This window comes from Kitasatospora purpeofusca (assembly GCF_000718025.1).
GTDB lineage: Bacteria > Actinomycetota > Actinomycetes > Streptomycetales > Streptomycetaceae > Kitasatospora > Kitasatospora purpeofusca.
On sequence record NZ_JODS01000015.1, the window covers coordinates 1 to 55,529 of the forward strand.

Genomic DNA, 55,529 nt, shown 5'->3' on the forward strand with positions numbered 1-55,529 from the left:
TTCTGCGAGCAGCCGGCCAGCGCGGCGCTCGCCACGGCGAGGGTGAGCAGAGTGGCTGCGGTGGAACGACGGGCGGACATGCGGGCTCCAGCGGTCAGGGTCGGGGGCATGGTCGGTGGCCTTGCGGCCGAGGTGCGGACGGCGGCCGGGAAGATTAGGTGAACCTTACTAAGGCCGCCCTAATTCGTCTACTTTGATGTAGACGTCAGGGGTTCGGGGTTTCGGGTGGCGGGTCAATTGCCCTGGTGGGGTGGGGTGGTGGGTGGGGGTTTCCGGTCGGGTGCGGGGCTTCGGTCGGTCTGTATATGCAGTCGATCGACATATGCAGAGAGATGGCCTATGTTGATCCGCAGGACGGACCGCCGGCTCCGGAGAACGGACGAGCCGTGGGGGCGGGCGTCCGCCGTCCGTGCATGGCCTGGCATGCCGTCAGGCCCGCCGCTTCCCCTGGGAGGACCGCAGTGCATCACCGTTCCCGTACACCCGGACCCAAGCTGCTCGGCGTCGCGATCGCCGCCGTGCTCGGCCTCGGCGTGGCTGTGCCGCCCGCGTTCGCCGGACCGGCCGGGGGGCCGTCCGCCGAGGCCGACCCGGTGCCCGGGCTGGTCGCCGGGTCGGACACCGCCGCTCCGCAGTTGGTCACCGGCCTCGCCGAGGCGGCCCCCGGCGACAACCCGGCCGAGGCGGCCCGCGCCCACCTGGCCGCCCATCAGGACCGCTACCGGGTCGACCCCGCGCAGCTCGCCGAGGCCGGTGTCGAGCGTGCCGCCGACGGCCGGCGCACCGTCCGGTTCGAGCAGCGGCACGGCGGCATACCCGTCTTCGGGGCCAGGTACCTGGTCCACCTGGTCGGCGAGGGCGCCGGGCAGCGGGTCGAGTCGGCCGGCGGCAAGTACTTCACCGGGCTCACCGCACCGACCGCGCAGACCGTGCCGGACGAGGCACTGCGACAGCTCGCGATCGGCGCGGTCCAGGACGGGGCGGCCCGGGCCGGCGCGACGGCCGAGGACCACGGCCTGGTGGTGCTGCCCGGCGGCTCCGGCCGGCTCGCCCGACACTTCACGGTGCGCGGGAGCGACCCGGTGGCCTGGGCGACGAAGGCGCAGGAGGTGTTCGTGGACGCCTCGGTCGGTGAGGTCGCGCTCTCCTACCAGGTGCGCGCCCCGTACCCGCTCGACGCCCCGGCCGCCGCGGCATCCACTGACGCGGCAGCCGCCGCCCCGGCCCTCGAACCCGCCACCGGCACCGCGCCCGACGCCCTCGGCCGCCCCGCCCGGGTGAACATCGGCCGACTCCCGGACGGCACCTACCAGCTCGTCGACCTCACCCACCCCGCCACCGTCACCACCTACGACGCGGCCGGCCGGGACGAGCAGGACTTCCGCCGACTGCCCGCCGACGTCCTCCCGGCCGCCTCGGCGACCACCGACTTCCCGGCCGCCACCGGCACCAGCGGCGCCACCGACGCCCACCTCAACGCCGCCGCCGTCTACGACTTCTACCGCGACCGCCTGGGCCGCGAAGGGATCGACGGCAAGGCCGGACCGATCGTCTCCGTCGTCAACGTCACCAGCAACGGCGCGCCCATGGACAACGCCTACTGGGACGGCACGAAGATGGTCTACGGGGGCGGCAGCGCCAAGTTCCGCCCGTTCGCCGTCGCACGCGACGTGGCCGGCCACGAGATGACGCACGGCGTCGTCAAGTACACCGCGGACTTCGTCGACCTCGGCCAGTCCGGTGCCCTCAACGAGGCCGTCGCCGACTACTTCGGCAACGCCATCGAGGTGACCGGCCGAGGCATCCCGATGACCGACCCCAGGGCGGCGCTGCTCGGCGAGGACCTCTGCCGCACCGGCACCCCCGAGGCCTGCGCCGGCCGCCGGCTGGACGACCGCCGCACCACCGTCGCGGACTACGTCGGGGCGCCCGCCGGGGTCGACAGCGGCGGCATCCACATCAACTCCACCATCGTCTCCGGCGCGTTGTGGGACATCCGGCGCACCCTCGACCCGCTGCTCGCCGACCGCCTGGTCTACCGCGCGCTCGCCGAGTACCTCACCCCGCTGGACGACTTCGTCGACGCCCGCAACGCGGTGCTCGCCGCGGGCCGCGCGCTCGGCCTCGACCGCGCCCAACTCCGCACCGTGGCCGGGGCCTTCGACGCCCACGGGATCAAGGAAGGCTGGCAGCGCCGGATCGGCGTGGACAGCCGCCCGCTGCTGCGCGAACTCTCCACCGAGAGCGTGGCACCGGATGTCGCCGCCGGCCGCTGGGTGGCGGCCACCGCGGACAAGGGCGCCAAGGGCAGCATGGCCGTCCACACGGGCGCCGTCACCGGCTCCGCCGAGCCCGTCCGGCTCAGCCCGGAGGACGGCCGCTCGCACGGCTGGCCCGCCACCGACGGCACGACCGCTGCCTGGGTGGCGATGGGACCGGGGGCCGACGGCAACTGGGGCATGGAGGTGCTGGCCCGGCCGCTCAACGGTGGGCCGGTGCGCAGCGTCCACCCCGGCGCGAACCGGTTCGTCGCCGACGTCCGGGTCTCCGGCGGTGATGTCGCCTTCCTGCTGACGGACCACGCGACCGGCCGCAGTGGGCCGGTGCTCTCCCACGCCGGGGCTCCGGTGGTGCCGATCGCGCTGCCGGAGGGCCACCGGGCCGCCGGGCTGGCCTTCCACGACGGCCTGCTCGCCTGGACCGAGAGCTGGGAGGTCGGTGAGCGGACCGTGAGTGCGCCGACCGTCTACTCGCTCGCCGCCGGCAAGGTCGTCGCCCAGTACGTGGTGGACGACGCGCACGCCGCCGGCGAGACCGCGGTCGGCAGCCTCCGACTGGCCGGCGGCCGACTGCTGTGGGTGGAGACGCCCTTCGACCGGACGAAGGGCAGCACGATCCGCTCCGGCGCGCTGGACGGCTCCGGAGCGACCGACCTCCTGCCCGCCGGTCCCCGGCCCGGCACCGGCACCGAGCCGCGCCGGATCACCGGCCTCACCGCCTCCGACCGGGCGGTCACCTTCGCCGAGGCCGCGCGGGGGGAGACCAGGAACACCGACCTGCCCAAGCTCTGGCAGCTCCCGCTCACCGGCGGCACCCCCGAGCGGATGTCCTGCAACCGGGGCGGCCAGTACTCCCCGGTGGCCGACCGGGGGACCCGGGTGGTCTGGCTGGACGCCACGGCGGGCCGCACCGATCTGGTCGTGCGCGAGCGCGCGGCCGGCACCTGCTGACCGGAGGCGGCTGCCCCGGGGTCCGCACCAGGGCTCTCGACCCCGAAGCCCGGACCCCGTCCGCCCCGGTCTCCCGCCCGGCCGCCGCATCCCTGCGGCGGTCGGGCGGGTCCCTGTCCTCACCGGGCCGCCGCGTGCCGCGCGCCGCGCGCCGTGCACGACCGGACCGGTGCCCCGCACCCCCGGCGGTCCGACCCCGAACCGGCCTTGACCCTCTCTCAGCCGAGCCGACATCATGAGCCGTCATGTTCTGACTCCGCCGTCGGGGGAAGTCCGGTCGAATTCCGGCGCTGACCCGCAACGGTAGGCCGCCGACGGCAGTCGGCGGCGAGCCCGAGTACCCGTCGGCGGAGGTGTGTGTCCCCTCCTCCCGTCGTGGTCTGCGGCCAGGGGCTCCCGGAGCCGTCGGGCAGCTCGCCCCGCACGGTCGCCGGTGGCCGCCCGTGCGCCCAGGCCCGGAAAGGCCTCGCATGTCCGCCTCCGCGCTCCGCCGCCGCCCGCTCCGTCTGCTCGCGATATCCGCGCTGGCCCTGACCGCCACCCTCCCGGCCGCCACCGCCGCCCAGGCCGCCACCCCGGCCCCGGCCCCCACCGCCCCGGCCTCCTCGGTCTCCTCGGCCTCCGGTGACGCCACCACCTACCGCCCGGACGCCGCCGCGGCCGGCTGGCTGGCCCGCCAGCTCGTCAACGGCGACCACTTCGAGTCGGTCTTCGACGGCACCGCCTACCCCGACCAGGGCCTCACCATCGACGCCGTGCTCGCCTTCGCCGCCGCCGGCAGCGCCGACCAGGCCGCCGCCCGCGCCACCGCCTGGCTCGCCCGGCCCGAGATCCTGAGCGGCTACCTCGGCGACGGCACCACCGAGGCCTACGCCGGTGCCACCGCCAAGCTCCTGCTGGCCGCCGAGGTGCGCGGCACCGCCCCGTCGGCCTTCGGCGGCGTCGACCTGCCCGCCCGGCTGCGCTCCCTCCTGACGCCGAGCGGCCGATTCTCCGACCGCTCCCAGTGGGGCGATTACAGCAACGCCTTCGGCCAGTCCCTCGCCCTGATCGCCCTCCAGCGCACCCCCGGCGGGGCCCCGGCCTCCGCCGTCGACTTCCTGGCCGCCTCCCAGTGCGCCGACGGCGGCTTCCCGGTCGCCTTCGGGCAGGCCACCTGCACCGCCGACACCGACGCCACCGCACTCGCGGCCCAGGCCCTCGCCGCCACCGGCCGCAGCGCCAAGGCCAAGGCCGGCCTGGACTGGCTGACGGCCCACCAGAACACCGACGGCGGTTTCGCCGCGGCCGGTGCCACCGCCTCCAACGCCAACAGCACCGGCCTGGCCACCGCCGCCCTGCTCCCCGGCGGCCGGTTCGTCAGCGGCCTCAAGGGCTGGAGCAGCCTGGTGAAGCTCCAGCAGGGCTGCTCGGCCGATCCCGCCGTGCGCGGCGCCGTCGCCTACGACGCGAGCGGCTTCAACCCCGCCAACGCCGCCCGTGCCACCGCTCAGGCCGTCCTCGGCCTCTCCGGTCAGGGCCTCGCCGGCCTCAGCGCCCACGGCGCCCGCCCGTCCGCCCCCACCCTGGCCTGCCCGGCCCCGGCCGCGCGCCCCTGACGGTCGCCCGCCCGTGACCCCGCACCGCCGTCCGCCGCACCCGAGGAGCACCCCCATGACCACCTCCGCCCGTCCCGCCCGCCGTACCCTCGGCGCCTTCGCCGCCGCCGCGGCCCTCACCGCCGGCCTGCTCGGTGTCTCCACCGCGACCGCCCCGCCGGCCCGGGCCGCCGCCTGCTCCGGGGTCACCGTCGTCGTCGACTTCACCGCCCTCGGTGGCGGCATCGAGACCGGCTGCGCCCCTGGGGACCCGGCCAGCGGCCTCGCCGCCCTGACCGGCGCCGGTTTCTCCTACGCCTTCCACCCGCGCTTCCCGGGCTTCGTCTGCAAGATCAACACCCTGCCGACGACCTGCACTAACCCGACCGGCACCGCCTACTGGTCGTACTGGCACGCCGCGCACGGCGGCCCGTGGTCCTACAGCAACCTCGGTGCCGGCTCCTACAACCCGGCCCCGGGCGAGGTCGAGGGCTGGTCCTTCGGTGCCGGTGCCCAGCCGGGCATCACCGCGCCCTGACCCCGGACCCGCCCGGTGGGTTCTCCGTGCGGACGCTCGGCCGGGAGATCGGCCGGCGTCCGCACGGTGTCCGTCGGGCGGGCCACGCCCCGGCGACCGGGCGGACCGTGCCCTACCGGCCGGGCGCCTTCGGGGCCTCCAGTTCCACGTGGTGGACGGTGAAGCCGCCCCGTATCACCGGGGCGAACGGGGCCGGGGCCATGCAGGTGCCGACCACCGGCTGGTAGGGCTTCTGGTCGGGACCCATGTCGAGATTGGCCACGCCCCAGGAGAAGCCGAGGCGGGCGCCGTCGCGGCCGCTGCCCCGGTAGATGCTCAGACCGATCCTCTCGTTGGCGTTCCCGGTGTCCGAGGTGGTGACGACGGCGGTCAGGGTGGCGACCGGGCCGCCGGTGCTCAGGCAGTCCACCGCGGCCTCGGCGCTGTAGACCACGCCGGTGGCGGCCACGCGGTGCGAGTAGCGGACCGTGCCGACGGCGTCGGTGGGCAGTCCGTCGGGCGCCTTGGTGCCCGGGAGCGGGCGGGAGTACGGCTTCGCCCGGGCGTCGACGGTGAACCAGATCTCGTCGTCCGGGGAGAAGGCGTACGAGACCCGGGCCTTGCCGCTGACGCTGGCCGGTCGCTCGGCCCGGCCGTCCCGGCCGTCGGGTACGGAGCTGTCCGACCCGGGGACGGACAGGGCGTCGGCGGAGGCCGGTGCGACGCCCGTGAGCGCCGCGAGGGCCAGCCCGGCGGCAGCGGTCGCCCGGGCGGTCCGGACGGCGGCACGGTTACGGGTACGAATGCTGGTACGAATGCGGAACACGGTGGGTCTCCCTCCCCGGCGGCCCGGTCGGCCGCCCTCTCGATGCCCCCAATCCTGGTCGCGGCACCCCCACCCGCACATGTGCCGATCGGCACAATTACCGAGCCCACCCGGGCGCTCCCACCCTGCCGAACGGCAGGGTCGGGACCGACGGTCCGCCAGCCGCCAGCCGCCAGCCGTCAGCCGTCAGCCGCCAGCCGTTCGCCACCGGCACGCCGTCCGGACGCCCGTACAGCAGCGCGGCGATGTGGTCGGCGCAGCGGACGGCGGCCTCGGCCATCGCGCTGCGGGTCATTCCCGCGACGTGCGGCGTCAGCAGGGCGTTCGGGAGTCCGAACAGCGGTGAGTCGAACGCGGCGTGCTCGTGCTCGAAGGTGTCGACGGCCGCCGCCGCGAGCGGGTGCCCGGGATCCCGCAGGGCGTCGGCCAGGGCCCGCTCGTCGACGATCCCGCCCCGGGCGGTGTTCAGCAGGATCGCCCCCGGCCGCAGCAGCGCCAGCTCACGGCGGCCGACCAGCCCCCGGGTCCGCGCGGTGAGCGGCAGGTGGACGGACACCACGTCGCTGGTCGCCAGCAGTTCGGCCAGGGAGTCCGCCCGCCGGACGCCGTCCCCCTCGGCCGGGGTGCGGCCGTCCCCCTCGGCCGGGGTGCGGCCGAGGCCCTGGACGGCCATGCCGAGGGCGCGGGCCCGTCCGGCCAGTGCTCGGCCGATCCGGCCCGGGCCGAGGATGCCGAGGGTCAGTTCGGACAGCGCCCGGGCCGGTGCCGCCGGACTACGCCAATCACCCCGGTGCGAGGCCGTGTTGTGGCCCGCGAGGTCCCGGGTCAGGGCGAGCAGCTGGGCCAGGGCGAACTCGGCGACCGCGTCGGCGTTGGACCCGGGCGTGTGGGTGACGGCGACCCCGAGGCGGGTGGCTGCGGCGAGGTCGACGTGATCGGTGCCCGCCCCGGCCCGGCCGATCACCCGCAGCGCCCCGGTCGCGGTGCCGGCCGCCCCGGAAACGGCGGCCACCCCGGAAACGCCGGCCGCTCCGCAAGCACCGGCCGCCCCGGAAGCGTCGGCGCCACCGGCCGTGGCGGCCAGGAACGCGGCGCGCAACGGCACCCCGGCCCGGGACTTGACGGCCTGGTGCCCGCCGTCGCGGAGGGTCTCGGCGATCAGGGCCGCCTCGTCGAAGGGGTCGAAGTCGGTGAACCCCACGCGCCCGCCCCAGGTGGCCCGCGCGCCCGCCCGGTCGGCGACCCGCCGCAGGTTCAGGGTGACCGCCAGGCCGTGGCCGAGCAGGCGCTCCAGCTCCACGCGGAGCAGGTCCCCGGGCGCCGCGTCCAGCAACAGGATCCGATACCGCCCCAACACACCCTCCGCTCCCGGCCGGAGCCTCACGAGCGTGGCACAGCGCGTGGCAGCCGATCGATGATCATCACCACTGCCAAGCTACAGCGGACCGGGGGGCTTGCGGCAAGACCCCGGTGACGTCGGAGAATCACCCGTCGAAGCCGACGCCGGAGCCGGAAAGGCACCGGAACGCCAGATGTGGAGGGGGCGCGGGATGCGCGTAGTGCTGTCGACGTACGGGTCGCGGGGGGACGTCGAGCCGTTGCTGGGACTCGCGGTGCGGTTGCGCGAGCTGGGCGCGGACGTACGGCTCTGCGCGCCGCCGGACGAGGAGTTCGCGGCCAGGTCGGCCGCGCTCGGCGTACCGCTGGTGCCGGTCGGCGACGCGGTGCGGCCCCTGGTGACCGGTGCGGCGTCGGCGCCGACGGACTTCCCCACCCGGGTGGCGCGGCTGACGGCGGCCTCCTACGAGGCGGTCCTCGGGCAGGCGGCGGGCGGCGCGGTCGTCGCGACCGGGCTGTTCCCGAGCGCGGCCGGTGCCAGGGCGGCGGCGGAGAAGGCGGGTGCCGGGTACGTCTACGCGGGCCTGCAGCCGACCGTCCTGCCGTCGCCGCACCACCCTCCGTTCCGGTACCCGGGCCGCCCCGCGCCGCCCGAGGGGGCCGACAACGCGAAGCTGTGGGAGCTGGACGTCGAGAGCATGAACGCGCTGTTCGGCGGGGCCGTCGACGCGCACCGGGTGTCGGTCGGCCTGCCGACGGTGGCGAACGTCCGCGACCACGTCCTCACCGGGCGGCCGTGGCTGGCCACCGACCCGGTCCTCGGTCCTTGGCGGCTGCCCGCCGAACTCGACGTGGTGCAGACCGGAGCCTGGCTGCTGCCGGACCCGCGTCCGCTGCCCGCCGGGCTGACCGCCTTCCTGGACGCGGGCGGGCCCCCGGTGTACGTGGGCTTCGGCAGTATGCCGATGCGTGGTTCGGAGGACGTCGCCCGACTGGCCGTCGAGCAGGCCCGGGCGGTCGGCCGCCGGGTGGTCGTCGGCAGCGGCTGGGCGGAACTGTCGGGCGGCGAAGGCGGAGCGACCGGAGCGGGCAGCGCGGGCAGCGGGTCCGCGGCGGCCGTCCCGGACGACTGTTTCGTGGTCGGCGAGGTGAACCACCAGGCGCTGTTCGCCCGGGTCTCCGCCGTCGTGCACCACGGCGGCGCGGGCACCACGACGGCGGCCGCCCTGGCCGGTGCGCCGCAGCTGGTGGTCCCGCAGATCGTCGACCAGCCGTACTGGGCCGCCCGGGTCGCCGAGCTCGGCATCGGCGCGGTGCACGACACGACCGTTCCGACCGCGGAGTCCCTCGCCGCCGCGCTGCGGACCGTCCTGGCACCGCGGACCCGGGAGCGGGCCGCAGCCGTGGCCGCCGGGATCCGCACCGACGGCGCGGAGGTGGCCGCGCGGCTGCTGATCGACGGGGGGTTCTGACCCGGGGCCGCTGTGCCGCCTCGCATCCCGGCTCCCGCCTCGCATCCCGGCTCCCGCCTCGCGCCCTGTCTCCCGCCCGCCGCCTCCCGCCGGTGTGCCGTGGCGCCGGTGCGCCGTCGGCCGGATTGACGGTGCGGCGACCTGGGCACCCGCCCGGTGTCGGAGGGGCCGGAGCACGGTGGTGCGGAGGTGGTGGTGATGGACGGACCGGGCCTGTCGAGCCGGGAACGCTGCATCCTGGCGGAGATCGAGGGAGACCTGCGGGCGGACCGCGGCCTGGACCGGCGGCTGCGGACCATGCGGTGCGTGCTGCCGATCCGGGTGCTGGACTCCGTCGCGCGGGTGCCGGCGACGGTGCTGGTGGTCATGGCGTCGCTGTCGCTCGGGCTGCTGATGGTCGGCGCCAGCGTGCACACGGCGGCGGCGCTGGCACCCTTCGCGGCGATCTGGCTGCCGTCGGTACTGCTGCTCCTGGTCCGCCTCGTCCGCCGACGCCCCCGTCGCCCCCGTCGCCCCCGTCGCGCGGGGCGGCCGGGGCGGCCGGAGCGGCCGGACCGGGTGGACGGCGGTTGAGGCCGGACAGCGGTCGACTCCCGACAGCAGGCGACGTTCGGCAGTGGGTGACGCCGGGCGTGCATTCACCCGCGCCGGGGCAGCGGACCGGTCGAAAACGGAATGAACAGCCCTGTTCCGGGTAGGACGACCAATGGAGCGGCCGAACCGCACCGCGGACCGTTCCCGCGCCCGGACAGGGCGCCACCTGGACCGTCGCCCGAAGTAGCCGGGCAGAGGTCTTCGGGAAGAGGGACCGCAGCACGCGGACGAACCCGCCCACCCCTCTCGCGGTCCGAGGCCGTCCCGCTGCCCAGGAGAACCACCGTGCTCACCTCGACCCTGAGAACCGGCCACAGAGCCGCTCCGCTCCCCACGCCGCCCACGCCCCCCGACGTGCCTCCGCCCGTGGCGGCGACCGACCTGCCGGCGGACCTGCCGCCGCGCCCCTCCGAGGCGCAGCTGCGGGCCATGGGCAAGACCGAGGCGCGTGAGCTGAGCGACGCGCTCTTCGACCGCCTCGCGGGGCTGGCCCGCGAATCGCACGCCTACAGCTATGTGCGTGGCACCATCATCGAACTCAACATGCCACTGGTGCGGTTCATCGCCGGGCGCTTCCGTCACCGCCCCGAGGACATGGACGACATCCTCCAGGTCGGCACCGTCGGCCTGATCAAGGCGGTCGACGGCTACGACCCGGGCCGTGGCGTCGAGTTCGTCACCTACGCCATCCCCACCATCGCCGGTGAGATCAAGCGGTTCTTCCGGGACACCTCCTGGCCGGTGCGGGTGCCGCGACGGATGCAGGAGTGCTACCTCGCGGTCGCGCGCGGCTCGGACCGGCTGGAGCAGGAGCTCGGCCGGCTGCCGCGCCCCGAGGAGATCGCGGAGGCGCTCGACCTCAGCACGGAGGAGGTCGCCGAGGGGCTGATCGCCGTCCGGGTCCACCGGTCGGACTCCCTCGACGCGCTGCGCGAGGAGGACACCGACGAGTCCGGCAGTGCCCTGCTGGACCGGCTCGGATCCTGCGACCCGGGCATCGAGCTGGCCGAGTTCCGTACCGCCGTCCGTCCCCTGCTCGGGCGGCTGCCGAGGCGCGAGCAGAAGGTGCTCGAACTGCGGTTCTGGGAGGACCGGACGCAGTCGGAGATCGCCGACCGGATCGGCGTCTCGCAGATGCACGTGTCCCGGCTGCTCTCGGTCACCCTGGCACACCTCCGGGAAGAGCTGGACGACCGCGACGCGACCGGTTGGAACGACGACCCGCCCGACCCCGACCCCCGCCGGGACCGCTGTTCCGGCTGACCCGGGGAAGTACTCGTCCCGTCCCCGACAACCCGCACCTCTCCCAATGTTTCCCGCCCCTCACCCCGGTTAGCCGCGCTGTGAGGGGCGGGAAGCACGACGGACGCGGATCGCCGCGGAATCCGGAGGCCGTCGGCTGTGCCCGGTGCGGCGTCCGCCGCCCGCCGTCCTACCACCGAAGGGTCGGAGTCCGACGTCCGGCCCACCGACTCGCGACTGCCGCCCCCCGACCTCCCGACAGGTACCGCGGACGAACAGGAGCACCCGTCATGACCCGCCACCCGCCCCGACCACCCCCTGTCGGCAGCGTGACCGCGCCGGACCGGGCCGTGGGACTCACCACCCGCGCCCGACCGTGGGCCCGCGGCACCGTCCTGGTCCTGCACGGGGAACTCGACCTGGACTCCGTGGCCGGGCTGCGCGAGGCCCTCGACCACGCCCTCGCCGCGCCCGGCACGGTCGTCCTGATCGACTGCGGCGACCTCGCGTTCTGCGACTCCACCGGCCTGTCCGAACTGCTCGACGCCGCTGTCAGGGCGCGGGAGCAGGGCAGCCGGATCGAACTCGCCCGTCCCCGGCCGGTCGTCCGGCGCGTTCTCGAACTGACCGGTGCCACCGACGCGTTCGCCCTCCGCGACGGCCCGCCGCCGTGACCGCCGCGCCACCCGCGCCACCAGCCCCACCCGCAGACCGTGCGGGCGGACGGTGCGGAGGGTGCGGGTCGGTGGGTGCGGGGCCGGACCGCGCATACGGAGCAGGAGGCCGACGGGACGAGGTGGCCGGGATGAGGCAGCAAGGACGGATCGTGGCCGGGGCGCGGGCCCGGGGGCTCGCGGTGCGAAGGCGGACGCGGGCGGCGCGCCGATCCGCGGCAGGGAGGAACGGACGATGAGGCAGCTGGCGCGGCTCGCCCGGGGCCCGCTCTCCGCGGCGGTGGTGGAGCTGGTCACCGCCGGCCCTCCCGACGGGGCCGGCCGTCCAGGGAGCGCCCGTCCGGGGCCGGCCGGGGGCGGTGACCCCTGGGGCGAGGACCATCAACTCGCGCTCCACCTCTGCTACGAACTGCACGACCGCGGTCTGCCCGGGGTCGACCCCGGCTGGGAGTGGGACACCGGGCTGCTCGGGTTCCGGCAGTCCCTGGAACGCCCGTTCCTCGCCGCGGTCCGGGCCGAGGCCGGGCCGGTGCCACCACTCGCGGAGCTGGTGGAAGACCTGCTGACCGCGACGGGCGACGGCGGCCCGTCCAGCCACCTCCTGACCGAGGGCGAGCGCTGGCAGGCGAGGGAGTACCTGGTGCACCGCTCCGTCTACCACCTCAAGGAGGCGGACCCGCAGCTGTGGCTGCTGCCGAGGATCCACGGTCCGGCCCAGGCGATGCTGATGACCATCACCTACGACGAGTACGGCGCCGGACGGCCCGAACGGGCGCACGCGCTGCTGTTCGCGCGGATGATGGCCGACCTCGGTCTGGACCCGTCGTACGGGCACTACCTGGACGCGGTGCCCGCGCCGGCGCTGGCGGTGGTCAACCTGATGACGCTGTTCGGCCTGCACCGGTCGCTTCGCGGTGCGGCCGTCGGCCAGTTCGCGGCGATCGAGATCACCTCCCCGCCGGGTGCGGCCAGGCTCGCCACGGCCCTCGCACGACTGGGGGCGGGGCCGGACGGCACGCTCTTCTACCGCGAACACATCGAGGCCGACGCCGTGCACGAGCAACTCGTGCGGCGCGGTGTGATCGACGAGCTGACGGCGACCGAACCGGAGCTGGCCCGGGACATCGCCTTCGGGATGGCGGCGGCCGCGGCGGTCGACGGGCGGTTCGCCGCGCACCTGCTGGACCACTGGCGGGCGGGCCGCAGTTCGCTGCGCTCAGCCCTGCCCGACGGACCCGGCGGAGCCGTCTGACCGGCCGGAGCCGGTCGGCCCGACGTACCCGGTCGGCCCGACGTACCCGGCCGACCCGCCGGAGCCGGTCGGTCCGCCGGAACGGTCGCGGTCGCGACGGGCGCCGTGACGGCGGTGGCTGGTGTCGCAGAATGGCTGGCGTCGACTGCGTCGGCAGGCGCACAGCGCCACCACCGGGCGCTCGCAGAGCCGGACCGTGCCGTCCGGGCCGACCACCTCCACCGGACCCTCCACCAGGATCGGGCCCTCCGCCAGCACCGTCACCCGTACCGGAGGCCGCGCCGACGGTCCCACCGACGGACCCACCGACGGTCCTACCGACCGCGGCACAGGAGGCCGCGCCGACCCCTCGGCGCCGTGACCGGCAGCGTCACCGTCAGCGCGTCCGGACACCGCGGACCACCACCAGTTCCTCCTCCCGCACGCCCGCCCCGATCAGCCCCAGCCGTTCGAAGAGCCCGGCCCGGGCCGTCATCACCGGCCCGAAGGCCTGCCGACGGCGGGCGACCACGGCGGCGCGCAGGCCCGCGCCGCGCAGCGCGGCCAGGGTCGCCGGGACACCCGCCAGCGAGGACTGCACGACCAGCAGCACGCCGCCGTCGGTCAGCAACCGCGGCGCCTCGCGGCAGAGCCGGTCGAGGACGAGCCGCCCGTCCCGCCCGGCGTCCCAGGCCAGCGCCGGGCCCCGCCCAGGGGTTCCGGCCGGTCCCTCGGCGGGCACGTACGGCGGGTTGGACGCGACCAGGTCGAACCGCCGCCCGGCCACCGGGCCGGTGAGGTCGCCGTGACGCAGTTCGACGCGCCTCCGGTGCAGCCGGGTGTTCAGCCAGGCGGTGAGGACGGCGCGGGCGGAGAGGTCCACCGCCGTCACCCGGGCACCGGACCGGGCGGCGACGAGGGCCACCGCCCCGGTCCCGGTGCCGAGGTCGAGCACCCGGCTGGCGCCGTCCAGACGCTCACGGCGCACGCAGGCGATGAGTAGTTCCGTGTCTCCCTGGGGTGCGTAGACCCCAGGCGCTCTGATCACCAACATGCCGGGCGCCTGCCCCACCGGGCGGCTCCCACACCACAGGCCTCTGGGTGCGGCCCCGGCGGAGCGCACCGCCGGCAGCCCGCGGAGCCGGAGGGGGACGGGTTGTCGACGGGTGATTCCGCCCACCGGCCCGCGCTCAGTTGTCGGCGGCCGCCATGGTCTCGCGCACCGACACCAGGCACGGATCGCAGTAGCGGTCCGGCATCCCGACGGGTGTCTCCATACCGTTCGGCACGACCCGGCGGGACAGCTCCAGCAACTGCCCGCAGAGCGCCGTCGACGCGTCGTCCTTCGACACCACGTGCCACATCAGACCCGACGGCTCCTCCGCCGCATCGGTCTCGGCCCACATCTCGTACACGACTGCCTCCCTGAGCAGGGGTCCGGGCCCTCCCCATGGAATCCCGGGCCGCGCCGGTCGGCCACCGGATGGGACCCACTGGGACGGTTCCGGCGCTCCGAGGTTTGAGGATCCGGCGGGTTTCCCAGGGCTTCCCAGGGCTCCCGTGGGCCTCGGTGGGCCTCCGTGGGCCTCGGTGGGCTCGGTGCTCCGGCGGCTGACGAGGACTCCCCGGGGCGGGGGGCTTCGGGTCCCGGGGGTTATCGACCGGCCGCCGGGGCAGACGCGCGGTCGGGACCGGGAGCTCACGCCCCCGACCCGCCGTAGTACCAGCACCAGCACCGCAACCAGCAGGGAGGCACCGCATGAGCATGGTGAAGGAGTCGGTCGACGTCGACGTGCCGCTGCACGCGGCCTACAACCAGTGGACCCTCTTCGAGGAGTTCCCCCGCTTCATGGAGGGCGTCGACGCGGTGACCCAGGTGGACGACCGCCACAACCACTGGCGGACCAGCGTCGGCGGCGTCAGCCGCGAGTTCGACACCGAGATCGTCGACCAGCTGCCGGACGAGCGGATCGCCTGGCGAACCGTCGACGGCGATGTCCGGCAGAAGGGCGTGGTCACCTTCCGGAGCATCGACGACACGCACACCAGGGTGAGCCTGGCCATGGACTTCCAGCCCGAGGGCCTGGTCGAGAAGGCCGGTTCCGCCATGGGCATGGTCGACCGGAGGGTCAAGGGCGACCTGCGGCGGTTCAAGGACTTCATCGAGGAGCAGGGACGGGCGGAGGGAGGCTGGCGAGGCCGCATCACCCCGGGCTGAGCCCGGTCGCGGTACCCGCGACGCCGCCCCCGGTACCCGTCGGTGGACCGGGGGCGCCGTCGTGCCGGGTCCGCGCGGACCCTCTCCCGGCCTCGACGTCACCCGGGCCGGCCGCCTCCGTCGGGCGAACCGCCGTGGTTGTCGGGCGGTTCATCGGGTAGGCGTCGGGCGTGGAGCGCTACGAACCCCCGGAGGACGGTGGCGCCGACGCGCACGACGCGTCGGCGTACGACCTCTGCGACCACTGCGGCCGGGTCGTCCTCGTCGAGGAACTGCTCGGCGCGCTGGTCCCGGACTCCTCCGTCGTTCACGACTCGGACCCGCGGCTCGACGGCGAGCGGGTCGTCACCGCCTGCTCGGCCGAGCACCTCGCGGTGCTGGTCGGGGTCTACCGCGACCGCCCGTTCGTCCCGGAGGAGCAGTGGGCGGCCAAGGTCTGCCGCGTCCTGGCCGAGCGCGACGACCCGGTGCCGCTGAGCGAGGTCGCCGCGCTCAGCGGCCTCTCCGAGCACCAGGCGCAGCAGGGCGTGGACTGGCACAACGCCCGGGCGCGCGAGTGGCGGGCCGAGTACGGCGACCCGGACGCCCCCGACGACGACCCGGCCGGCTGAGCCCTGCATCCCGGCGCCGGGGGCCCGGTGCGGGCGTCACTCGTGCGGCCCGATTCCGGGTGCCCGAAGCCGGGTACGGAACCGCCCGTCCGTCCCCCGAACGCGCTCCCGGAGGCATCCGTGCCCGACATGAACGGCCCCTACAAGCCCGGCACCCCGTGCTGGATCGACCTGATGGTGCCCGACCAGCAGGCGGCCCTCGACTTCTACAGCGAGGTGTTCGGCTGGCAGGGCGAGGTCGGGCCCGCCGAGCAGGGCGGCTACGCGGTCTGCACCCTCAAGGGCAAGCCGGTCGCCGGGATCATGAAGGCGATGAACCCGGACGGCACCGTCCCCGACCCGATGCCGCCGACGGTGTGGACGACCTACCTGTCCACGGACTCCCTCGACGCCGCCGTCAAGACCGTCACCGACGCGGGCGGCTCGGTGGTGGCGGGACCGATGGACGTCATGGACCTCGGCCGGATGGCCGTGATCGCGGACCCGACCGGCGCCGTCGTCGGCCTCTGGCAGCCCGGGACCTTCGACGGCGCGGGCATCGTGAACGAGCACGGCGCGCTCATCTGGAACGAGCTCGCCACCCGTGACCGCACGGCCGCAGCCGCCTTCTACACCGCCGTGCTGCCGGTCACCACCGGCCGCTCCGAGGCGCCCGGCGCCGAGGGGTACATCGAGTTCAAGGTCGACGGCCGCGCGGTCGGCGGGATGATGGACCTCTCCACCTTCCCGCCCGGCGTCCCGCCGCACTGGCAGCCGTACTTCAACGTGGAGGACGTCGACGCGATCCAGGCGGCCGTCGTCCGCGCCGGCGGCACCGTCCTCACTCCGGCGTTCGACATGGGCACCAACCGGCTGGCCGTCCTGGCCGACTCGCAGGGCGGAGCCTTCTCGGTGATCACCTGGCCGACGCCGGAGGACCCGGCCGGCTGACCGCGGACGGTCGTGCGGCCCCGCTGCCAGACCTGGCAGCGGGGCCGCACGACGCGCTGGGACCGGTCATCGGTGCGGCGGCCCGTCCGGCGTGGGCCGCTCCGTCCCGTCGTCCGCGGGGGTCGGTGGCGGGGTCAGTGCTTGCCGACGTCCTTGCCCGCGTCCTTGACCTTCTCGGCGGCCTGCTTGAGGTCGCTCTTCGCCTGGGTGCCACGCCCCTCGGCTTCCATCGTCCGGTCGCCCGTCGCCTTTCCGGCGACCTCCTTGGCCTTGCCACGGGCCTTCTCGGCCATATTGCGGATCTTGTCGTCGGTGGCCATGGGTCCTGCCTCCCTTCGATGGACGAGCCGGTGCCCGCCCGAGGCGCGTCTGCCCCCGCCCGGCCGTTCCATGCGTCAGCCCCGCAACTCCCGGCACTCGACTCCCGACTCCCGGGTTCCGGCTCCTGCGTTCCGGCACGCGGGAGCCGGGAGCTCCGGCTCAGTCGGCGGACCGCCGGTCGCTCCGTCCGTGCCGCCGGCGCAGCTGGAGCATCGGCAGGAGCAGCCAGCAGGCCGCGAACCAGGCCATCACCGCCCCCGCGATCCAGGCCGCCGCCGCGCTTCCGGTGGCGACCCGCAGCAGCAGGAGCAGGGAGGTGCCCACGGTGAGTGCCAGCAGCACCAGACCGACCGCGACCAGCCGGGCCGCGGCGTCGACCAGCTGCGGCTTGCGTCGGTGGCCGGCGAAGAGCCGGTGGTACGAGACCGGTGCGGTGAGCGCGCCCGTGGCCAGCGCGCCCAGGACGACGGTGACCACGTAGAGATCGCGGTCGAAGCCGCCCAACTGGGCGAAGCGCGGCATGAAGACGACGCTCAGCAGGAAGCCGAACAGGATCTGCGAGCCGGTCTGCGCGACCCGCACCTCCTGGAGCAGGTCGCTCCACCGCCGGTCGGCGCGCTCGTCGGCGGACTCCTGCCGCCCCGTGCGGGCCGCGGCGGTGCCTTCCGGCCCTGCCGTCCCCGGTGGCATCCGGCTCACCTCCGCCCCGGGTGTCGCCGTCGGTCGCGGGTCGTCCCGGGCTCACCCCGCGTGTAGCCGTGCCGGGCCAGGGCAAACGCGGGGCGTGGACCTGAGGACCGGAACAGCGCCGGGCCCCGGCTGTCGAGCAACGCACCGGCCGGTGCCCGCTGTCCGTGCGGTGCGATCCGCCGCGCGGCATCATGGTCCGGACGGCACGAGGCCGTTCGGACCGGACCGGGAGCCAGCCATGAATCTGTCCGCCGGGGCCGCAGGGGACGCGGGGGAGCAGGGTGTGGGGCCGGGCGCCGGACCCGTCGGCGGGCCGGAACCGCACCCGCCGCGCGCGTACCGCACGGGGGAGCTGCGGATCGAGGTGCGGCGCACCGGTCCGGTGCGGATCGTGTCCCTCGCGGGAGAGCTCGACCGCGACTCGGCCGACGGGCTGCGCACGGCGCTCGCCGGACTTCCGGAAGAGGGCCTGGCCCGGATCCTGGTGGATCTCGCCGAGCTGAGCTTCTGCGACTCGACCGGGCTGAACATCCTGCTGCGGGCCCGGCAGGAGGCCGAGCCGGCCGGCGTCCGGCTGGAGCTCGCCGGGCCGCGCCCCGTCGTGGTCCGGCTGCTCGCGGTCACCGGGGCGGACACCGTCCTGCGGATCCATCCCGACGTCGCCGTCGCGCTGGCGGCGGGAAGCGACCCGGCGGAGCCCACCGGTTCCCACGACCCCGGCAGCCCTGACAGCCCCGACAGCCCCGGCAGCCCTGACAGCCCTGACAGCGCCGACTCCGGCGGCCCCGGCGGCCCCGGCGGCCCGGACGATCCCGGACCCGCGGCACGCGAGCGGCCGTGATGAACGGCCGCGGAGCCGCTGCCGTGCCGGATCGGGACCAGACCCGGCGGCTGCCGCTGAGCAGCAGCGAGGGTGCCGTGCAGCAGTGCCGGGACTTCAGCCGTCAGGCACTGCTCGACTGGCACTGGCTGGCGGTCGACGGCGACGGCTGGCCCGACGAGGAGCAGGTGGCCGTTTTCGAGGACGTCCTGCTGATGGTCTCGGAGCTGGTCACCAACGCCTGTCTGCACGCCCCCGGCGGGCCGCGCGAGCTGCGGTTGCGCTGGGACACCATGCGACTGCGGGTCGAGGTCAGCGACGCCAGCCCGGTCCCGCCGGAGCTGCGCCCGTTCGCCGACCCGGGGCAGCCGGGCGGCCACGGCCTGCGCGTGGTCGAACGGCTCGCCCGCGCCTGGGGATCGCGGCCCGAGGACGGCGGCAAGTCGGTCTGGCTGGAGGTGCCGTCTCCCCTGGAGCACGGCCTCTGAACCACAGGACCGCCACCTCCCGACCACACCGTGCCCGAACCGCTCCCGGCGGTTCGGGCACCGTGGTTCAGGCCCGCCTCAGCCGCCGAGCGGCCGGGGCTCCGTCGCCGGACCCGGCTCGGGTACGGCGGGCGGGCCGGGGTCGGGGTCCGGCGGCGGGAAGGGCGGTACGGGCGGCGGCGCCGGGTCCGGCGTCGGCCGCGGTGCGGGGTCGGGGTGCGGGAACGGTTCGGTGTCCGGATGGACGGGTGGTGGGACGGTCATGGCGGCCGTGCCTCCCTTCCGGGGGTCGTGGCGGGACCTCGTCGATGCGGGTGGGCGGGTCGGACACGTGCCCTCACCCGTCCTCACCCGAAAGGCCCCAGCGGCATCAGCGGCCGAGCGCGCGGGCCAGCTCGCTCTTGTTCATCTTCGACCGGCCCTCGATATTGCGCTGCCTGGCCTCGTTGTACAGCTGGTCGTAGGTGGGACCGCCGGCGCCCCGGTGCGAGCGCTGCCCGCCCCGCCGACCGGAGGAGATGTCCTGGACGGAGCTGCGGCTGGAGGTCCTGGACTCGCCGTGCCGGGCGCGTTCCTTGTTGACCGTACGGGCGGCGATCTCCTCGGCGCGGTCCTCGCTCTCGCCGCGCTCCAGCACGCTCTCCTTGATGTGCTCGTACTGGCGCTCCCGCTTGGGGCTCGATCCTCGGGGCATGGCGGCGCTCCTTCCGTCGGCCACGGCCTTGGCGGGTGGCGCCTACCCGGCGGAACGAGGGCAAAACGGGCCTTGGGTCCTGGTGTCGCTCCCGCCCCGGCCGTCCCGTCTGTCACCGACGGCGGGACGGTGGCACAGTGGGAGGCGGGGCGGCGCCGCCGCTCCCACCGGTCGGAGCCGCCGTGCAGCGGTCCGGCCGCGCGGTCGATCCGGACGGTGGACGGATGGACGAACACCGAGCGCCCGGCACCGCAGCGGGCCGTGCAGGCCGTGCAGGCCGAGCGGACGGTCCCGACCGGCCGGACCAGGTCCTGCGGGAGCTGCTCGTCGGCCTGACGGCGGTCCGGGACGGCGACTTCCGCACCCGGCTCGGGTCCGACCTGCCGGGCGTGCCGGGGGAGATCGCCACCGTCTTCAACGGCATGGTCGAGCAGCTCGCCCGGGTGACCTCGGAGGTCACCCGGGTGGCGCGGGAGGTCGGTTCCGAGGGCCGCCTCGGCGGCCAGGCGCACGTCCCCGGCGCGGCCGGGACCTGGCTCGACCTCACGGGCGCGGTCAACGCGATGGCCGGCGACCTCACCCGGCAGCTGCGCAACATCGCCCAGGTGACCACGGCGGTGGCGCGGGGCGACCTCACCCAGAAGATCGAGGTCGACGCGCGCGGCGAACTCCTCGAACTCAAGAACACCGTCAACACGATGGTCGACCAGCTGTCGGCGTTCGCGGGCGAGGTGACCCGGGTGGCGCGGGAGGTCGGTTCCGAGGGCAACCTGGGCGGCCAGGCCACCGTCCGGGGCGTGTCCGGGACGTGGAAGGACCTCACCGACAACGTCAATGTGATGGCGTCCAACCTCACCGGCCAGGTCCGCTCGATGTCCGACGTGGCGACCGCCGTCGCCCGGGGCGACCTCTCGCGGAAGATCACCGTGGAGGCCAAGGGCGAGGTCGCGGCCCTGGCCGACGCGATCAACACCATGGTCGACACCCTGTCGGTGTTCGCCGACGAGGTCACCCGGGTCGCCCGCGAGACCGAGAACGTCAACGAACTCGCCGGGAACCTCACCCGCCAGGTGCGAGCCATCGCCGAGGTCACCGGAGCCGTCGCGGCCGGCGACCTCACCCGCTCGATCACGGTGGACGCCTCCGGCGAGGTCGCCGACCTCAAGGACAACATCAACTTCATGGTCGAGTCGCTGCGCGAGACCACCCGCGCCAACCAGGAGCAGGACTGGTTGAAGACCAACCTCGCCCGCTTCACCGGCACCATGCAGGGGCAGCGCGACATCCGGTCCGTCGCCGAGCTGATCACCGACGGGCTGACGCCGCTGGTCGGCGCTCAGTACGGGGCGTTCTACCTGGCGGAGGAGGGACCGGAGGGGACGGTCCTGGCCCGGATCAGCGCCTACGGCGGACAGGGCGGTACCGCGGCGGAGACAGCCGCCGAAGAGGGCGGCGAAGGCGGCGGCGGACCGGCGCGGGTCCGGCTCGGCGAGTCACTGGTCGGCCAGGCGGCCCGCTCCCGGCGCACCGTCAGTGTGGACGACCTGCCGCCCGACTACGCGACGATCGGCTCCGGCGCCGGCGCCACCCACGCCAGGTCCGTTCTGATCCTGCCGATCGCCCTGGAGGAATGGCTGCTCGGCGTCATGGAGTTCGCCTCCGTCCATCCCTTCAGCGCCGTCCACCGCGACCTCCTGGAACAGTTCGCCGAGGCCTGCGGCGTCAACATCGGCACCCTGCTCGCCAACGCCCGCACCGACGAGCTGCTCGGCGAGTCCCAGCGGCTCACCGCCGAACTCCAGTCCCGCTCCGAGGAGTTGCAGGAGGGACAGGAGGAGCTGCGGCGCTCCAACGCCGAACTCGGCGAGAAGGCCGCGCTGCTGGCCGAACGCAACCGCGACATCGAGGCCAAGAACCTGGAGATCGAACAGGCCCGCCAGGAACTGGAGGAACGGGCACGGCAGTTGAGCCTCACCTCGATGTACAAGTCCGAGTTCCTGGCCAATATGAGCCACGAACTGCGCACCCCGCTCAACAGCCTGCTCATCCTGGCCCAGCTGCTCGCCCAGAACGCCGCCGGCAACCTCACCCCCAAACAGGTCGAGTACGCGGGTGTGATCCACTCGGCCGGCTCCGACCTGCTCCAGCTCATCAACGACATCCTCGACCTCTCCAAGGTCGAGGCGGGCAAGATGGAGTTCAACCCCGAACCCTTCGCCGTGCAGGAGCTGCTGGCGTACGTCGAGGCCGCGTTCAAACCCCTGGCCGACCAGCGCGGCCTCGCCTTCCGGATCGGCGTCGGCGCGCACGTGCCCGACGAACTCGTCACCGACCAGGCCCGGTTGCGGCAGGTCCTGCGGAACCTGCTGTCCAACGCGATCAAGTTCACCGACCTGGGCCACGTCGAGCTGCGCGTCGAACGCGTGGAGGCGGACGGGCTCCCGGCCGAACTCGGCCGGGCCGAGGCCGCCGTGGCCTTCCATGTCGAGGACACCGGCATCGGCATCGACCCCGACCACCTCGACAGCATCTTCGGCGCCTTCCAGCAGGCCGACGGCACCACCGCCCGCCGCTTCGGCGGCACCGGGCTCGGCCTGTCCATCAGCCGCGAACTCGCCCGCCTGCTCGGCGGCGTCCTCACCGTCCGCTCCGCCGCCGGTCGGGGCAGCCGCTTCAGCTTCTACCTGCCGCTCGCCCTCCGGGACGGGGCGGCCGCCGTGCCGGGCGCTGGGGCCCGCCTCCTGGTGGTCGAGGCCGAACCGCCCGGCCTGCTCACCCTGCTGGCCCGGACCGCCGCCGAGGCGCACGGCGAGGACCCGCCGGTGGAGATCCGCGCGGCCGGCACCGAGGCGGACCTGCGCGCCGCCCTCGCCGACGGCCCCTACCGGTGCGCCGTGCTCGACCTCGCCCGCACCGGCGACCTCGCCCCCCTGCTGCTCACCGGGCTCCCGGAGGGCACGCCCGTGCTCGGCCACCAGGTCGGTGGCGGCCCCGTCGACATCACCGCGGCGGCGATCGCCGGCCTGGAACTCCCCTCGGGGCTGGACGAGTTGCGCGATCGATTGGTCACCCTGTGCGGCGGTCGACACCCCGCCGGGGCCGAGCATGCCGCGCACTCCGAGCCCGCCGTCCCCGCCGACGCCGTCCCCGCCGACGAACCGCTCGCCGGACGCACCGCGCTGATCGTCGACGACGACGTCCGCAACGTCTTCGCGCTCGCCGCCGCCCTCGAACAGCACGGCCTGACCGTCCTGCACGCCGCCGACGGCCGCGCCGGGCTCGACCTGCTGCGCGCCCACCCGGAGACGGACCTGGTGCTGATGGACGTGATGATGCCCGGCCTCGACGGCTACGCCGCCATCGCCGCCATCCGCGCCGACGAGCGGTTCGGCCGGATTCCGATCGTCGCCGTCACCGCCAAGGCGATGGCCGGTGACCGGGCCAAGAGCCTCGCCGCCGGCGCCGACGACCATGTCAGCAAGCCCGTGGACACCACGCTGCTGCTGGAACGGATGCGGCACTGGCTGGACGTGTCATGAGCGACGGTCCCCGGCCCGGCGGCCCGCCAGGCGTCCCCCCGTACGTTGCCGGACCGGCAGCGGAGCCCGCCGAGGGCCCGGGATCGGCCCAGGGCGCCGTCGCACGGCAGCTCGCCGGGGCCGTCCGGCGGCTTCAGCACACCGTGGAGCGGATGCGCTCCGAGGAGGGCGCCCGTGCGGTGGTCGACCTCGCCACCGGCATGCTCGCCGAGCGGCTGACCGTCTCGCCCGCGGAGGCCGCCGCCCGGTTGGCCGCGCTCGCCCGGGAGGCCGGAGTGCCGGTCGCCACCCTGGCCGCCGACATCGTCGGACGGACGGACGAGGCGCCCGGGCGGGACGACAGGCCCCGACCGTCCGGGCCCCACACTGCGTCCGGGCCCGCCGTCCCGCCCGCGCCCGCCGTCCCTCCCGGACCCGTCGGGGCACCCGCCCCACCGGCCCCCGCCCGGGCGCTCGCCGCCGTCCCCGACCTCGCGGGCGCCGTCGAGGCCGTCCTCCGGCAGGGCGCCGCCCCCCTCGGCGCCCACGCCGTACTGGTCTGGCAACGCCTGCCCGGTGGCGGCCTCGCCCTCGCCGCCCAGGCCGGCCTGCCCCTGGCCGAGGCCGAGTCCTGGAGCCGGGTTCCCCCCGGCGTCGACACCCCCGCCCGGCAGGCCGTCACCGGCGGCGAGGACCGCTGGCCCGACGCACCGGCGCCGACCGGACCCGTCGCCGGGGGAGCCGGCACCCCCCGGGCCGTCCTCCCGCTGCTCGCCGACGGCCGCCGCCTCGGCGCCCTCGAAGTGCTCTGGCCCGGCCCCGCGCCCGTCCTCGGCCCGCCGCAGCGCCGCCGGCTCCGCGCCCTCGCCGACCTCTGCGCCACCGTCCTCGGCCACCCCGAGCCCCCCGTGCCGCCCGACCGGGAGGCCGACCTGCTCGACGGCCTGCTCGACCCGGCCATGCTGCTCGCACCCGTCCTGCGGGACGGCCGGGCCGTGGACTTCACCGTCCTGCGCACCAACCGGCTGTTCCGGGACCCGCTCGGCCGCCCCCGGGCCGGCCTGGACGGCACCTCCCTCCTGGAGACCTACCCGATGGCCTGCGCCACCGGCCTGCTGGAACCGCTGCTCCGGGCGCACGAGACCGGCGAACCCCGGACCGACGACCGTCTGCGCCTGGTCTTCCAGGGCGGCGGGATCGCGGTACCCGCCGTGCTGCGGATCGCCGTCGCCCCGCTCGGCCCGCACCTCCTGCTCAGCTGGCAGCGCGACACCGACCGGTCCGGCGAGCCCGAGCAGACCGATCTGCTGCGCCAGGCCCAACGCCTGGCCCGGGTGGCCGGGTTCGAGGAACAGCCGGGCAGCGGCCGGATCCTCTGGAGCGAGGGCCTGAGCGAGCTGTTCGGCCTGCCGCCGGAGTCCGCGGTGCCCCTCGCCCGGCTCTCCCGGCACGTCCACCTCGACGACGGGCCCGCCGTCCGCCGACTCGTGGACACCGTCCAGCACCGCCTGCGCACCGCCTCCGCGGTGTTCCGGCTGGTCCGCCCGGACGGCTCCCAGCGCTACACCCGGGTGATCGCCGAACCGGTCCTGGACGAGGAGGGCCGCCTCGCCGCGATCCGCGGCGCCTACCACGACGTGTCCGCCCAGCACTGGACCGAGGTCGCCCTCGGCGCCACCCGGGCCAGGCTGGCGGACAGCGAGCAGGAGACGGCCGAGCGCGAGCAGCTGGCGCTCCGCCTCCAGCAGGCGATCCTGCCCGCGGCGCCCCCGCCGCTCGGTGCCCCCGGACTGCGCGCCGCCGTCCGCTACCGGCCCGCCGCCAAACGCGAACGGGTCGGCGGCGACTGGTACGACGTCATGGTGCTGCCCGACCGCCAGGTGCTGCTCGCGGTCGGCGACGTGGCCGGGCACGGGGTCGGCGCGGCCACCGGCATGGTCGCGCTCCGGCACGCGCTGCGCGGTCTGGCCGTCACCGGCGCCGGTCCGGGCCGGCTGCTGGAGTGGGCCAACATCGTGGCCCTGCGCGAACCGGAGCAGGTGACCGCCACCGCCGTCTGCGTGCTGCTCGTGCCGGACGACGGTTCGCTGCGCTGGGCCCGGGCCGGCCACCTCCCGCCGATCAGACTGGCCCCCGGCGGCGCCGAGGTGCTGCCGCTGCCGCACGGTGTGCTGCTCGGGGCGCTGGCGGACGCCGAGTACGAGGAGTACACGGCCCGGCTCGTCCCGGGCGACGTGCTGCTCCTCTACACCGACGGCCTGGTCGAGCGCCGGGACCGCCCGGTCGAGGAGTCGGTGGACCAGCTGATCCGGGCTGCGGGCCCGCCCGGGCCCGATCTGGAGCGGTACCTGGACCTGCTGCTGGAGCTGAGCCCGGCCGACACCGACGACGACACCTGCCTGGTCGCCGTCCGCATCGAGCGGGCGGAGCCGCCCGGGTGACCAGGCCGGCCCGTGCCCGCCCTGCACGCCCGAGCCCGCCCTGCACGCCCGAGCCCGCCCTGCATGCCCGTGCCCGCCTTGCATGCATTGCACGCATTGACGACAGATCATGCGTGCCCCGCACACCCTCCGGCGCCGTGCGGGCCTAGGGTCGGTGGCCGGAGATCGTCGGGGCCGCCGCGCACGCGGGGGATGTGCGGGCCCGGCGATCTCCCACGACACAGGCACCACGAAGGAGAACAACCATGTCGAACCGCAGGACCGTCGCGGTGGTCGGCGCGACCGGGCGTCTGGGCGAGCACGTCGTCCGCGTGCTGGCGGAACGCGGCCACGAGGTCGTGGCGATCTCGCGCTCGGCGGGCGTCGACATCGTCACGGGCGAGGGCCTCGACCAGGCGCTGACCGGGGTCGATGTCGTCATCGACACCTCCGGCACCCCCTCCGCGGACGAGACGGTGGCGACGGAGTTCTTCACCGCCGCCGCCGCCAACCTGCACGCGGCGGGCGCCCGCGCCGGGGTGGAGCTGATCGTCTCGGTGTCCATCCTCGGCATCGACGCGTCGACCGGCGGCTACTACCGCGCCAAGGTCGCCCACGAGAAGGCCCTGACGGCCGGTCCGGTGCCGGTCCGGATCCTGCGCGCCGCGCAGTTCCACGAGTTCGTCGAGCCGCTGGTCAGCTGGGGCCGCCAGGGCGACACCGTGCGGGTCCCGTTGATGCGCACCCAGCTCGTCGCGGCCGCGGCGGTGGCCGAGGCGCTCGTCGACCTCGCCGAGGGCCCCGCGCCCGAGCCGGGCACCACGGCGGCGCCGTTCCCCGAGATCGCCGGCCCGCGCGAGGAGAACCTCGCCAAGGCGGCCGAGCTCGTCTACGCCGCCCGCGGCGAGGACGTCACCGTCGTCGAGGTCAGCGAGGAGGGCACCCCCGACCGCGAACTCCTGGAGAACGGCGCGTTCGTCGCCGGTCCCGCCACCACGCTCGCCGGCCCGACGCTGGAGGAGTGGCTGGCGCAGGCCTGACCGCCGCCGCCCGCCCGGCCGTCAGGGGGCGGCCTCCCGGTCGGCCGGGCGGGCGGAGCGGGCCCGCTCGATGTCGTTGATGTGGGCCTCCGTCCACTCGCGGAGGGCGCTGATCGGTCCGGCGAGGCTGCGCCCCAGCTCGGTGAGCCCGTACTCGACGCGGGGCGGCACGGTCGGGTGCACAGTGCGGGTGACGAACCCGTCGGTCTCGAGCAGCCGCAGGGTCTGGGTGAGCATCTTCTGCGACACCCCCTCGATGCGCCGAGACAGCTCGGTGTAGCGGAGGGTGCCGTCGAGCAGGCTGTCGACGATCAGGACGGTCCACTTGCCGGCGATGTGGTCGAGGACCTGGCGGGTCGGGCACTTCGCGGAGTAGACGTCGGCCGGGAGGCCGGAGGTTGCCACGGTGGTCTTCACCCGGGGAGAGTAACGCACTTTCAGGTGCCTTCTTCCCAAAAGAGAGTGACTCTCCGAGAGTTGTCGGCATGACGAACCACGCGATGTCCGTTGCCGAAGCGATCCGCACCCGCCGCACCGTCCGCCACTACCGGCCCGACCCGGTCTCCCCGCAGCTCCTCGACACCCTGCTCGACCTGGCGGTGGAGGCCCCCACCAGCTGGAACCTCCAGGACCGCTCGATCGTGGTGGTGTCCGGCGAGGAGGGCCGGGCGGGTCTGGCCTGGGCCACGGGGGGCCAGCCCCAGCCGACCGAGGCGCCGGTGGTGCTGGTCTTCGTCGCCGAGCCGCAGGCGTGGCGGGAGGACCGCAGCGACGTCTACCGGCAGGCGCGGGAGAACGGGGCATGGAGCGAGGAGTTCGTCGAGATGTTCTCGGCCGCCTCGCAGGAGTTCCAGGAGGGCCTCGAACGGCGCGGCCTGCTCCGCGAGTACGCGGTGAAGGACGCGGTCATCGCCGCCTCCTTCGTGATGCTCGCGGCCACCTCGATGGGGCTGGCGACCTCGCCGATGAACGGCTGGGACGAGGAGAAGGTCAAGAAGGTGATCGGGATCGAGGACCGCGAGGACCTCGCCATCGCCCTGCTGGTCTCGGTCGGCCACCCCGCCGGCACCCGCCGCCACCCGGGCCGCCGCCCCCGGCGGCGCGTGGTCTTCGACGGGACGTACGGGACCGGCATCGCCTCGCCCCTGCCGCGTTAGGCCCGGTCGCGGCCGGGTAGGCGCGACTCGCTGGAGGGGATCGGGCGCTGCGGGGGCGGACGGAAAGGACGCCGTCATGTTGTTGTTCGGACTCCTCCTGGTCGCTGTGACCGGGGCCTTCACCGGCCTGCTGATCGCCGGCAACCTCTCCGGCGGGCCGGAGTACCAGGTGGTCCTTCTGGGCCACGATCTGGTGACGTTGAACAGTCTCGGGATCTTCCTCGCCGGGCTGGCACTCGCGCTGCTCTTCTGTCTCGGCCTCGTGCTGGCCCGCGCGGGCCGGTCGGCCCGCAGGGCCCGGGTCGCCGAGGTCGCCGGAGCGACCGGAGCGACCGGAGCGACCGGGACGACGGGGCACGGCCACCGCGCCGCGTCCGCCCAGGACCGCCCGGACCCGCGGGACCTGAACGAGCGGGACCCGCACGAGCGGCCCGAGGAACGGCTCATGGAACGCCGGATCGCGGACGACCGGATCGCCGACGAACCGGCCTCCCGGGGACCGGTCGCCGTCGCTCCGGTGGCGACCGGCGGACCGGTCGCCGAACCCGCCGGGGAACGGGCCGAGGAGCAGGGCGGCCGGTTCGGAGGAAGCCCGTCGGATTCCTCCGGCGGGGAGCGGCAGCCCCACCTGCCGGGCCACTGACCGGTCACCCGCCGGGGACGGGGGTTGGCAGGTCGGCGAGTTTCGGTAAGATGTGAAATCCGATAATGACTATTACGGGGGTCGAGGATGGGCGAGTCCGTCATCAGCGGGCTGGTGCGGAGCTGGGTCGGGGGCTGGGTGGTCTCGCGCGGGGCGGCCGAGCCGGTGGACGAGCCGTGGGGCTGGACGGTCGACGTCGGCCAGTCGGCGCAGGTCGCGCGGCACGTGCTGCCGGAGCCGACCGAGCCCGACGTCCGCAAGCTGGTGGCGGCCACCACCGCGCCGGGGACCTGGCTGAAGGTGTTCACCGACGACGACACCGTCCGGCCCTGGCTCGGGCCGGGCTGGCGCTTCGACGTCCCCGGGTACCTGATGACCGTGCCGCTCGCCGCCGGAGGCCCGGTCGTACCGGCCGGGTACACCCTCACCACCTGGGAGCGCGGCGGTGTGGTCCGGGCGCTGGTCCGGACCGGGGCCGGGCACTTCGCCGCGCGCGGCCAGCTCGGGCTGGCCGGGGTCGTCGCCGTGGCCGACCAGATCGAGACCGCGCCCGCGCACCGCCGCCGGGGCCTGGGCTCGGTGGTGATGCGGGCCCTGGAGGACGCCGGGCACCGCAGCGGCGCCGAGACCGGGTTCCTGGTGGCCACCCCCGAGGGGAAGGCGCTCTACAGCACCCTCGGCTGGACGCTCCGCGCCACCATGGCGAGCCTCTACTACGCCCCGGACGCCCCGGAGCCGGCGGAGTCCGCCGCCGTGTGACCGATACTCCGCCGTGTGACCGATACTCCGGCGCGTGACCGACGCCCGGCCCCGGACGGGTGTCCGGGGCCGGGCGTCGGTTCGGTGCCGGGCGGGCACCGGCTTCAGCGCCGGTTCAGCACTGCGGCCGTTTGCCGTGGTTGGCACCCTTGCGACGGGCCTTCTTCTTGCGGCGACGCTTCGACGACATCGGGCCTCCTTGGTGGGTTGGCCCCCCGTCCAAGGTCTCACACGGAGGGCCCACCGTGGCAGCGCCGGTTGCTCCGATCGAGGGCGCGGCGGGCCGGTCGGCCCGGGCTTCGGTGCGGTGGACGGTCATCGGTCAGACCGCCTGCCAGAGCGCCGGGGTGTTCGGCGGCTCCCACCCGGCCTGCGCCTGGTGGCCCTGGAGGCAGCGGTAGGAAGCGCTGCCGTAGGTGACGGTGTCGCCGGCCTGGTAGACGGTGCCGGCGGCCCAGGTGCCGCCCGGGTTGCCGGGGCCCGGACCGGGGCCGGGACCGGGGCCGGGCCCCTGCCCGTCGGTCTTCAGCGTCAGCCCGTAGCCCTGCAGGATCGGGTTGACCGGCTGGTAGTACGTGGTGCCGCCCTGGGAGCAGTTCCCGGTGCCGCCCGAGGTCACGCCCTGGGCCTGGGTGCCCGAGATGAAGGAGCCGCCCGAGTCGCCCGGCTCCGCGCACACATTGGTCCGGGTGACGCCGGAGACGGTGCCCTCGGCGTAGGTGACGCTGGTGTTGTGCTGCTGGATCGTGCCGCAGTGCCAGCCGGTGGTGGAACCGGACCGGCAGACCGAGGCCCCGACCTGCTGCAGCACCGAGCCGGTCACCGCGCCGGACGCGCTGTTCACGTACGGGGTCGCGGTCCAACTGCTGTTGGTGGCCACCCAGGACATGTCGTTGCCGGGGAAGACCGAGGCCTGGAAGCTGCCCTGGGCGACCCGGTTGGCGCCGGTCGTGCTGGAGCCGGCCCGGCCGCAGTGGCCCGCGCTGACGAAGCCCTGGGTGGTCCCCCGGGTGATCGGGAAGCCGATCGAGCAGCGGCTGCTGCTGTCGATGTAGTAGGCGTCGCCGCCGCGGAGGTCGTAGAGCGGGCGCGGGGCCTCGGCCACCGTCTCCACCCGCACCGCCGCCCGGTCCACCCCGGCCCCGGCGACCAGCCGTTCGGCGGCGGCCCGGTCGGTGGCCTGCACCACGACGGTGTTGGCGGCCACGTCGACGTAGCGCACCGGCGCGGCGAGCGCGTCCGCCCGTCCGGCGGCGTCGCGTGCGGCGGCCCGGTCGAGCGCGGCCAGCGCCCCGTCCAGGGCGGCGAGCGGACGGTCCACGAGCACCGGCCGGGCACCCGCCGCGCGGATCACGGCGAGGTCGGCGGTCCGGGTCGTGGCGACGGCCGGAGCGGCGTCGGGGCCCTCCAGCCAGGAGCCGGCCCAGCCGCCGCCGAGCGCCTGGGCGAGCGCGCCGGTCAGGGCGCCCGCCCTGGCCTCGGCGGCGATCCGGGTCCGGGCCTGACCGGCGGTCAGGCCGAGGTCGCGCTGCAAGGCCTCGATCAGCGCGGGCGCGGCGGCGGCGACACCGAGGTTCTCCGGCGCGGCGGAGGCGGCGGCCCGGGCGGCCGCGGCGGGAGCGGGGGTGGGGGAGGTGGCGCCGGCGGTGCCCTGGAGGGCGGTCAGACCCAGGGCGGCGGTGGCCAGGACGGCACACGCGGCTCTGGCGGGTCGTCGGAGCATGGGGGTCTCCTGCGGTCGCGGAGTGGGGGTCGCCGGAAACCGTAGGAGCCCCGTCCGCCCGCCGGGGAGATGTCACCCGGAGGTACCGCCCGGAGCTATCACCGCGCAGGTCGGGCGCTCGGTGGACGGCGGGAAGGCGCTCGGCGGTCGGTCGGTGGTCGCTCGGCCGCGTGGTACAGAACACCTTTCCGTGGACCGTTCCGTCAAGGCGGCCCCGCGCCCCGGCCTGCTGCCGCCCACTGCCGCCCGTCGCCGCTCAGCGCTGCTCGACGAGCCCCAGCAGCCAGAAGTTGGCGTACTGCCCGGCGGCCGTGGCCGTCGGGTCGGCGGGCCGCCCGTTCCGGCCCAGCCGGACCCGCACCTCGTCCAAGGACACCGAGGCGCCGCAGGAGTAACCGAGGGGCGCGTAGGTCTCGTCCGGTCCGCAGAGCACGGACACCACCCGTCGCGCGGCGGGGAAGCGCAGCACGATCTGCTGGTGGTCGGCGTACGCGACCTCCAGACCGAGCGCCAGATGCGCCCCGCGGACCAGGTACCAGCCGCTGCCGGGCCGGTCCTGCCGCAGGACCCCGGCCAGCGTCCGCAGCCGGCCCGCACCGAACCCGCCGGGCCGGGGGAACCCGCCGGGACCGCCCTGACCGGACGGCCCGCCGACGGCCCCGTAGCCGCCGAAGTCGTCGAACCCCCCGAACACGTCGAAGCCGCCGCCCGCTGCCGGTCCGTCCCCGCCCACCGGCCGCTCGGCCGCGGGGCCGCCGGGGTCCGGCGGTGTCCCGGGCGAGACCGCGGCCGTCGCGAGCACCGCGACGGCCGCCACCGCCGCCGCCACCCTCAGTCGCCGCACCGTCCCGCCTCTCCGCCCCGGCCGACGCCCGCCCGCACCACCGACGGACCATCCGACCACGCACCACCCCCGCCCGGTCGCCCGCCGTGCCGCCCCGCGGCCACGACCACCCGCGCGGGCGACACCGCCGACCGGCAGGCCCGCGAAGCCCGGCCGCGTGGTACGGCGAGGACGGCGCGCCGCGACAGCCCTACCCGTCGGCCGGGCCCCGGGCGTGCGGCGGGTCGGCGGCCTCGCCGAGGCGGGCCAGGGCGGCCAGCACATCGGCGCGCAGCCGGGGGTTGCGGGTCGTGCCGTCCAGCACTGCCAGGGCCTGCCGCAGCCGTACCGCCGCCTCCGCCGGACGGTCCAGCCGGCGGAGGCGGTCGCCCAGGTGGTAGAGGGTGATGCTCTCCAGGACCGGATCACCGCTGGACCGGTGCCGCTCCAGGGCCCGGTGCAGGTACTGGTCCGCCTCCCGGTCCCGGCCCGACAGCATCGCGGTCACCCCGATGTTGGTCTCGCAGACCCGGATCGCCCAGTCGTCCCGGCGCTCCTCCGGCTGCGCCCGGAACAGCGTCAGCGCTCCCTCGAAGTGCAGCCGCGCCTGCCCGTAGGCACCCGTGCCGAGACAGTGGTCGCCGAGGTTACCGATAGTGTGCCCCTCCCCGACCCGGTCGCCGATCGACGCGAACAGGGCCCGGGCGAGCCTGAGTTCGCACAGCATCTCGTCATGGCGGCCGAGCGCGCCCAGCGCCGTCGCCAGATCGTTGCGGGCCTGGGCCTCGCCGGACCGGTCGCCGGCCCGGACGGCCGCCGCCACCGCGAGGCGGGCCGCCTCCTCCCGGTCGTCCAGGTGCGGACTGGTGAACCAGTAGCTCCACAGGGCGACCGGCAGCCGCCAGGCCAGCGCGTCCGGACCGTGCTCGGCCGCCGCCCGCACCACGCCCAGCAGCCGGCCGTGCTCGCTCTCGCACCACCGCTGCGCCCCGGCGGCGGTGGTGAAGGCCGGTGGTTCGTACCACGGGCCCGGCGGGTCGAGCGGGATCCGCCGGCGGTGCGGGGTGAGCAGCCGGGCGGCGGCGTCGGCGTGGTGCAGGTACCAGTCGCCGAGCCGTTCGCGGGCGGCGGTGCTTACCGCCCGCCCGGTCTCGGCGGCCGCGCGTTCGGCGGCGTACAGGCGCAGCAGGTCGTGCAGCCGGTAGTGGTCGCCGCCCTCGTGGGTGAGCAGGTGGGCGGTGGCCAGTTGGTCCAGGACGGGCCGCACCACCGCGACGCGCTCGCCGCAGAGCGCGGCCGCCGCCGCGGCCGTCAGTCCGGAGCCGGGGGCCAGGGCCAGCAGCCGGAACAGGGTGCGCGCGGCGGCGGGGAGGGTGCGGTAGGAGAGGTCGAGCGTCGCGCGGACGGCCGAGGCCGCGTCGTCGTCGATCGCCAGCGCGGTGAGCCGGTTCCCGCCGTCCCGCAGCTCGGCGACGTGGTCGGCGACGGTACGGCCGGGGCGTTCGGCGAGCCGGCTGGCGGCGATCGCCAATGCGAGCGGCAACCGGCCGCAGACGGAGGCGAGTTCGGCGACGGCGGCGGGCTCGGACCGGGCCCGCCGGGCGCCGATGACGCGGTCCAGCAGCGCGACGGCGTCCGGCGCCGGCATCAGGTCCAGGGCCAGCGGGCGGGCGCCGTCCCGGGCGGTGAGCCCGGCCAGACCGGCCCGGCTGGTGACCACCGTCAGGCACGCCGGGGCGGCGGGCAGCAGCGGGCGGACCTGTTCCGCGCTGCGCGCGTTGTCCAGGACGACCAGCACCCGCCGGTCCGCGAGCAGCGACCGGTACAGCGCGGCGGCCTCCTCGGGGACGCTCGGCACCTGCTCGCCGGGGACACCGAGCGCGCGCAGGAACCGGGCCAGCACCGCGTGCGGTGCCAGCGGCGGCTCGGCGGAGAAGCCGTGCAGGTCGGCGTAGAGCTGGCCGCCGGGGAAGCGGCCGCGGACCCGGTGCGCCCATTGGACGACCAGGGCGCTCTTGCCGATCCCGGCACTGCCGGAGACGGCGCAGATCCGGGCGGCGGAGGCGCTGCCCGGTCCGGGGGCCGGGTCCGGGTCCCGGTCGTCGACCGTGGCCGCCGCCTCGGCGAAGGCGTCGAGGGCGGCGAGCTCCGTGTCGCGGCCGGTGAAGGTGGCGAGCGAGGGCGGCAGTTGGGCGGGCACGGGCACGCCGGGGCGGGGCCCGGGCCCGCCCTCGGCGGCGTCGGCCTCCGCCCCGGGATCCGGGTCGGTGCCGCCACGGGAGCCGGCGGCCGCAGGGGCGGTTCCGGCCCGCTCGTCGGCGGGGCCGCCCGGGCGTCCGGCGGTGGGGGGTACGGCGGTTCGGGGCACGGAGGTCGGGGGCGCGGCGGTTCGCGGTCCCGCGGCCGGCGGGCCCGCCGCCGGGCCGGCGCCGGCGGGTCCCGGGTCGGGCTGCGGATCGACGCCCGCGGTGAGCAACGCCAGGTGCAGCCGCCGCAGTTCGGGGCTGGGGTCGAGCCCCAGCTCCTCGGCGAGCCGGCCGGTGAACCGCCGGTGCACGGTGAGCGCGTCGGCCGTCCGCCCGGAGGCGTGCAGCGCCCGCATCAACTGCCCGACGAACCGCTCCCGCAGCGGATGGTCGGCGACCAGGCCGGTCAGCTCCGGGATGCTCGCGCGGTGCCGCCCGAGTGCCGCGTCGAGGTCGAGGCAGTCCTCCCAGGCGGTCAGCCGCAGTTCGTCCAGCGGCACGGCGCCCGCGTCGATCAACTGCCCGTCCAGGCCGTCGAGGACAGGGCCGCGCCAGAGCGAGAGGGCCTGCCGCAGCCCCGCCGCGGCGGCCGACTGCTGCCCGGCGGCGGCCGTCCGGCGGGACCGGGCGACGGTGTCGGCGAACAGGCGGGAGTCCAGTCCGTGGTCGTCGAGCGGGATGCGGTAGCCGCGCCCGTCGGTGAGCAGGACCGGCGGCCCGGTCGGGTCCGCCTTGCGGAAGGCCCGGCGGAGCAGCCCGGCCAGGTTGCGGACCTGGCGGTCGGCGGTGGCGGGCGGCCGGTCCTCCCAGACGGCGTCCACCAGCCGGGGCACCGGCACCGCGCCGCCCGGGTTCAGCAGCAGTGCGGCCAGCAGTCGTTCCTGTCGGGCGCCCCCCAGCCGGATCCGGTTCCCCGTGCGGGTCCGGACCTCCAGCGGTCCCAGAATCGCGAACTCCATGCGCTGCCCCTCCCCAGGGTTCTTGCGCGCCGCTGTCGGACCGTCGCGTTTGGTGACGGTCTGATGACCAGATCATGCCAGAATCGTGTGGGTGGTTGAGATGGTCGGGACATGCCGGTCCGCAGTCGGACCGGCGTCGTGCGCATTCTTTCCCGGAGTTCCCTGGAGGAACAGGACCATGACCCGCATCAAGCGTCTCGCCGCCGTCGCGACCGCCGCCGCCGTGGCCGCCCTCGTGCCGCTGGCCGTCGCCCCGGCCGCCCAGGCCCGTACCTCCGAAGCCACCCACTACGGCATGACCTGGGAGGTCCTCAACTACGGTCCGAGCGGCACCGTCCAGGTCGGCGGCCCGGGCGGCACGGCCAGCGACGCCTACCAGGGCGACACCGCCCCCTGGGTCTCGCTGCCGGTGCTCTGCCTCAACAAGGACGGCCGGCCCGCGCCGGCCGGCATCAGCCTCGGGTTCTACAACGGCTGGGCCCTGGGGAGCGTGGCGCTCAGCCGTCCGGTCAAGGGATCGGAGCTGACCAGCGCCGCGGCCGCCAACGAGGTCTGCCGCTCGACCTTCGGGCGCACCTGGCGGCAGGCCGAGTTCCACGACGGCCGCTACGGCCCGAACTACTCCTCGATCGGCGGCTGGACCTTCTGGGCCTCCGGCAGCCTGCCGCAGGGCGTGCGCTTCTGGACGTACATCAACGACCAGAACGCCAACCCCTGGAACTGACCCGCACCGTCGCACGCCCCGTGCGGCCGGCCCCCTGCCCACCCGGGCCGGGGGCCGGTCCGTTCACCGGTTCCCGCGGCTCACCAGGCCTGACCGGCCTCCGACCAGCGGGCCCGGGCCTCGTGCTCCGCGTCCAGGTGGCCGTCCAGCCGCCAGCGCAGCACGTCGTAGTCGGGCAGGTGGCTCCACGCCTCGGCGGCCGTCAGCAGGTACCGCCAGAGCCGGCTGAGCCGGGCCATCAGCTCCTCGAACTCCTCGTCGAAGGCCGTGACCTCCCGGTCGTCCCCGCCCGCGCCGTCCGCCCCGGCTGTCCCCGGGGCGCCCCCGGCCGCCTCCGCCGCGTGCCCGGCGAGCGTGCCGAGCACCTCCCGCGCGCTCCCGGTCAGGGCCGTGACCGTGTGGGTCAGAGCCTCCCCGACCAGGGCCTACTCGCCGCCGGGCCGCGCGGCCGCCTCCCGCAGCAGCACCACCCGCCGCTCGATGAACCCGGCCAGCCCGTCGATGTCCTCCACGGTGATGTCCGCGGTGTACCGCAGCGCCGGTCGCCGAATGTCCGTCATCCCGCCGTCCCCTCCCTCGACTCCGTCGAACCCCTTCGACGGGCCGGACCGGCACCCCGCCGCCGGATCCGGTCCGCACCCCCGAACCTCGGATATGGCACCGCGACCGGGGGCGGCAAACCCGGCGCACGGGAGCACGGCCGGGGGTGGGGCGGATGCGCCCCCCAGACAGCTGGGATCCCGGGCCGTTCCTCGGCCTCGCCGGCGCGGGGGACCGGCCCGGGGATGTCACCGACAGTGAGATCGACAAGGGGCGACAAGGGCCGCTGAAGGTCAGTGGGGAGGTCGGCGGGGGCGGCGGGGGTCGGCGGGGAGGTCGGTCAGGGCCGGGTGAAGGTGAGGTGGGTGACCCGGCTCGGGCTGGTGACGGACTCGATCCGGAAGCGCTTCTCCAGCCCCTCCAGTCCGTCCCACAGGCGCTCGCCCCGCCCGAGCAGGACGGGCACCACGACCACGTGCAGATGGTCCACCAGATCCGCGGCGAGGAAGGCGCGGACGGTGCTCGGGCCGCCGCCGATCCGGACGTCCAGGCCGCCGGCGGCCTCCCGCGCGAGGGCGAGCACCTCGTGCGGAGTGCCGTCGACGAAGTGGAAGGTGGTGCCGCCCGCCATCTCCACGGTCGGCCTGGGGTAGTGGGTGAGGACGAAGACCGGGGTGCGGAACACCGGGTGCGGACCCCACCAGCCGTTCCAGTCGTGGTCCTGCCACGGGCCGCGCTGCGGGCCGAACTTGTTGCGCCCCATGATCTCCGCGCCGATGCCGTCGCCCCAGGCCCGCGCCATGGCGTCGTCCACGCCGGTCTCCCCGCCCTCGCCGCCCTGCATGGCGCGGAAGGTGTGGGTGTGGAAGAACCAGCTGTGCAGCCGGTCGCCGGCGTGGCCGAACGGTGCCTCCAGGCTCTGTCCCTCGCCCGTGCCGTAGCCGTCTAGCGAGACCGAGAAGTTGTGGACGCGGACCAGGGACACGGGGCACCTTCCGACGGGCGGGGTTCGGGCGCGGCGGAGGGGCCGCGTCCGGCTCGCGCCGACTTTAGTCCGGGCCCGTCCGGTTCGGCCGGGGACGCGCCGCCCGGCCGGTCGGCACCGCCCGGCAGGTCGGCGCCGCCCCGGCCGGTGAGCGTCGGCCCGTCGGAGTCGGTCCGTGAACGGCGGCCCGTCAGCGCCGGAACCACCCGGTGAGCCGGGCCCACCAGCCGCGCCGGGGCCCGGCGACGAGGGCGGGGGAGGGGCCGACCGGCGTCGGTCCGGCGAACGGGGTCGCCGCGGGGAGCGGTGCGGGGATCGGCGCGCCGGAGGCGCCCGGGGCGGCGGCGGGCGCGGCGGCCGGGGGAGCGGAGTCCTCGGCGGCCTGCCGCTCGCGCGGGGTGAACTCGACCGGCAGCGCGACCAGATGGCGCGACAGCCAGGCCGAGGTCCAGGTCAGTTCCTCCTCCGGCACGGCGAGGCGGAGGTCCGGCAGCAGGGTCAGCAGGCAGTCGATCCCGGTCTCCGCGATCGCCCGCCCGATGTCCTGGCCCGGGCACTCGTGCGGTCCGCTGCCGAACGACAGGTGGGAGCGGTTGCCGTGCAGCGGCTTCGCCAGGTCGGGCCGCACGATCGGGTCGACGTTCCCGGCGGCGAGGCCCAGCAGCAGCATGTCCCCGGCCCGGATCCGCTGCCCGCCGAGCAGGGTGTCCCCGGTGGCCCAGCGGCCGGCGACCAGCGACATCGGCGGGGCGTCCCAGAGGACTTGGTCGAGCGCGTCGGGCACGGTCATGTGGCCGCCCGACAGATGGGCCCGGAACCGGTCGTCGGTGAGGATCATCTTCATGGTGTCGGCGATCAGGTTGACGGTCGTCTCGTTCGCGGCGAGCAGCACGACCCGCAGATGCTCCAGCACCTCCTCGTCCGTCATCCCGGCCTCGTGCTGCATCAGCCGGGTGCAGAGGTCGGCGCCGGGGTCGGTCCGCTTGCGCTCGACCAGCCGGCGCAGCGCCGCGACCACGTGGTCGTTGCTGGCGATGGCGGTCTCGGTGCCCTTCATGAGGTCCCGGGCGGCGTCGACCAGGCGCGGGCCGTACTCCTCCGGCATACCGACCAGCTGCGTCATCACCAGCATCGGCAGGTGCTCCGCGAACCGGCTCACCAGTTCGGCCTGCCCGGACGGCCCGAACTCCTCGACCAGCTCGGCGGTGTAGCGGGTGACGAAGCGTCGGACGCCGCGCCGGTCGGTGCCGTTCAGTCCGTCGGTGACGGCGCCGCGCAGCCGTCGGTGCTCGGCGCCGTCGGCGAAGACGCAGAGCGGCTGCCAGGCGATGACCGGCATCAGCGGCGAGTCGGCGCCGACCAGCCCCTCCTGGAACGCCCGCCAGCGGCGCGAGTCCCGGGAGAAGCGGGAGGGTGTGCGCATCACGGTGAGGTTGGCGGAGTGGCCGAGGACCAGCCAGGCCGGCAGGTCGCCGTGCAGCAGGACGGGCGCGACCTCCCCGTACTCGGCGCGCAGCTTCTCGTACAGGCCGGCCGGGTCGGCCTCGGCCTCGGGCCCGTAGAGGCGGCGGAGTTCGGCGACGGGCAGCTCGTCGAGGCCGGGCCGGTCGCTCCCTGCTCCGGCGGCCCCCGGTTCGGTGCTCCCCGCCCCGGTGCTCGCCGGTCCGGTGCTCGCCGGTCCGGTGCTCGCCGGTCCGGCGGGGCTCGGGATGTCGATCCCCCGGGGACCGCCGCCCGGGGCATCGGCCCCGTGTGCGGGGCAGCCGGGCGGCGGGGCGAGGGGGGCGTCGTCGCGGAACGGGGTGGTCACGGTGTCTCCGGAGGTCGTCGTCGACGGGGGTGGGGGAGCGGGGCGGGGACGGGGCGGTGCGCTCACCGCGCGGCCCGCGACCCCGCCAGGTCGTAGAGGTAGTGCATGAGCGCGAGCAGCACGTCCCGCCCGGACTCGCGGACCCGGGCGTCGCAGGCGACGATCGGGACCTCGGGCGGCAGGTCCAGCGCGAGCCGCAGCTCCTCGTCCGGGTGGGCGGGCGCGCCGGGGAAGGCGTTGGCGGCGACCACGAAGGGCACGCCGCGGTCCTCCAGCCGCCCGATCACGTCGAAGCTGACCTCCAGCCGACGGGTGTCGACCAGCACCACCGCGCCCAGGGCCCCCTCGAACAGGCCGTTCCAGAGGAACCAGAACCGCTCCTGCCCGGGGGTGCCGAAGAGGTACAGCACCAGCTCGTCGCTGATGCTGATCCGGCCGAAGTCCATCGCGACCGTGGTCTCGGACTTCCGCTCGATCCCGGCCAGGTCGTCGACGTCCGCCCCGGCCTGGGTCATCGTCTCCTCGGTGGTCAGCGGACGGATCTCGCTGACCGCGCCGACCAGGGTGGTCTTGCCGACGCCGAAGCCGCCGACCACGACCACCTTGACGGCCGCGGCGGCCGAGTCCGGCAGCAGGTCCTCGTCGGCCGGCCCGCGCACCGTGTCAGAGGCGCTGAAGTCCATGCATCACCGCCTCCAACAGGGCACGGTCGGGGAGAAGCGCGGGCGGGACGGAGGCGCGCGCCTCGACCCGCTCCTCGGCCACGAGGTCGGCCAGCAGCACGGTGACCGCGCTGACCGGCAGCCGCAGATAGGCGGAGATCTCGGCCACCGAGAGCGGCGATCCGCACAGGCGCAGGATCGCCGCGTGCTCGGGCGGCATCGAGGGGGTGGGCTCCGCACGGGAGACGATCAGCGTGACCAGGTCCAACGCGGCCCGTCCGGCCGGTTGGGTGTGGCCGCGCGTGATCACGTAGAAGCGTTCCGGGGCGTCCTCGCCCCAGTCCCGGCCGGCTGTGCTCATGCGACTGGCTCGCCCCTTCGGGGAGGCGTACTGAGGTGCTCGCCGATCCGGGCGACCAGGTCGCGCATCCGCTGGCCCATCAGCCCGGCGTCCACGCCCTCGTCGGCCAGTACCGCGAGGAAGGCCCGGGCGCCGGCCGCCATCAGGTAGAAGAAGCCGCCGCCCATCTCGATCACCACCAGCCGCATCCGGCCGTCCCCGTGCGGGAACTCGTGGCCCACGGCCGCCGCCAGGCTCTGCAGGCCGGCGCAGGCGGCGGCGAGCCGGTCGGCGGTGTCGGTCTCGGTGCCGTGCTGCGCCATCCGCAGGCCGTCCGCGGAGAGCACGATGACGTTCCGGACGTGCGGCACCTCGTCCGCCAGCTGCTTGAGCAGCCAGTCCATGTTGGTCCGTGGCTGAATCACCGCTCGTCCCTCCCGGTCGGGTCCCCGTTGTCGTGGTCGGTCGTGGCGGTGCCGTTGACGCCCTCGGTGAAGGCGGCCAGCCAGAGGCCCGGCTGCACCGCCCCCGCCGGTGCCGAGGGGTCGGCACCGGGCCGGTCGGGCGGTCCACCGAACCCGTCACCCCGGCCGTTCGAACCCGCCGGGCCGTTGGCGGCCGACGGGCCGCCCGGGCCCGCCGATCCGTTCACGGCGGAGGCTCCGTTCGCGGCCGAGGCGCTGTTGGAGCCCGCCGCGCCGCCCCGGGCGGCCGCCCGGCCGGTCGTGCCGCCGGAGCGGGAGGTGGTGGTGCGGGTCGTCTGGGCGACGCCGATCCGGGCGGTCGGCGCGGCGTGCCGGCGCCGTCGGGGCAGCCCGGTGGCGGTGCGCTCGGTCACCACCGGCACGTCCTCCCCACCGCTGAGCGGCCCCGGCAGCGAGCCGGAGAGCGGCCGGCGCGGCGGCGGCGAGGTGTGCGGACGGCGGTCGTCCACCGGCTCCGGACCGGACGAACCGGTGACACCGATGCCGTGGGCCCGCCCGGTCGCGGGCGCGGTGGTGATCAGCTCCTGCGGCACGACCAGCACCGCCCGCACCCCGCCGTAGGCCGAGGGGCGCAGCGAGACCTGGAAGCCGTACGCCCGGGAGAGCCGGCCGACGACGGCGAGGCCGAGCCGGGGGGTCTCGCCGAGCTCGTTGAGGTCGATGCCGGCCTGCGCCTCCAGGAGCATCCGCTCGGCGCGGGCCCGGCCCTCCTCGCTGAGGCTGAGCCCGCCGTCCTCGATCTCGATCGCGATACCGGTCTGCACCTCGACGGCGGTCAGGTGCACGCTGGTGTGCGGCGGCGAGTAGCGGGTGGCGTTGTCGAGGAGTTCGGCCACCGCGTGGATGAGCGGCTCGACCGCCGGGCCGATCACCGCCACGTCGGAGACCGGGTGCAGCTCGACCCGCTGGAAGTCGAGGATCCGCGACATGCCGCCGCGCAGGACGCTGTACAGCGGCACGGCCCGGTTCCACTGACGGCCCGGCCGCGCGCCGCCGAGGACGGCGATGCTGTCGGCCAGGCGGCCGATCAGGGCGTTTCCGTGGTCGACCAGCAGCAGGTCGTCGAAGACCGCGGGGTCGTTGCCGTGCCGGTGCTCCATGACGCGCAGCTCGGCGGCCTGCCGGTGGACGATCGCCTGCACACGGCGGGCGATGTTGACGAAGGAGCGCCGCGAGGACTCGCGCAGCGCCTCCTCGTTCTCGACGGTCTCCAGTACGGCGCGCAGCAGGGTCTGCTGAGCGCTGCGGAACTCCGCGCCGACCGTGACGTCCTGGAGGGTGTACGCGTTGACCACGTCCTCCAGGCCCTCGCCGTGGGTGAGCCGGGCCATGGCGGCGGGCAGGACGGACTTGGCCAGCCGGATGTACTCGGTCTCCTGCCGGGTGAGCCGGCGGATCAGTTCACCCTCGCGCTGGACGGCCCGCGCGCGCAGTTCCTCCGTCGCCCGGCCCCGGCGGGCGGCCTCGGCGGCGACCAGGACCACGGCGAGCGTGCCCACTGCCGCGCAGACGGCGACGGGGAGGCGCGAGTCGGGGGTGGCCGCGGTCACGGCGACGGCGGCGACCGCCGCCGTCACGACGGTGGGCAGGAGCCAGACGAGCACGGGGGCGGAGCGCCGGCGTCCGGGTGACGAACCAGCACCAAGCATTCAGAATCCTCAAACGATCGGAAGAGTGGGGGAACGGGACGGGTGGCCGGTGGGCCTCGGGTGTTCGGAGCGGTGGGGTGGGCGGGGTCGCGCGGGTGGTGCGCGGCGGGTGGTGCGCGGCAGGGTGGGCCTCCGCCGTGCGGGCGCCCGGGGGACGGCGGGCGCGCGCACCGGAGGGGACGGTCCGGCCGGACCTCCCGACCCGTCGCCGGGCCGGTGATGGCACCAGGTTTACCGCGCCCCGCGCGCCCCGAACCGGCGCTCGCCCCCGGTTCGCCAATGCGAGCGGTCTCCGGGTGAACTTGCCCCGAGCAGGGGCCACTTCGTGCTAGGGCCCGGATCCGGGCGGTGCGCGGCGGCCCCCGGGGCGTCAGTCCGGGGCGGTACCGCGTCCACCGAAATGATGAGCCGTCGGGCCCCGCCGCGGGGGGTGACCGGGGTGACGGGGGAGGGCGGAGGATCCGCTCGACCGGCGGGAGAGGGCCCGGGAGCCGGGAGGGTCGGGAAAGGGGGGCGAGGGTCAGACGGGGCGGACGGCGCGGGGGCCGGTCACATCGGCGCCGAGTGCGGTGACGCGGGCGCGCAGGCCCCGGTCCGCCGTGACGACCAGGCAGCTCCGTCCGGGGCGGGCGGCGAGGGCCGCCGCGACGAGCGCCACGATCAGGTCGTCACCGCTGCCGGCGGCGGACTCGACGCGTACCTCTGGTGCGGCGGTGACTCCCCGGGCCGCGCCCTCGACGACGAGGAGCACGTCCAGCGGTCCGGTCCGCGCCCAGGCCGGGACGTCGGCCCGCTCGCCCGGGACCCCGTGGCCGGCGACGGGCGCGAGCGCGTCCCGCAGCCGCTCGGCCGCGCCGCGCCGGTCCCGCCACCAGCCGTCGGGCACCGAACCGACCACATTGGCGCCGTCCACCACGAGCAGCGGCGGCTCCGGGGCGGCCTCGCCGGTCTCGCTCTCTCCCATGGCGGGCCAGTCTGTCACGAACCCGCGGGACGACGGCGGGACGGGTGAGCGAGCCGTGCGGACGGTCGGGAGCACCGCCCGTGCCGGTCCGCTCAGAGGTCGGGGAAGCACTCCTCGGCGAACTCCCCGCCGAACACCTGCTGCGCGTGGGTGAGCATCCGGCGGGCGTACACGGGGTTGTGCGCCAGGGCGGAGTAGCCGTCGCCCTCGACGGTCAGCAGCCCGCAGGTGTCGGCGAGATAGACGTCCAGGCCCGGGTACATCAGCTCGACGCACGGGATGTCGTCCACGTCGAGCGCGAGCACCGGGTACTCGCCGTGCGCGTCGCCCACGCCGGTGGCCAGGACCCGGCGCGAGTCGGAACCGCCCGGGAGCAGGAAGCACTCGTCGAAGCGGTCCGAGACGCCGTCGAAGCAGGAGCCCCAGAGCTCGCCGAGTTCGTCCCGCGCCAGCTCGCCCAACGGCCTCGGCGTGAAGCGGTCGTCCTCGTCGAGCCAGCCGAACCGGCGCAGCAGCCCGGTGTCGAACGCCAGCCAGCGCCGCAGGCTCGGCGGCAGCGGCCGGCCGCTGGGGAAGACCGCCTCGGCCAGCGGCCCGGCCGCCAGCGGCCGGGGCTCGCCGGTCAGCCACGGCCCGGCCCAGGCGCTGTAGTCCAGGATCGGCCGGTGCGGGTCCGCCTCGACGGAGGCGATCACGCGCTCGGTGAGCGCGATGCCGTGTTCGGCGGTCGGGGGGATCGGGGTCACGGGGTTCATCGGGCTCGGGTCCTGTCCGCGGATCGCTCGACTGGTGCTCGGTCGCGCCGAATCTACGGCCCGCCTCCGACAACGCCCGGCCCGGGGCACCGCGCCGACGGGACCGCGCAGACAGGACCGCAGGACCCGACCCGGGCTCCCACGGACCCGAGCTGACGGGCTGTCGGGCACGACGACCTAGGATCGACGGTTCACGAAACATCGATCCCGGAGGTCACAGGAATGTCGGACCAGCGTGTAGTCGTCGTCACCGGCGGAGGGAGCGGCATCGGCGCGGCCACCGCGCGGCTGCTGCGGGCCGAGGGCCACCACGTGGTGGTGTCCGGCCGCCGGCGCGAGCCGCTGGAGCGGGTCGCCCGGGAGACGGGGGCGCTCGCGCACGTCTCCGACACCACCGAGCCGGAAGGCGTCCGCGGGCTGGTCGCAGCCGCCGTCGCCGCCTACGGCCGGATCGACGGGCTGGTGCTCAACGCCGGTGTGGGCCGGGGAGGTTCGGTGGGCGAGGTCACCTTGGAGGACTGGGAGCTGGTGATGCGGACCAATCTCACCGGCCCCTTCCTGCTGCTGCGCGAGGCGCTGCCGCACCTGCTGGTCGCGCGCGGCGCGGTGGTGGCGGTCGCCTCGGTCTCCGCGCTGCGCAACGGCGCCGGCAGCGCCGCGTACGCGACCTCGAAGGCGGCGCTGCTCCAGCTCTGCCGTTCGCTGGCCGTCGACTACGGCCGGCGCGGCCTGCGGGCCAACACCGTCTGCCCGAGCTGGGTGCGCACCGAGATGGCGGACCGCAGGATGGCGCGTTTCGCCGAGGAGGCCGAGCTGGCCGGCGGTGTGGAGGAGGCGTACCGCGAGGCGACGGCGCTGACCCCGGCGGGCCGGCCGGGGGAGCCGGAGGAGGTGGCCGCCGCGATCGGCTGGCTGCTCTCCCCGGCGGCGGGTTATGTGAACGGCGCGGTGCTCACGGTCGACGGTGGGGTGACCGCTCTGGATCCCGGTACGGCGGCCTTCGGACTCCGGATGGAGCCGCGCTCGGGCGGCTGACCGCAGGACCGGTCGGGCGCCCGCTCGGTCGAGTGGCCGCCCGACCGTCCGGACCGATGCAATTCAGTCATTGAAAGGCTGAAATCAGTTATCGGCTTCAAAAAAAAGGCTGGACGGTAATCCTCCGCTTGAATCGATGGCAGTATGTGAGGTGTGAAGCATGAAATGTCACATGGCTTCACTCTGCCGTCCCTACCCACGAACGGGAAAAGCCCGATGAATCGGCCCCTCGCCATCCTCGCCACCAGCGTCGCCCTGACCCTCGCCGGTGCGCTCCCCGGCACCGTGCTCGCCGCCCACGCCGACGCCTCCCCGAGCGTCCCGGGGACCTGCGTCACCAGCTACCGGGGCGTGGTGGTCAACGAGATCTGCGCCATCGTCAGCGGCGAGGAGGTGACCTTCCACGGCCGCACCACGCCGACCAGTGTCACCTGGACCCCGCGCCCGGTGCCGTTCCGCCTCACCGCCAAGGTCGTCGACGGCGCGGAGATCGGCACGGTCACGCCGACCGTCAACGTCAGCTGGTCCGCCACTCCGGTGGGCCGGATCTCCGGCGCCCTGCCGTGCGGCTCCACCGCCGAGGCGACCCTCGAAACCACCCAGTGGGGGTGGCCGCCGGCCGCCGTCACCCTCTCCGTCGCGGCGTCCTGCTGATCCCCCAGGCGCGTGTGCACGGCAAAGGGCCCTGCCTGGTCGGCCAGGCAGGGCCCATTTCCTTCGGTGCGTCAGCCGTTCCGGGCCGTTCCCGGCCGTCCCGGCGCTCGCTTCCCCCCGCTTCCCGACCGGGAACCGCCCACACGGTCCCGGTCGGTGCTCAGTGCGCCCAGTGGGGCCCGGGGCCGGACCGGCTGAGCCGGGCCAGGCGGACCAGGGCCACCGGGTGGTGCCCGGCCTTGCGGGGGGAGGGGGCGAGCCGGACCGTGGCCTCGGCCCGGTCCGGGCCGTCCGTCGCCGGTCCGGCGGTCGCGCTCGGCGCGTGGTGACGTGCACTCATCACTCGGGATCCCTCCTGGTCGGGGAGCGGCTGCCCCGCTCGCTCGCCAATGACCACCAGGGAACCGGCCCGGACCGGCCGGATCAATGCGGGTGACTACCTATCGGCGGGCGGGAACTCTGGGGGCGTCCGCCGCGCGGCACCCACCCGGAGGTGCGGGGCACCCGCGAGGGCCCGCCGTACTCGACCCCGCCCGACCGTTCCCGGTCCCGCCCGGTCCCGCCCGACCGCGCGTACGCGACCCCGGTCACCGCGACCCCGGTCACCGCGCCGCTGTCACCACGCCCCGGTCACCCGCCGCCCTCGCCCGCCGCGTCCTCGGCGTCCGCCCGGGCCAGCGCCTGCGCCGTCCCGGCCCGGCCGGTGCCCAGCTTGGCCAGCACACTCGCCACATGGTGCTCCACCGTGCGCGGCGACAGGAAGAGCGCCTGGGCGATGTCCTGGTTGCCCGTCCCCTGCGCCAGCAGCTCCGCCACCTGCCGTTCGCGCGGCGACAGCCGCTTGCCGTAGCCCCGGCGGCCCGGCGAGCCGATCCCGCCGAGATCGAGGTCCCGGCGCAGCTTCCGGCAGCGGGCGGTGTCCGTGGTGGCACCCAGCTCCAGGTAGACCCGCTCGGCGGCCGCCATCCGCTCCGCCGCCCGCGCCCGGTCGCTCGCGGCCAGCGCGGCGGCGATCCGCTCGTCGGCCCGGGCCGCCTCGTACGGCCGACCGATGTCCCGCCAGTGGTCCCTGGCCCGGGTGAACGCCTCCGCCGCCTCCGGATCGCCGTCCGCGTCCAGCAACAGTCCCCGGGCGAGGTGCAGCGATGCCGTCACGGCCGGCGCGCCCCGGTCGACGAGGGACTCCGTCGCCTCCTCGGTGACCTCCCCGGCCTCGGCCCGCCCGCCCGTCGCCAGCAGCGCCTCGACGGCGACCGGCAGCAGCTCGGCGGTCCGCGCCCAGGCGTCGGCCTGCCGGGCCGTCGCCAGCGCCGGGCCCACCGTGCCGGCGGCCCCGGCGATGTCGCCCTCCAGCAGTTGGAGGCCGCCGAGCCCGGCCGCCGCCCGCAGCGCCACCGTCACCTGCGACTCCCGCTGGCCGAAGCGGGCGGCGATCTCGAACTCCTCCCGGGCCAGCGCCAGCCGGCCCCGCCCCGCCGCGAGCCGCCCGAACAGCAGCGAGCGCTCGGCACCCGCCATCGCCAGGTCGTCGAACTCGGCGCCCAGCCGGGCGAACCGGGGCTCCACCAGGTCCCAGCGCCCGGCCAGCATGTCGAGCCGGATCAGCGCGAGCCGGCTGTAGCACTCCAGGTACGGAATGCCCGTCAGCCGGGCCAGCCGGCGGCTCTCCTCCAGCAGGTTCGCGGACCGGCGGTCGTAGCCCAGCTCGATCGCGATCTCGCCCGCGTTGTACAGGGCCCGGGTGGTCTGCCGCATCACCTCGGGCCGCTCGGAGTCGCGCGGCAGCTCGTCCAGGCGGTCCCAGACCGCCGGATCGCCGTCCCGGGCCTGGAAGGTGAGCGTGGTGGCCCGCACCGCCGCGGACACGTCCTCGTCCGGGTTGGCCGCCAGCAGGCCCTCCGCCCGCGCCAGCCACTCCCCGGCCCGGCGGCCGGCGCCGTCGCGCTCGTCCATGGCGATCGCCACCATGGCCCGGGCCGCCCGCACCGGGCGCTCCTCCAGCTCCTCCAGGGACTCCCGGATCCGGTCGAAGCCGGCCCGGTTGCCGCTGTGCACCGCCATCAGGAAACCGAGCGCGAGCCGGATCTCGCCCCGGTCGGCCACCGGCAGCCGGGGGTCGGCGACCATGCCGCTCAGCACCTGCACGCTGGCCGCCGGGTCGACGTCGTCGGCCGCCAGCCGGGCCAGCGCCAGGGCCGCCCGGCCCCGGCGGCGCGGGTCGAGGTCCGGCTCGTCGAGCAGGCCGCGCAGCATCCGCCGGGCACCGCCCGGGTCGCCGAGGGCGGCGGCCTGGTCGGCGGCGGCCTGGGCGAGGTCCTGCCAGGCCGGGCGGTCGCCCATGGCCAGGGTGTGCTCGGCGATCCGGGCGAGCGGCCGCGGCTCCCTGGTCCCCAGCGCGGCCACGGCCCGCTGGTGCAGGACCCGGCGCCGTGGCCCGGCGACCCGCCCCTGCGCGACCTGCCGGGCCGAGGGGGAGCGGAACGCGTAGCGGTCGGGCGCGGTCTCCCGCAGGACGGCCGCGTGCAGCGCCTCGGTCAGGCCCTCGGCCCCGGCCTCGGCGTCCAGCCCGGCGACGGCGGTCAGCAACTGCTCGTCGGCGGGAACCCCCAGGACGGCGGCCGCCGCCACGACGGCAGCGCCGTCGCCGCCCAGGCGGGCGAGCCGCTCGGTCACCGCGTCGCGCAGTCCGCGCGGGATCTCGGCGCCGGCCAGGACGGCCACCAGGTCGCCCGCCGCCGCGCGGCCGCCGGACCCGCCGGTCCCGGTGGACCCGCCGGTCCCGGCAGGCCCGCCGGTGCCGCCGGTGCGCTCGACAGCCTGCCGGTCGGGGGCGGCGGGAGCGCGTTCGGCCAGGGCCCGCAGGTCCTCCTCGACGGCCAGCGGCAGGCCCTGGCTGCGCTCGTGCAGGACCCGCGCGAGCTCGGGGGTCGCGGCAGGGCCCAGCACCGACCGGGCCAGCTCCGCGACCTCCCGCTCCTCCAGGGGCTCCAGCCGCTCCAGCCGGACCGTCGCGCCGACGGCCCCGTGCCCCGCACCGGCCCCGTGACCGCCGGTCCGGGCGGGCGCCGGGCGGAAGGCCGCCCCGGGCGCCGGGGCACCGGATGGCAGGTCCTCGGGACGGTAGGTGACCACCAGCGCGAGCCGCGGCGGCAGGTCACGGGCCAGCCGGACCAGCAGGTCGAGGGTGGCGTCGTCGGCCCACTGGAGGTCCTCGACCACCAGGACCGGGGCGTCGAGCGCCGTGAGCAGCGCCCGCACCCCCTGGGCGAGCAGCCGGCGCGCGGACAGCAGCGTCCCGCCGTCCGGCGGCGCGGCCGGCAGCTGGGCGGCCAGGTCGGGCAGCACCAGGCGCAGCGCCCCGGTGCTGGGCGGCAGCTCGGCGGGCGGGGGCAGCAGGGCGGCGGCGTCCCGCAGGGCGTCGACCACCGGCCCGAAGGGCTCCGGTTCGCGCAGCGGGTGGCACCGGCCGAGCAGCACCGGGCGGCGCGGGGCGGTGGCAGCGGGGGCCGGGGGAGTGCTGTTCCGAGGCGTTGCGTCGGTCGCGGGCCCGTTCCCGTTCGTTCCGCTCCGGGCCGCTGCGTCCAGGGCCCGGAGGGCCTCGGCGACCAGCCGCGACTTGCCGCTGCCCGCCTCGCCCTCGACCAGCAGGACGGCCGGGGGCCGGGCGAGCGCGTCGGTCAGTCGGGCGAGTTCACCGACCCGGCCCACGAAGGCGGCCCCCGGGGCTCCCCCCTCCGGCGCGGTCGGCGGCAGCGGCCGGTTCATCGGCGCCGCGCCCGGCCGCGACCGGCGCGGCCGTCGGCACCCCGGCGCGGGGCGGATCCAGTCTGAGCGGGCATACCCCTATGATGCCCGCGCCCAGCGGGGCGGCGTCGGCCGGGTCGGCCGGTGCCCGGCGTCGGGCAGCGGCCCGCGGTCCCGTTCAGACCGCCTGGTACGCGGCCGGGCCCTCGTCCGGCGCGGGACGGGGCGGCCGGACCGGGCCGACACCGGGGACGGCCGACAGCCGCGTCACCCCGACGGGCCGGACGACCCGTCCCGGCGCCTCGATCACCTCGCAGCCCGCCCGGGCGAACCGCCGGACGATCTCCTCGGCCGCCCGGTCGTCGAGCGCGAACACGAACGGGCCCGGGACCAGTACCGCGTCCACCCAGCCGCGCTCGGCCGCCACCAGCAGGTTCTCCAGCGCCGGCAGCGGACCGTCGGTGCTGAGACCGTGGTCGCTGTACACGTCCGGCATCGGCAGCCCGAACCGGTCGGCCAGTTGCTCCATGGCGGTGCGCATGTAGTCGGCCTCCCGCGCGTCGTAGGGCCGGCACCGCAGGTACATCGCGGCCCGCCGCATCGTCGGACGTGCCGGTCGGTGGAGGTCGTGCATGCCGTTCACCTGGCTCTGGTCACTGTGCGTGGGGGAGGACGGCACCGGGCGGCAGGTGGGGGAGGGGCTGGGCCGGGACGACTCCCGGCGGCCACCGGGCCGATACCCAGCGGACTCCCGGAATGGTACGGGGATCAATGGGGGCCACTACCCATTGCTGCGCGGGGCCGTGCCTACGGCCCCCACCCGCTCCCCGCCCGGCCATCGCCGGGCCCGTCCCTGCGGCGCTCCGCCGCAGGTGGGACGGGGTGCGCCGGGCCGGGGCGGGTCGCTGCCGGGTGCCGGTCCGGCGTCGCTGTCGGTGACGGCGGCGGAGCGCCGCCGGAGTGGCGGTGCCGGTCGCGAGGCAGCCGGACCGCCGGGTGACGTGCCCCGGGGGTCCGATCGGTTCGGGTCCCCGGTGAGGTTCCGCCCGGGAAAACCGGGCGCGGGCGATCCTCTGCGGCTGGCAGGATCGGCCCATGTCGAAAGATCCCTTACTGGCCAGGGCCCGGGGTGTGTGGCAGGAGCTGGCGTCGGTACCGGTGTCGTTCGGTGCGGCGGGCGAGAAACACGTCGTCGTGTCTCCCGGGTCGAGGATCTGCCCGCGCGGCTGGGCGGGCATCGTGCTCCTGGGAGGGGCTGCCGTCGTGACGGCTCCGAGCCGGGAGGCGGCCGACCGCATCCGCACGGCGGTGGCCGCACTGCCTGCCGAGCGGCTGACGGATCCGGAATCGGTCCGGAGGGTGCTCCCGACCGGCGAGGTCCTCGGGCCCGCCGGGCTTGCCTATGTCGCCGACGAGGGCTTCCGGCCGGCCGCGGCGCCGACGGGCCTGCGTGTCGAGGAAGCCGCCGCCGGGGATGTCGACCTGGGCGGTCTGGAGCGGGCGGCCGGGGCGGCGGACGCCGACGAGGCCGGACTGGACGGGATGTCCTCCCCCGTGTTCGTCGTCCGGGTGGCCGGCCAGGTGGTCGCGGCCGCCGCGTACCGCGACTGGCCCGGCCACGCGGCTCATGTGGGTGTCCTGACCGCGCCTGCGTGGCGTGGCAGGGGTCTGGCTCGCGCGACCGGGTCCGCGGCGGTGCGTCATGCGCTCGCGCAGGGGTTGCTGCCGCAGTGGCGGGCGAGGCGACCGGCGTCGCGGGAGGTCGCGGTCGCGCTCGGGTTCAGTGAACTGGGCTCCCAGTTGGCCGTCGAGCTGGTCTGAACTCCCGGGCCGCGTTTGGGCACGGGGCGGGCGGGGAACGGGAGTTCGACAATGCACCTGATCAACCGATCGAAGGGCCAGGACCGTTGACTCCTCCGCCACCGGGGCGGGTCGATCCCGACCTGGCCGACCGCCTGACCGACGCGGTGCTGCTCTCCGGGCTCCCGGTGGCCTTCGGCGAGGAGGGGCCCGGTGTGCGGATCCGCCCGGCGCGGCCCGCCGCCGACTCCGACCGCTGCGCGGGCGCGGCGGCGCTCGACTGGCTGCCGTCCCCCCGGTTGAGCGGCGCCGCCGCGATGGCCGAACCGGGGCAGCCGGCCGGTCCGGCCCGCGAGGTGGTCGGGACGGCCATGGAGAACGCGCTCGCCGAGTTCCTGCCGGCCTTCGGGCTGGAGGCCGCCCGGGACGGCTCCGGCCGGGAGCTGCGGGTCGGCCCGCCGGCCCTCCCGGCCGCCGGGCTCCGCGTCCCGCCCGGCGTCCTGGCCGCCCGGCCCGCCGGACCGACCCCGGCCGAACTCGGGCTCCCCGCCGCCCTGCTGGACACGCTCCGGCGCAGCGCGGCGCTCGCCGGCCTGCCGCTCGCCGCCCACCTCGGCGGCACCGGCATCACCCTCGCACCGTGCCCGCCGGCCGGGGACACGGCCGCGGGCCCGGGCGAGGACCGGGACGCGGCCGGCGCGGCGGACCTCGGCTGGAACCCGTCCCGCCGGCTCGCCGACCTGGCCGACAGCGACCGCCCCGAGGCACCCGCCGCCGCCACCGCCCGCGCGGCGGTCGACGCCGCGATGCGCCACGCCCTCGGCACCGCCCTGCGCGCCTGCGGCACCGAACTGCGCTGGCTCCACGCCCTGCAACGCCTGCGCGTCTACGGCGAGTCGGTCCCGACGATCCGCCGCTGACCGCCCGCCCGCTCGCTGACCCTGCTCGCTCGCTGACCGCCTGCTCGCTCGCTGACCGCCTGCTCGCCCGCTGACCGACCGCCCGCCCGCTGCGCGGCCGGGGGTTCCGCTCCGGCCGACCGTCGGCGAGGATGGCGGGATGCTGCACAGCGTGCTCGCCGGTGACCACATCCTTCGTCCGACGCCGGACGCCCGCAGCGGCGCAGCCGCCCCGGTGGACGTCGTCCCGGCGGCTGCCGTCCGGGACGCCGACCCGACGGCCACGCCGCCGGAGGTCCGCACGGTCACGGGGGAGACGCTCTTCTTCCCGGCCGACCGGAAGAACGAGCTGGAGGGATTCTGCCGGTCCCACGGGATCCCGCTCGTGTCCAGGCCGGACGTGTGGGGAGACCTGCTCGAACCCTTCCTCGACACGGAGTTCACCCCCCGGCGCCGGGCCGCGACCGCGCAGGCGCTGTCGCGGGTCGGGCTCGACGAGGCGGCCGTGGCCGACATCAGGGCCGAGGTCGGCCCGCTCGTGCTCGCCTACAACTCCCTTCACTGGGAGTGGTGCTATCTGGGCCTGGCCGACCTGCTCGACGCCGCGACCGGGGGTTCGACCACGGAGCCGTACCGGATCGGGCCCGACCGCTTCCCGGCCTTCTGCGCCTGGGCGATGGCGATCGCCGATCTGGGCCATGTGCCCGGCACGCCCGTTCCGGTGCGGTAGCGCGCCGGGTGATCACCCAGGGCGTGACGGTCACGACGAGGTGCGACGACTGCGGTGGTGTGCTGATCCGCGACATCGGGCAGTTCATCGACGGCGGGCAGCTGTGGTGGGGCACCGAAGGGAGCTGCCGGACCTGTCCCACCGCATGGTGCGAGCAGGACACCGGCGCGGCGACCCCGGAGGCGATCCGGCAGGCACTGCTGGCCGAGCACGGCCCTGCTCGACTTCGCCTTGCAGGGCCCGGGTCGAGCTCCGTCCCCGTCCTGCGCGCCCTGCGCGAGACACACGGGCTGTCGCTGGCACAGGCACGTGCCATGGCCGACGAGTTGAGGACGACCGGCCTGACGGGCACGTTGGTCGAGATGGAGCTCATGGCCGCCGGGCTCGGTCGCCGCTCGGTTGCGGTGACCGTCGAGTCGGCGGCGGACTGACGGCCACCGGCCCGGCCGGAAGCGGCTGACAGGCGAATCAGGAACCGGCGTCGTCGTCGGCCGCCGGGGTGGGGGCCGTCCGCTCGTGGTGGTCCAGGAGGCGGGTCAGCAGGTCCGTCAGGCGGGCGCGGTCGTCGGCGTCCAGGGGGGCGAGCAGGGCGTCCTGGGCCGCGTCGACCACGGTGTCGAGCCGTCGGAGGTGGGCGCGTCCCTCGGCGGTCACCGTGATGACGTTGCGGCGGCGGTCGGCCGGGTCGGGTGTGCGCTCGACCAGGCCGCGTTCGGCGAGTTCGTTGACGACCGCGACCATGTCGCTGCGGTAGATGCCGGTGTGCCGGCTGAGGTCCGACTGGCTGGCCGGGCCGCCCTCGGTGAGCGCGGTGAGGGCGGCGAAGTGCCACTTGCGGGCGCCCTCCGCCGCCAGGCCGTCGTGCACCAGGCGGTCGGCGTGCAGGGCGTTGACCGCCAGCAGCCGGCTGGGCAGGCCGCGGACGCGGGCCGGGGCGGCGTGGTCGGTCATGGCGCCCGGGGTGTGGCGGGACGTCTCGTCGTTCTTCACGCCCCGCAGTCTAGCCGTTGTGTTAGTCGCACTAACGATGTAGCGTCATGGACGTCAGATCGTTAGTGCGACTAACGGGTATGGCGGGGTCGGCGTCGAGTGCCCGGCCCCCGCCCAGCCCCCTGTCCGGCCCCCGCCCGGTGCTACGAGAGGAACTGTCCCGATGCTCACCGTCCCCGTGATCGACTCCCATCTCGCCTGCCTGGACACCGGCGCCGACCGCCCCGCCGCCGAGGCGGGCGGCCCGCCCGTGGTGCTCCTGCACGGCAATCCCACCTCCTCCCACCTGTGGCGCAACGTCGTCCCGCACCTGGCCGGGCGGTCCCGGGTGCTCGCGCCCGACCTGATCGGCATGGGCGCCTCCGGCAAGCCGGCCGTCGACTACGGCTTCGACGACCAGGTCCGCTACCTGGACGCCTGGTTCGAGGCGCTCGGCCTCGACCGGGTCGTCCTGGTGGGCCACGACTGGGGCGGCGCCCTGGCCCTCGACCGGGCCGCCCGGTACCCGGACCGGGTGGCCGGGGTCGTCCTGCTGGAGACCTTCCTCAAGCCGCTGGCCGCCGAGGAGCTACTGCCGCCGGCCCGGGCGCGTGCCGAGGCGTTCCGTACGCCCGGTGTCGGCGAGGAGCTCGTGCTGGAGCAGAACATCTTCATCGAGACGGCCTTCAAGGGCGGGGTGCTCAACCCGCTGGGCGAGGAAGAAGTCCGGCCCTACCGCGAGCCGTTCCCGACGCCGGAGAGTCGCCGCCCGATGCTGGCCTGGTCCCGGATGGCGCCGATCGACGGCGATCCGGCCGAGGTGGTCGCCCGGGTGGAGGCGTACGACCGCTGGCTGGCCGTCAGTCCGGAGGTGCCGAAGCTGCTGCTGACCTTCGACTCCTCGCCGACCCTGCTGGTCGGGGAGGCCGTGGTCGCCTGGGCGCGCGAGCACATCGCCGCGCTCACCGTCGAGCACTGCGGCCCGGCCGGACACCACGCCCCCGAGGACCGTCCGGACGAGATCGGCCGGGCGATCGCCGGCTGGCTCGAATCGCACTGTCTCGCGGAGGTCAACACAGCTGTGGAACAAGAGGGTTGATTGTTCGTCGGCCAGGTGGTCCAGACCATTGACGAGGGGCTGCGCGCTGCCTACGGTATGGGCATTCACCTGGCGCAGGCATGCCAAGATCCTCTTGGTCGGCGCACCCCCACGCGCGTGTCCTGGGCCGGGCACACTCTCCATCCCCCCACGGAGGAGCATCGTCATGCGCAAACGCCTTGCCGTCGGCGCGGCCCTGGCCGCCGTCGCCGTCCCGCTCGCGATGGCCGTCCCGGCCAGTTCACACGGATTCATCAACCTGCCGCCGAGCCGCTCGGCCCTGTGCGGTGCGGGTGTCGTCAAGAACTGCGGCGACATCCAGTGGGAGCCGCAGAGCGTCGAGGGCCCGAAGGGCTTCCCGACCCGCGGCCCCGCGGACGGCACCATCTGCGCCGGGGCGGACGCCCGTTGGGCCCCGCTCGACAACCCGCGCAACGGCGCCTGGCCGACCACCAAGGTGACGGCCGGCGGTCAGCAGACCTTCACCTGGGAGATCGAGGCCCGGCACTCGACCACGAACTTCCGGTACTTCCTGACCAAGCCCGGCTACGACCCGACCCAGAAGATCACCCGGGCGAACCTGGACCTCACGCCGTTCCTGACGGTCCCGTACAACGGCCGTCAGCCCGCCGCCACGACCACCCACACCGGGACCCTCCCCACGGGTCGCACCGGGCACCACGTGGTCGTCGCGGTCTGGGACGTCGCGGACACGTCGAACGCGTTCTACTCCTGCACCGACGTGCTCTTCTGAGGCAAGGTGCGCCGCTGAACGACGCGATCCTCGGGGCCGACGCGCTCCGCCGATCGGAAGCAGCACCCGTACCCCGGGGCCGGACGACGGCCCCGGGGTACGGGTGCGACGCTCAGCCCTCGGTCCAGCCGTGGCCCTGGGCGCACCGCAGCATCGCCTCGCGCACCTTG

56 protein-coding genes and 1 riboswitch (1 of these 57 running past the window's edge) are annotated in these 55,529 nt (G+C 75.7%); of the genes, 28 read left to right on the forward strand and 28 right to left on the reverse strand.

Going from position 1 to position 55,529, the window contains the following annotated elements:
- Positions 1-461 precede the first annotated feature (461 nt).
- The 3 genes from IF01_RS0121490 to IF01_RS0121500 all read left to right on the forward strand — a co-directional run bounded on the left by IF01_RS0121490 (position 462) and on the right by IF01_RS0121500 (position 5,345).
- Positions 462-3,230 (forward strand): M4 family metallopeptidase, encoded by a 2,769-nt coding sequence (locus tag IF01_RS0121490; protein ID WP_051755835.1) that lies wholly within the window; start codon positions 462-464, stop codon positions 3,228-3,230.
- Between the two features lie 243 nt (positions 3,231-3,473).
- Positions 3,474-3,593: riboswitch (cobalamin riboswitch) on the forward strand.
- A 107-nt stretch (positions 3,594-3,700) separates the two neighbouring features.
- Positions 3,701-4,828, forward strand: a complete 1,128-nt coding sequence (locus IF01_RS51085; protein ID WP_051755837.1) for a prenyltransferase/squalene oxidase repeat-containing protein — start codon at positions 3,701-3,703, stop codon at positions 4,826-4,828.
- A 55-nt stretch (positions 4,829-4,883) separates the two neighbouring features.
- Positions 4,884-5,345, forward strand: coding sequence for an SCO2322-related protein (locus tag IF01_RS0121500; RefSeq protein WP_030395108.1), 462 nt, complete (start codon positions 4,884-4,886; stop codon positions 5,343-5,345).
- Positions 5,346-5,457: 112 nt separating this feature from the next.
- On the opposite strand, the gene IF01_RS0121505 is transcribed toward IF01_RS0121500, so the two are convergent.
- Positions 5,458-6,150: a hypothetical protein gene (locus IF01_RS0121505; protein WP_233290016.1), complete on the reverse strand. Its 693-nt coding sequence runs from the start codon at positions 6,148-6,150 to the stop codon at positions 5,458-5,460.
- 97 nt (positions 6,151-6,247) lie between these two features.
- A complete protein-coding gene (locus tag IF01_RS0121510) occupies positions 6,248-7,507 on the reverse strand; it encodes an NAD(P)-dependent oxidoreductase (protein WP_279617272.1) in 1,260 nt (419 codons plus the stop codon).
- Between the two features lie 193 nt (positions 7,508-7,700).
- Between IF01_RS0121510 and IF01_RS0121515 the strand changes: the two genes are divergently transcribed.
- The 5 genes from IF01_RS0121515 to IF01_RS0121535 all read left to right on the forward strand — a co-directional run bounded on the left by IF01_RS0121515 (position 7,701) and on the right by IF01_RS0121535 (position 12,722).
- Positions 7,701-8,960 (forward strand): glycosyltransferase, encoded by a 1,260-nt coding sequence (locus IF01_RS0121515; RefSeq protein ID WP_030395111.1) that lies wholly within the window; start codon positions 7,701-7,703, stop codon positions 8,958-8,960.
- A 198-nt stretch (positions 8,961-9,158) separates the two neighbouring features.
- Positions 9,159-9,533 (forward strand): hypothetical protein, encoded by a 375-nt coding sequence (locus tag IF01_RS0121520; protein ID WP_030395112.1) that lies wholly within the window; start codon positions 9,159-9,161, stop codon positions 9,531-9,533.
- A 387-nt stretch (positions 9,534-9,920) separates the two neighbouring features.
- A complete protein-coding gene (locus IF01_RS0121525; RefSeq protein ID WP_051755839.1) occupies positions 9,921-10,817 on the forward strand; it encodes a SigB/SigF/SigG family RNA polymerase sigma factor in 897 nt (298 codons plus the stop codon).
- A 269-nt stretch (positions 10,818-11,086) separates the two neighbouring features.
- A complete protein-coding gene (locus IF01_RS0121530) occupies positions 11,087-11,470 on the forward strand; it encodes an STAS domain-containing protein (RefSeq protein ID WP_051740285.1) in 384 nt (127 codons plus the stop codon).
- Positions 11,471-11,705: 235 nt separating this feature from the next.
- Positions 11,706-12,722, forward strand: a complete 1,017-nt coding sequence (locus tag IF01_RS0121535; RefSeq protein WP_030395115.1) for an iron-containing redox enzyme family protein — start codon at positions 11,706-11,708, stop codon at positions 12,720-12,722.
- Here the strand turns inward: IF01_RS0121535 and IF01_RS45020 are convergent.
- The 3 genes from IF01_RS45020 to IF01_RS0121550 form a co-directional block, all read right to left on the reverse strand.
- The gene (locus tag IF01_RS45020; protein ID WP_375340991.1) at positions 12,687-13,115 is read right to left on the reverse strand and encodes a CDGSH iron-sulfur domain-containing protein; all 429 of its coding nucleotides are present in this window, start codon (positions 13,113-13,115) and stop codon (positions 12,687-12,689) included. The two genes, IF01_RS0121535 and IF01_RS45020, sit on opposite strands and share 36 nt — an antisense overlap.
- Positions 13,099-13,755, reverse strand: a complete 657-nt coding sequence (locus IF01_RS0121545) for a HemK2/MTQ2 family protein methyltransferase (protein WP_030395116.1) — start codon at positions 13,753-13,755, stop codon at positions 13,099-13,101. Before IF01_RS0121545 ends, IF01_RS45020 begins: the two co-directional genes overlap by 17 nt.
- Positions 13,756-13,891: 136 nt before the next feature.
- Positions 13,892-14,116: a hypothetical protein gene (locus tag IF01_RS0121550; RefSeq protein ID WP_030395117.1), complete on the reverse strand. Its 225-nt coding sequence runs from the start codon at positions 14,114-14,116 to the stop codon at positions 13,892-13,894.
- A 344-nt stretch (positions 14,117-14,460) separates the two neighbouring features.
- Between IF01_RS0121550 and IF01_RS0121555 the strand changes: the two genes are divergently transcribed.
- The 3 genes from IF01_RS0121555 to IF01_RS0121565 all read left to right on the forward strand — a co-directional run bounded on the left by IF01_RS0121555 (position 14,461) and on the right by IF01_RS0121565 (position 16,460).
- The gene (locus IF01_RS0121555) at positions 14,461-14,919 is read left to right on the forward strand and encodes an SRPBCC family protein (RefSeq protein ID WP_030395118.1); all 459 of its coding nucleotides are present in this window, start codon (positions 14,461-14,463) and stop codon (positions 14,917-14,919) included.
- A gap of 170 nt (positions 14,920-15,089) precedes the next feature.
- Complete coding sequence (locus tag IF01_RS42140) at positions 15,090-15,530, forward strand: hypothetical protein (RefSeq protein WP_051740287.1); 441 nt, start codon at positions 15,090-15,092, stop codon at positions 15,528-15,530.
- A 129-nt stretch (positions 15,531-15,659) separates the two neighbouring features.
- Positions 15,660-16,460, forward strand: a complete 801-nt coding sequence (locus IF01_RS0121565; RefSeq protein ID WP_030395119.1) for a VOC family protein — start codon at positions 15,660-15,662, stop codon at positions 16,458-16,460.
- A gap of 134 nt (positions 16,461-16,594) precedes the next feature.
- On the opposite strand, the gene IF01_RS0121570 is transcribed toward IF01_RS0121565, so the two are convergent.
- Positions 16,595-16,780, reverse strand: coding sequence for a CsbD family protein (locus IF01_RS0121570; protein WP_030395120.1), 186 nt, complete (start codon positions 16,778-16,780; stop codon positions 16,595-16,597).
- Positions 16,781-16,940: 160 nt separating this feature from the next.
- Positions 16,941-17,471, reverse strand: coding sequence for a DUF6328 family protein (locus IF01_RS0121575; RefSeq protein WP_037780631.1), 531 nt, complete (start codon positions 17,469-17,471; stop codon positions 16,941-16,943).
- Positions 17,472-17,709: 238 nt separating this feature from the next.
- Between IF01_RS0121575 and IF01_RS45025 the strand changes: the two genes are divergently transcribed.
- Complete coding sequence (locus IF01_RS45025; RefSeq protein ID WP_078880175.1) at positions 17,710-18,312, forward strand: STAS domain-containing protein; 603 nt, start codon at positions 17,710-17,712, stop codon at positions 18,310-18,312.
- 23 nt (positions 18,313-18,335) lie between these two features.
- Entirely contained in the window at positions 18,336-18,779 is a 444-nt protein-coding gene (locus IF01_RS0121585; RefSeq protein ID WP_233290019.1) for an ATP-binding protein, read from the forward strand.
- A 370-nt stretch (positions 18,780-19,149) separates the two neighbouring features.
- Here the strand turns inward: IF01_RS0121585 and IF01_RS0121595 are convergent, their stop codons facing one another.
- Positions 19,150-19,473 (reverse strand): hypothetical protein, encoded by a 324-nt coding sequence (locus IF01_RS0121595; RefSeq protein ID WP_030395125.1) that lies wholly within the window; start codon positions 19,471-19,473, stop codon positions 19,150-19,152.
- Between the two features lie 224 nt (positions 19,474-19,697).
- On the opposite strand from IF01_RS0121595, the gene IF01_RS0121600 reads away from it, so the two are divergent.
- From IF01_RS0121600 to IF01_RS0121610, 3 genes are all read left to right on the forward strand, one after another.
- On the forward strand, positions 19,698-23,012 hold the full coding sequence (locus tag IF01_RS0121600; protein WP_030395126.1) for a HAMP domain-containing protein: 3,315 nt from the start codon (positions 19,698-19,700) through the stop codon (positions 23,010-23,012).
- Between the two features lie 152 nt (positions 23,013-23,164).
- Entirely contained in the window at positions 23,165-25,432 is a 2,268-nt protein-coding gene (locus tag IF01_RS0121605; protein ID WP_167349763.1) for a PP2C family protein-serine/threonine phosphatase, read from the forward strand.
- Between the two features lie 245 nt (positions 25,433-25,677).
- Entirely contained in the window at positions 25,678-26,451 is a 774-nt protein-coding gene (locus IF01_RS0121610; RefSeq protein ID WP_030395128.1) for an SDR family oxidoreductase, read from the forward strand.
- 21 nt (positions 26,452-26,472) lie between these two features.
- Here IF01_RS0121610 and IF01_RS0121615 read toward each other — a convergent pair whose 3' ends face one another.
- Entirely contained in the window at positions 26,473-26,868 is a 396-nt protein-coding gene (locus IF01_RS0121615) for a winged helix-turn-helix transcriptional regulator (protein ID WP_030395129.1), read from the reverse strand.
- A gap of 68 nt (positions 26,869-26,936) precedes the next feature.
- Here IF01_RS0121615 and IF01_RS0121620 point away from each other — a divergent pair, with 68 nt between their 5' ends.
- The 3 genes from IF01_RS0121620 to IF01_RS0121630 all read left to right on the forward strand — a co-directional run bounded on the left by IF01_RS0121620 (position 26,937) and on the right by IF01_RS0121630 (position 29,010).
- Positions 26,937-27,608 (forward strand): nitroreductase family protein, encoded by a 672-nt coding sequence (locus IF01_RS0121620; protein ID WP_030395130.1) that lies wholly within the window; start codon positions 26,937-26,939, stop codon positions 27,606-27,608.
- Between the two features lie 76 nt (positions 27,609-27,684).
- On the forward strand, positions 27,685-28,251 hold the full coding sequence (locus IF01_RS50145; protein WP_244215585.1) for a hypothetical protein: 567 nt from the start codon (positions 27,685-27,687) through the stop codon (positions 28,249-28,251).
- Between the two features lie 87 nt (positions 28,252-28,338).
- Entirely contained in the window at positions 28,339-29,010 is a 672-nt protein-coding gene (locus IF01_RS0121630) for a GNAT family N-acetyltransferase (protein WP_037780633.1), read from the forward strand.
- Positions 29,011-29,125: 115 nt separating this feature from the next.
- On the opposite strand, the gene IF01_RS51900 is transcribed toward IF01_RS0121630, so the two are convergent.
- The 4 genes from IF01_RS51900 to IF01_RS51090 form a co-directional block, all read right to left on the reverse strand.
- Positions 29,126-29,329: a hypothetical protein gene (locus IF01_RS51900; protein WP_106981224.1), complete on the reverse strand. Its 204-nt coding sequence runs from the start codon at positions 29,327-29,329 to the stop codon at positions 29,126-29,128.
- 3 nt (positions 29,330-29,332) lie between these two features.
- Positions 29,333-30,733 (reverse strand): carbohydrate-binding protein, encoded by a 1,401-nt coding sequence (locus IF01_RS0121635; RefSeq protein WP_030395133.1) that lies wholly within the window; start codon positions 30,731-30,733, stop codon positions 29,333-29,335.
- Positions 30,734-30,989: 256 nt separating this feature from the next.
- On the reverse strand, positions 30,990-31,577 hold the full coding sequence (locus IF01_RS0121640; protein ID WP_157855305.1) for a hypothetical protein: 588 nt from the start codon (positions 31,575-31,577) through the stop codon (positions 30,990-30,992).
- A gap of 190 nt (positions 31,578-31,767) precedes the next feature.
- Positions 31,768-34,761, reverse strand: coding sequence for an AfsR/SARP family transcriptional regulator (locus IF01_RS51090; RefSeq protein WP_030395135.1), 2,994 nt, complete (start codon positions 34,759-34,761; stop codon positions 31,768-31,770).
- A gap of 178 nt (positions 34,762-34,939) precedes the next feature.
- On the opposite strand from IF01_RS51090, the gene IF01_RS0121650 reads away from it, so the two are divergent.
- A complete protein-coding gene (locus IF01_RS0121650) occupies positions 34,940-35,485 on the forward strand; it encodes a hypothetical protein (RefSeq protein ID WP_078880176.1) in 546 nt (181 codons plus the stop codon).
- Positions 35,486-35,565: 80 nt separating this feature from the next.
- Here IF01_RS0121650 and IF01_RS0121655 read toward each other — a convergent pair whose 3' ends face one another.
- From IF01_RS0121655 to IF01_RS0121700, 10 genes are all read right to left on the reverse strand, one after another.
- Entirely contained in the window at positions 35,566-35,850 is a 285-nt protein-coding gene (locus tag IF01_RS0121655; protein ID WP_030395137.1) for a hypothetical protein, read from the reverse strand.
- A gap of 60 nt (positions 35,851-35,910) precedes the next feature.
- Positions 35,911-36,045 carry a hypothetical protein gene (locus tag IF01_RS51095; protein ID WP_279617273.1) on the reverse strand — a complete coding sequence of 45 codons (135 nt, stop codon included), beginning with the start codon at positions 36,043-36,045 and terminating at the stop codon, positions 35,911-35,913.
- Positions 36,046-36,365: 320 nt separating this feature from the next.
- Positions 36,366-37,010 carry a dihydrofolate reductase family protein gene (locus IF01_RS0121665; protein WP_030395138.1) on the reverse strand — a complete coding sequence of 215 codons (645 nt, stop codon included), beginning with the start codon at positions 37,008-37,010 and terminating at the stop codon, positions 36,366-36,368.
- Positions 37,011-37,200: 190 nt separating this feature from the next.
- Positions 37,201-38,820 carry a cytochrome P450 gene (locus IF01_RS42145; protein WP_375340992.1) on the reverse strand — a complete coding sequence of 540 codons (1,620 nt, stop codon included), beginning with the start codon at positions 38,818-38,820 and terminating at the stop codon, positions 37,201-37,203.
- Between the two features lie 62 nt (positions 38,821-38,882).
- Positions 38,883-39,503, reverse strand: coding sequence for a GTP-binding protein (locus tag IF01_RS0121675; RefSeq protein ID WP_030395140.1), 621 nt, complete (start codon positions 39,501-39,503; stop codon positions 38,883-38,885).
- Positions 39,484-39,843 (reverse strand): DUF742 domain-containing protein, encoded by a 360-nt coding sequence (locus IF01_RS0121680; RefSeq protein WP_030395141.1) that lies wholly within the window; start codon positions 39,841-39,843, stop codon positions 39,484-39,486. Before IF01_RS0121680 ends, IF01_RS0121675 begins: the two co-directional genes overlap by 20 nt.
- Positions 39,840-40,247, reverse strand: a complete 408-nt coding sequence (locus IF01_RS0121685) for a roadblock/LC7 domain-containing protein (protein ID WP_030301817.1) — start codon at positions 40,245-40,247, stop codon at positions 39,840-39,842. Before IF01_RS0121685 ends, IF01_RS0121680 begins: the two co-directional genes overlap by 4 nt.
- Entirely contained in the window at positions 40,244-41,911 is a 1,668-nt protein-coding gene (locus IF01_RS42150; RefSeq protein WP_063764269.1) for an ATP-binding protein, read from the reverse strand. The genes IF01_RS0121685 and IF01_RS42150 overlap by 4 nt, the downstream gene beginning before the upstream one ends.
- Before the next feature lie 565 nt (positions 41,912-42,476).
- Positions 42,477-42,920, reverse strand: a complete 444-nt coding sequence (locus IF01_RS0121695) for a hypothetical protein (RefSeq protein ID WP_051755843.1) — start codon at positions 42,918-42,920, stop codon at positions 42,477-42,479.
- A gap of 92 nt (positions 42,921-43,012) precedes the next feature.
- Positions 43,013-43,666, reverse strand: coding sequence for a hypothetical protein (locus IF01_RS0121700; protein ID WP_244215586.1), 654 nt, complete (start codon positions 43,664-43,666; stop codon positions 43,013-43,015).
- A 231-nt stretch (positions 43,667-43,897) separates the two neighbouring features.
- On the opposite strand from IF01_RS0121700, the gene IF01_RS0121705 reads away from it, so the two are divergent.
- Both IF01_RS0121705 and IF01_RS0121710 read left to right on the forward strand, forming a co-directional pair.
- Positions 43,898-44,710 carry an SDR family NAD(P)-dependent oxidoreductase gene (locus IF01_RS0121705; protein WP_030395145.1) on the forward strand — a complete coding sequence of 271 codons (813 nt, stop codon included), beginning with the start codon at positions 43,898-43,900 and terminating at the stop codon, positions 44,708-44,710.
- 216 nt (positions 44,711-44,926) lie between these two features.
- A complete protein-coding gene (locus IF01_RS0121710; protein ID WP_030395146.1) occupies positions 44,927-45,364 on the forward strand; it encodes a hypothetical protein in 438 nt (145 codons plus the stop codon).
- Positions 45,365-45,524: 160 nt separating this feature from the next.
- Here the strand turns inward: IF01_RS0121710 and IF01_RS48395 are convergent, their stop codons facing one another.
- The 3 genes from IF01_RS48395 to IF01_RS0121725 all read right to left on the reverse strand — a co-directional run bounded on the left by IF01_RS48395 (position 45,525) and on the right by IF01_RS0121725 (position 49,742).
- A complete protein-coding gene (locus IF01_RS48395) occupies positions 45,525-45,704 on the reverse strand; it encodes a hypothetical protein (protein ID WP_030395147.1) in 180 nt (59 codons plus the stop codon).
- 290 nt (positions 45,705-45,994) lie between these two features.
- Positions 45,995-49,129 carry an AAA family ATPase gene (locus tag IF01_RS42155; protein WP_037780636.1) on the reverse strand — a complete coding sequence of 1,045 codons (3,135 nt, stop codon included), beginning with the start codon at positions 49,127-49,129 and terminating at the stop codon, positions 45,995-45,997.
- Between the two features lie 157 nt (positions 49,130-49,286).
- Positions 49,287-49,742 carry a serine integrase family protein gene (locus IF01_RS0121725; protein WP_030395149.1) on the reverse strand — a complete coding sequence of 152 codons (456 nt, stop codon included), beginning with the start codon at positions 49,740-49,742 and terminating at the stop codon, positions 49,287-49,289.
- Positions 49,743-50,203: 461 nt separating this feature from the next.
- Here IF01_RS0121725 and IF01_RS0121730 point away from each other — a divergent pair, with 461 nt between their 5' ends.
- The 4 genes from IF01_RS0121730 (at position 50,204) to IF01_RS0121745 (ending at position 52,968) form a co-directional block, all read left to right on the forward strand.
- Positions 50,204-50,929 carry a GNAT family N-acetyltransferase gene (locus IF01_RS0121730; protein WP_030395150.1) on the forward strand — a complete coding sequence of 242 codons (726 nt, stop codon included), beginning with the start codon at positions 50,204-50,206 and terminating at the stop codon, positions 50,927-50,929.
- An 86-nt stretch (positions 50,930-51,015) separates the two neighbouring features.
- A complete protein-coding gene (locus IF01_RS0121735) occupies positions 51,016-51,828 on the forward strand; it encodes a hypothetical protein (protein WP_030395151.1) in 813 nt (270 codons plus the stop codon).
- A gap of 139 nt (positions 51,829-51,967) precedes the next feature.
- Complete coding sequence (locus IF01_RS44145; protein ID WP_051755847.1) at positions 51,968-52,537, forward strand: hypothetical protein; 570 nt, start codon at positions 51,968-51,970, stop codon at positions 52,535-52,537.
- Positions 52,538-52,545: 8 nt separating this feature from the next.
- Entirely contained in the window at positions 52,546-52,968 is a 423-nt protein-coding gene (locus IF01_RS0121745) for a hypothetical protein (RefSeq protein WP_037780639.1), read from the forward strand.
- Positions 52,969-53,005: 37 nt separating this feature from the next.
- Here IF01_RS0121745 and IF01_RS0121750 read toward each other — a convergent pair whose 3' ends face one another.
- Positions 53,006-53,488, reverse strand: coding sequence for a MarR family winged helix-turn-helix transcriptional regulator (locus IF01_RS0121750; RefSeq protein WP_037780642.1), 483 nt, complete (start codon positions 53,486-53,488; stop codon positions 53,006-53,008).
- Positions 53,489-53,690: 202 nt separating this feature from the next.
- Between IF01_RS0121750 and IF01_RS0121755 the strand changes: the two genes are divergently transcribed.
- The gene (locus tag IF01_RS0121755; protein WP_030395155.1) at positions 53,691-54,605 is read left to right on the forward strand and encodes a haloalkane dehalogenase; all 915 of its coding nucleotides are present in this window, start codon (positions 53,691-53,693) and stop codon (positions 54,603-54,605) included.
- A gap of 166 nt (positions 54,606-54,771) precedes the next feature.
- Positions 54,772-55,359 carry a lytic polysaccharide monooxygenase gene (locus IF01_RS0121760; RefSeq protein WP_030395156.1) on the forward strand — a complete coding sequence of 196 codons (588 nt, stop codon included), beginning with the start codon at positions 54,772-54,774 and terminating at the stop codon, positions 55,357-55,359.
- Between the two features lie 112 nt (positions 55,360-55,471).
- Here the strand turns inward: IF01_RS0121760 and IF01_RS0121765 are convergent, their stop codons facing one another.
- Positions 55,472-55,529, reverse strand: partial view of a cold-shock protein gene (locus IF01_RS0121765; protein ID WP_030395157.1) — the final stretch only. It continues 371 nt past the right edge of the window; 58 of the gene's 429 nt are visible here — the last part of the coding sequence; the start codon falls outside the window, past its right edge; it ends in the stop codon at positions 55,472-55,474.

Bases quoted from the DNA above. Each gene is read 5' to 3' on its own strand.
- IF01_RS51085 (WP_051755837.1), top strand. From the start codon at position 3,701: ATGTCCGCCTCCGCGCTCCGCCGCCGCCCGCTCCGTCTGCTCGCGATA.
- IF01_RS0121500 (WP_030395108.1), top strand. From the start codon at position 4,884: ATGACCACCTCCGCCCGTCCCGCCCGCCGTACCCTCGGCGCCTTCGCC.
- IF01_RS0121515 (WP_030395111.1), top strand. From the start codon at position 7,701: ATGCGCGTAGTGCTGTCGACGTACGGGTCGCGGGGGGACGTCGAGCCG.
- IF01_RS0121520 (WP_030395112.1), top strand. From the start codon at position 9,159: ATGGACGGACCGGGCCTGTCGAGCCGGGAACGCTGCATCCTGGCGGAG.
- IF01_RS0121530 (WP_051740285.1), top strand. From the start codon at position 11,087: ATGACCCGCCACCCGCCCCGACCACCCCCTGTCGGCAGCGTGACCGCG.
- IF01_RS0121535 (WP_030395115.1), top strand. From the start codon at position 11,706: ATGAGGCAGCTGGCGCGGCTCGCCCGGGGCCCGCTCTCCGCGGCGGTG.
- IF01_RS0121545 (WP_030395116.1), bottom strand. From the start codon at position 13,755: ATGTTGGTGATCAGAGCGCCTGGGGTCTACGCACCCCAGGGAGACACG.
- IF01_RS0121555 (WP_030395118.1), top strand. From the start codon at position 14,461: ATGAGCATGGTGAAGGAGTCGGTCGACGTCGACGTGCCGCTGCACGCG.
- IF01_RS0121565 (WP_030395119.1), top strand. From the start codon at position 15,660: ATGAACGGCCCCTACAAGCCCGGCACCCCGTGCTGGATCGACCTGATG.
- IF01_RS0121570 (WP_030395120.1), bottom strand. From the start codon at position 16,780: ATGGCCACCGACGACAAGATCCGCAATATGGCCGAGAAGGCCCGTGGC.
- IF01_RS0121575 (WP_037780631.1), bottom strand. From the start codon at position 17,471: ATGCCACCGGGGACGGCAGGGCCGGAAGGCACCGCCGCGGCCCGCACG.
- IF01_RS45025 (WP_078880175.1), top strand. From the start codon at position 17,710: ATGAATCTGTCCGCCGGGGCCGCAGGGGACGCGGGGGAGCAGGGTGTG.
- IF01_RS0121595 (WP_030395125.1), bottom strand. From the start codon at position 19,473: ATGCCCCGAGGATCGAGCCCCAAGCGGGAGCGCCAGTACGAGCACATC.
- IF01_RS0121600 (WP_030395126.1), top strand. From the start codon at position 19,698: ATGGACGAACACCGAGCGCCCGGCACCGCAGCGGGCCGTGCAGGCCGT.
- IF01_RS0121605 (WP_167349763.1), top strand. From the start codon at position 23,165: ATGCGCTCCGAGGAGGGCGCCCGTGCGGTGGTCGACCTCGCCACCGGC.
- IF01_RS0121610 (WP_030395128.1), top strand. From the start codon at position 25,678: ATGTCGAACCGCAGGACCGTCGCGGTGGTCGGCGCGACCGGGCGTCTG.
- IF01_RS0121620 (WP_030395130.1), top strand. From the start codon at position 26,937: ATGACGAACCACGCGATGTCCGTTGCCGAAGCGATCCGCACCCGCCGC.
- IF01_RS50145 (WP_244215585.1), top strand. From the start codon at position 27,685: ATGTTGTTGTTCGGACTCCTCCTGGTCGCTGTGACCGGGGCCTTCACC.
- IF01_RS0121630 (WP_037780633.1), top strand. From the start codon at position 28,339: ATGGGCGAGTCCGTCATCAGCGGGCTGGTGCGGAGCTGGGTCGGGGGC.
- IF01_RS51900 (WP_106981224.1), bottom strand. From the start codon at position 29,329: ATGACCGTCCACCGCACCGAAGCCCGGGCCGACCGGCCCGCCGCGCCC.
- IF01_RS0121635 (WP_030395133.1), bottom strand. From the start codon at position 30,733: ATGCTCCGACGACCCGCCAGAGCCGCGTGTGCCGTCCTGGCCACCGCC.
- IF01_RS51090 (WP_030395135.1), bottom strand. From the start codon at position 34,761: ATGGAGTTCGCGATTCTGGGACCGCTGGAGGTCCGGACCCGCACGGGG.
- IF01_RS0121650 (WP_078880176.1), top strand. From the start codon at position 34,940: ATGACCCGCATCAAGCGTCTCGCCGCCGTCGCGACCGCCGCCGCCGTG.
- IF01_RS51095 (WP_279617273.1), bottom strand. From the start codon at position 36,045: ATGACGGACATTCGGCGACCGGCGCTGCGGTACACCGCGGACATCACC.
- IF01_RS0121675 (WP_030395140.1), bottom strand. From the start codon at position 39,503: ATGGACTTCAGCGCCTCTGACACGGTGCGCGGGCCGGCCGACGAGGAC.
- IF01_RS0121680 (WP_030395141.1), bottom strand. From the start codon at position 39,843: ATGAGCACAGCCGGCCGGGACTGGGGCGAGGACGCCCCGGAACGCTTC.
- IF01_RS0121695 (WP_051755843.1), bottom strand. From the start codon at position 42,920: ATGGGAGAGAGCGAGACCGGCGAGGCCGCCCCGGAGCCGCCGCTGCTC.
- IF01_RS0121705 (WP_030395145.1), top strand. From the start codon at position 43,898: ATGTCGGACCAGCGTGTAGTCGTCGTCACCGGCGGAGGGAGCGGCATC.
- IF01_RS0121710 (WP_030395146.1), top strand. From the start codon at position 44,927: ATGAATCGGCCCCTCGCCATCCTCGCCACCAGCGTCGCCCTGACCCTC.
- IF01_RS48395 (WP_030395147.1), bottom strand. From the start codon at position 45,704: ATGAGTGCACGTCACCACGCGCCGAGCGCGACCGCCGGACCGGCGACG.
- IF01_RS42155 (WP_037780636.1), bottom strand. From the start codon at position 49,129: ATGAACCGGCCGCTGCCGCCGACCGCGCCGGAGGGGGGAGCCCCGGGG.
- IF01_RS0121725 (WP_030395149.1), bottom strand. From the start codon at position 49,742: ATGCACGACCTCCACCGACCGGCACGTCCGACGATGCGGCGGGCCGCG.
- IF01_RS0121730 (WP_030395150.1), top strand. From the start codon at position 50,204: ATGTCGAAAGATCCCTTACTGGCCAGGGCCCGGGGTGTGTGGCAGGAG.
- IF01_RS44145 (WP_051755847.1), top strand. From the start codon at position 51,968: ATGCTGCACAGCGTGCTCGCCGGTGACCACATCCTTCGTCCGACGCCG.
- IF01_RS0121750 (WP_037780642.1), bottom strand. From the start codon at position 53,488: ATGACCGACCACGCCGCCCCGGCCCGCGTCCGCGGCCTGCCCAGCCGG.
- IF01_RS0121755 (WP_030395155.1), top strand. From the start codon at position 53,691: ATGCTCACCGTCCCCGTGATCGACTCCCATCTCGCCTGCCTGGACACC.
- IF01_RS0121760 (WP_030395156.1), top strand. From the start codon at position 54,772: ATGCGCAAACGCCTTGCCGTCGGCGCGGCCCTGGCCGCCGTCGCCGTC.